Annotated in this window: 50 protein-coding genes and 1 tRNA gene (1 of these 51 running past the window's edge); 17 read left to right on the forward strand and 34 right to left on the reverse strand. The window is 52.4% G+C overall.

Translation table 11 applies throughout. From position 1 onward, the window contains the following. From QET40_RS01215 to rnhC, 7 genes are all read right to left on the reverse strand, one after another. Nucleotides 1-8,130 (reverse strand): autotransporter-associated beta strand repeat-containing protein (locus QET40_RS01215; protein WP_280125345.1); only part of this gene is annotated, 8,130 nt, incomplete at its 3' end. Between the two features lie 318 nt (nucleotides 8,131-8,448). After that, on the reverse strand, nucleotides 8,449-10,023 hold the full coding sequence (locus QET40_RS01220; protein ID WP_280125346.1) for a 3-phosphoglycerate dehydrogenase family protein: 1,575 nt from the start codon (nucleotides 10,021-10,023) through the stop codon (nucleotides 8,449-8,451). 143 nt (nucleotides 10,024-10,166) lie between these two features. Continuing rightward, complete coding sequence (locus tag QET40_RS01225) at nucleotides 10,167-10,913, reverse strand: hypothetical protein (RefSeq protein ID WP_280125347.1); 747 nt, start codon at nucleotides 10,911-10,913, stop codon at nucleotides 10,167-10,169. Further along, complete coding sequence (locus QET40_RS01230) at nucleotides 10,910-11,977, reverse strand: AAA family ATPase (protein ID WP_280125348.1); 1,068 nt, start codon at nucleotides 11,975-11,977, stop codon at nucleotides 10,910-10,912. Before QET40_RS01230 ends, QET40_RS01225 begins: the two co-directional genes overlap by 4 nt. 82 nt (nucleotides 11,978-12,059) lie before the next feature. Continuing rightward, nucleotides 12,060-13,544, reverse strand: a complete 1,485-nt coding sequence (locus QET40_RS01235) for a sulfatase-like hydrolase/transferase (protein WP_280125349.1) — start codon at nucleotides 13,542-13,544, stop codon at nucleotides 12,060-12,062. 138 nt (nucleotides 13,545-13,682) lie between these two features. Continuing rightward, nucleotides 13,683-14,195 carry a pantetheine-phosphate adenylyltransferase gene (gene coaD / locus QET40_RS01240; RefSeq protein ID WP_280125350.1) on the reverse strand — a complete coding sequence of 171 codons (513 nt, stop codon included), beginning with the start codon at nucleotides 14,193-14,195 and terminating at the stop codon, nucleotides 13,683-13,685. A 98-nt stretch (nucleotides 14,196-14,293) separates the two neighbouring features. Continuing rightward, nucleotides 14,294-15,223 (reverse strand): ribonuclease HIII, encoded by a 930-nt coding sequence (gene rnhC, locus QET40_RS01245; RefSeq protein WP_280125351.1) that lies wholly within the window; start codon nucleotides 15,221-15,223, stop codon nucleotides 14,294-14,296. Between the two features lie 211 nt (nucleotides 15,224-15,434). Between rnhC and QET40_RS01250 the strand changes: the two genes are divergently transcribed. Next, nucleotides 15,435-15,728, forward strand: coding sequence for an HU family DNA-binding protein (locus QET40_RS01250; protein ID WP_280125352.1), 294 nt, complete (start codon nucleotides 15,435-15,437; stop codon nucleotides 15,726-15,728). A gap of 702 nt (nucleotides 15,729-16,430) precedes the next feature. Here the strand turns inward: QET40_RS01250 and QET40_RS01255 are convergent. The 9 genes from QET40_RS01255 to QET40_RS01295 all read right to left on the reverse strand — a co-directional run bounded on the left by QET40_RS01255 (nucleotide 16,431) and on the right by QET40_RS01295 (nucleotide 23,458). Further along, nucleotides 16,431-17,522 carry a type IV pilus twitching motility protein PilT gene (locus tag QET40_RS01255; protein ID WP_280125353.1) on the reverse strand — a complete coding sequence of 364 codons (1,092 nt, stop codon included), beginning with the start codon at nucleotides 17,520-17,522 and terminating at the stop codon, nucleotides 16,431-16,433. A 60-nt stretch (nucleotides 17,523-17,582) separates the two neighbouring features. Continuing rightward, complete coding sequence (locus tag QET40_RS01260; RefSeq protein WP_280125354.1) at nucleotides 17,583-18,668, reverse strand: type IV pilus twitching motility protein PilT; 1,086 nt, start codon at nucleotides 18,666-18,668, stop codon at nucleotides 17,583-17,585. A gap of 136 nt (nucleotides 18,669-18,804) precedes the next feature. Further along, on the reverse strand, nucleotides 18,805-19,203 hold the full coding sequence (locus tag QET40_RS01265; RefSeq protein ID WP_280125355.1) for a hypothetical protein: 399 nt from the start codon (nucleotides 19,201-19,203) through the stop codon (nucleotides 18,805-18,807). Further along, nucleotides 19,164-19,631, reverse strand: a complete 468-nt coding sequence (locus QET40_RS01270; protein WP_280125356.1) for a phage holin family protein — start codon at nucleotides 19,629-19,631, stop codon at nucleotides 19,164-19,166. The genes QET40_RS01265 and QET40_RS01270 overlap by 40 nt, the downstream gene beginning before the upstream one ends. A gap of 163 nt (nucleotides 19,632-19,794) precedes the next feature. Then, nucleotides 19,795-20,211 carry a hypothetical protein gene (locus QET40_RS01275; protein WP_280125357.1) on the reverse strand — a complete coding sequence of 139 codons (417 nt, stop codon included), beginning with the start codon at nucleotides 20,209-20,211 and terminating at the stop codon, nucleotides 19,795-19,797. 151 nt (nucleotides 20,212-20,362) lie between these two features. Further along, nucleotides 20,363-21,367, reverse strand: coding sequence for an MlaD family protein (locus QET40_RS01280; protein ID WP_280125358.1), 1,005 nt, complete (start codon nucleotides 21,365-21,367; stop codon nucleotides 20,363-20,365). An 8-nt stretch (nucleotides 21,368-21,375) separates the two neighbouring features. Next, nucleotides 21,376-22,203, reverse strand: coding sequence for an ATP-binding cassette domain-containing protein (locus QET40_RS01285; protein WP_280125359.1), 828 nt, complete (start codon nucleotides 22,201-22,203; stop codon nucleotides 21,376-21,378). 22 nt (nucleotides 22,204-22,225) lie between these two features. Then, complete coding sequence (locus QET40_RS01290; RefSeq protein WP_280125360.1) at nucleotides 22,226-23,026, reverse strand: ABC transporter permease; 801 nt, start codon at nucleotides 23,024-23,026, stop codon at nucleotides 22,226-22,228. 162 nt (nucleotides 23,027-23,188) lie between these two features. After that, on the reverse strand, nucleotides 23,189-23,458 hold the full coding sequence (locus QET40_RS01295; protein WP_280125361.1) for a hypothetical protein: 270 nt from the start codon (nucleotides 23,456-23,458) through the stop codon (nucleotides 23,189-23,191). Nucleotides 23,459-23,617: 159 nt separating this feature from the next. Between QET40_RS01295 and QET40_RS01300 the strand changes: the two genes are divergently transcribed. Together QET40_RS01300 and QET40_RS01305 are read left to right on the forward strand one after the other, a co-directional pair. Continuing rightward, nucleotides 23,618-25,063 (forward strand): family 10 glycosylhydrolase, encoded by a 1,446-nt coding sequence (locus tag QET40_RS01300; RefSeq protein WP_280125362.1) that lies wholly within the window; start codon nucleotides 23,618-23,620, stop codon nucleotides 25,061-25,063. Nucleotides 25,064-25,135: 72 nt separating this feature from the next. Continuing rightward, entirely contained in the window at nucleotides 25,136-25,777 is a 642-nt protein-coding gene (locus tag QET40_RS01305; protein ID WP_280125363.1) for a hypothetical protein, read from the forward strand. Nucleotides 25,778-25,810: 33 nt separating this feature from the next. On the opposite strand, the gene QET40_RS01310 is transcribed toward QET40_RS01305, so the two are convergent. The 3 genes from QET40_RS01310 to gluQRS all read right to left on the reverse strand — a co-directional run bounded on the left by QET40_RS01310 (nucleotide 25,811) and on the right by gluQRS (nucleotide 28,300). After that, nucleotides 25,811-26,716, reverse strand: a complete 906-nt coding sequence (locus QET40_RS01310; RefSeq protein ID WP_280125364.1) for a prephenate dehydrogenase/arogenate dehydrogenase family protein — start codon at nucleotides 26,714-26,716, stop codon at nucleotides 25,811-25,813. Between the two features lie 106 nt (nucleotides 26,717-26,822). Beyond that, a complete protein-coding gene (locus QET40_RS01315) occupies nucleotides 26,823-27,452 on the reverse strand; it encodes a hypothetical protein (protein WP_280125365.1) in 630 nt (209 codons plus the stop codon). A 5-nt stretch (nucleotides 27,453-27,457) separates the two neighbouring features. Then, complete coding sequence (gene gluQRS, locus QET40_RS01320; protein WP_280125366.1) at nucleotides 27,458-28,300, reverse strand: tRNA glutamyl-Q(34) synthetase GluQRS; 843 nt, start codon at nucleotides 28,298-28,300, stop codon at nucleotides 27,458-27,460. A gap of 170 nt (nucleotides 28,301-28,470) precedes the next feature. On the opposite strand from gluQRS, the gene QET40_RS01325 reads away from it, so the two are divergent. Beyond that, nucleotides 28,471-28,728 (forward strand): hypothetical protein, encoded by a 258-nt coding sequence (locus tag QET40_RS01325; protein ID WP_280125367.1) that lies wholly within the window; start codon nucleotides 28,471-28,473, stop codon nucleotides 28,726-28,728. A gap of 106 nt (nucleotides 28,729-28,834) precedes the next feature. Next, nucleotides 28,835-29,350 carry a DUF456 domain-containing protein gene (locus QET40_RS01330; protein ID WP_280125368.1) on the forward strand — a complete coding sequence of 172 codons (516 nt, stop codon included), beginning with the start codon at nucleotides 28,835-28,837 and terminating at the stop codon, nucleotides 29,348-29,350. On the opposite strand, the gene QET40_RS01335 is transcribed toward QET40_RS01330, so the two are convergent. After that, nucleotides 29,338-30,591, reverse strand: a complete 1,254-nt coding sequence (locus QET40_RS01335) for a 4-hydroxy-3-methylbut-2-enyl diphosphate reductase (RefSeq protein WP_280125369.1) — start codon at nucleotides 30,589-30,591, stop codon at nucleotides 29,338-29,340. The two genes, QET40_RS01330 and QET40_RS01335, sit on opposite strands and share 13 nt — an antisense overlap. 105 nt (nucleotides 30,592-30,696) lie before the next feature. On the opposite strand from QET40_RS01335, the gene QET40_RS01340 reads away from it, so the two are divergent. Further along, on the forward strand, nucleotides 30,697-31,758 hold the full coding sequence (locus tag QET40_RS01340) for a tRNA-dihydrouridine synthase (RefSeq protein WP_280125370.1): 1,062 nt from the start codon (nucleotides 30,697-30,699) through the stop codon (nucleotides 31,756-31,758). Here the strand turns inward: QET40_RS01340 and QET40_RS01345 are convergent. Further along, nucleotides 31,703-32,224, reverse strand: coding sequence for a threonine/serine exporter family protein (locus QET40_RS01345; RefSeq protein ID WP_280125371.1), 522 nt, complete (start codon nucleotides 32,222-32,224; stop codon nucleotides 31,703-31,705). The two genes, QET40_RS01340 and QET40_RS01345, sit on opposite strands and share 56 nt — an antisense overlap. Then, nucleotides 32,221-33,096 carry a threonine/serine exporter family protein gene (locus tag QET40_RS01350; protein WP_280125372.1) on the reverse strand — a complete coding sequence of 292 codons (876 nt, stop codon included), beginning with the start codon at nucleotides 33,094-33,096 and terminating at the stop codon, nucleotides 32,221-32,223. Before QET40_RS01350 ends, QET40_RS01345 begins: the two co-directional genes overlap by 4 nt. Nucleotides 33,097-33,286: 190 nt before the next feature. Here QET40_RS01350 and QET40_RS01355 point away from each other — a divergent pair, with 190 nt between their 5' ends. From QET40_RS01355 to QET40_RS01370, 4 genes are all read left to right on the forward strand, one after another. Beyond that, nucleotides 33,287-34,222 carry an ABC transporter ATP-binding protein gene (locus QET40_RS01355; RefSeq protein ID WP_280125373.1) on the forward strand — a complete coding sequence of 312 codons (936 nt, stop codon included), beginning with the start codon at nucleotides 33,287-33,289 and terminating at the stop codon, nucleotides 34,220-34,222. Between the two features lie 62 nt (nucleotides 34,223-34,284). Continuing rightward, entirely contained in the window at nucleotides 34,285-35,073 is a 789-nt protein-coding gene (locus QET40_RS01360; protein WP_280125374.1) for an ABC transporter permease, read from the forward strand. A gap of 41 nt (nucleotides 35,074-35,114) precedes the next feature. Further along, a complete protein-coding gene (locus tag QET40_RS01365; RefSeq protein ID WP_280125375.1) occupies nucleotides 35,115-36,671 on the forward strand; it encodes a Gldg family protein in 1,557 nt (518 codons plus the stop codon). Nucleotides 36,672-36,712: 41 nt separating this feature from the next. Further along, nucleotides 36,713-38,713: a DUF4340 domain-containing protein gene (locus QET40_RS01370; RefSeq protein ID WP_280125376.1), complete on the forward strand. Its 2,001-nt coding sequence runs from the start codon at nucleotides 36,713-36,715 to the stop codon at nucleotides 38,711-38,713. Between the two features lie 133 nt (nucleotides 38,714-38,846). Here QET40_RS01370 and QET40_RS01375 read toward each other — a convergent pair whose 3' ends face one another. Continuing rightward, nucleotides 38,847-39,488 (reverse strand): hypothetical protein, encoded by a 642-nt coding sequence (locus QET40_RS01375; protein ID WP_280125377.1) that lies wholly within the window; start codon nucleotides 39,486-39,488, stop codon nucleotides 38,847-38,849. Between the two features lie 322 nt (nucleotides 39,489-39,810). Here QET40_RS01375 and QET40_RS01380 point away from each other — a divergent pair, with 322 nt between their 5' ends. Next, entirely contained in the window at nucleotides 39,811-40,761 is a 951-nt protein-coding gene (locus tag QET40_RS01380; RefSeq protein ID WP_280125378.1) for a hypothetical protein, read from the forward strand. A gap of 134 nt (nucleotides 40,762-40,895) precedes the next feature. Here the strand turns inward: QET40_RS01380 and QET40_RS01385 are convergent, their stop codons facing one another. Next, on the reverse strand, nucleotides 40,896-42,602 hold the full coding sequence (locus QET40_RS01385) for a hypothetical protein (protein ID WP_280125379.1): 1,707 nt from the start codon (nucleotides 42,600-42,602) through the stop codon (nucleotides 40,896-40,898). A 185-nt stretch (nucleotides 42,603-42,787) separates the two neighbouring features. Between QET40_RS01385 and QET40_RS01390 the strand changes: the two genes are divergently transcribed. From QET40_RS01390 to QET40_RS01405, 4 genes are all read left to right on the forward strand, one after another. Further along, nucleotides 42,788-43,249, forward strand: a complete 462-nt coding sequence (locus tag QET40_RS01390) for a RidA family protein (protein ID WP_280125380.1) — start codon at nucleotides 42,788-42,790, stop codon at nucleotides 43,247-43,249. Between the two features lie 149 nt (nucleotides 43,250-43,398). Then, nucleotides 43,399-43,484, forward strand: a tRNA-Leu gene (locus tag QET40_RS01395). 217 nt (nucleotides 43,485-43,701) lie between these two features. Beyond that, nucleotides 43,702-44,901, forward strand: coding sequence for a glycine C-acetyltransferase (gene kbl / locus QET40_RS01400; protein WP_280125381.1), 1,200 nt, complete (start codon nucleotides 43,702-43,704; stop codon nucleotides 44,899-44,901). A 44-nt stretch (nucleotides 44,902-44,945) separates the two neighbouring features. Then, a complete protein-coding gene (locus QET40_RS01405) occupies nucleotides 44,946-47,660 on the forward strand; it encodes an SUMF1/EgtB/PvdO family nonheme iron enzyme (RefSeq protein ID WP_280125382.1) in 2,715 nt (904 codons plus the stop codon). A gap of 44 nt (nucleotides 47,661-47,704) precedes the next feature. Here QET40_RS01405 and QET40_RS01410 read toward each other — a convergent pair whose 3' ends face one another. From QET40_RS01410 to hisI, 5 genes are all read right to left on the reverse strand, one after another. Then, complete coding sequence (locus QET40_RS01410; protein ID WP_280125383.1) at nucleotides 47,705-47,956, reverse strand: hypothetical protein; 252 nt, start codon at nucleotides 47,954-47,956, stop codon at nucleotides 47,705-47,707. Between the two features lie 151 nt (nucleotides 47,957-48,107). Further along, a complete protein-coding gene (gene rsmI / locus QET40_RS01415) occupies nucleotides 48,108-48,827 on the reverse strand; it encodes a 16S rRNA (cytidine(1402)-2'-O)-methyltransferase (RefSeq protein ID WP_280125384.1) in 720 nt (239 codons plus the stop codon). Nucleotides 48,828-48,872: 45 nt separating this feature from the next. Then, entirely contained in the window at nucleotides 48,873-49,382 is a 510-nt protein-coding gene (lptE, locus tag QET40_RS01420) for an LPS assembly lipoprotein LptE (protein ID WP_280125385.1), read from the reverse strand. Between the two features lie 41 nt (nucleotides 49,383-49,423). Further along, a complete protein-coding gene (locus tag QET40_RS01425; RefSeq protein ID WP_280125386.1) occupies nucleotides 49,424-50,368 on the reverse strand; it encodes a tetratricopeptide repeat protein in 945 nt (314 codons plus the stop codon). An 81-nt stretch (nucleotides 50,369-50,449) separates the two neighbouring features. Continuing rightward, entirely contained in the window at nucleotides 50,450-50,929 is a 480-nt protein-coding gene (hisI, locus tag QET40_RS01430) for a phosphoribosyl-AMP cyclohydrolase (protein WP_280125387.1), read from the reverse strand. An 86-nt stretch (nucleotides 50,930-51,015) separates the two neighbouring features. Between hisI and QET40_RS01435 the strand changes: the two genes are divergently transcribed. Continuing rightward, the gene (locus tag QET40_RS01435) at nucleotides 51,016-51,996 is read left to right on the forward strand and encodes a hypothetical protein (RefSeq protein ID WP_280125388.1); all 981 of its coding nucleotides are present in this window, start codon (nucleotides 51,016-51,018) and stop codon (nucleotides 51,994-51,996) included. A 12-nt stretch (nucleotides 51,997-52,008) separates the two neighbouring features. On the opposite strand, the gene QET40_RS01440 is transcribed toward QET40_RS01435, so the two are convergent. The 3 genes from QET40_RS01440 to QET40_RS01450 form a co-directional block, all read right to left on the reverse strand. Next, nucleotides 52,009-52,467, reverse strand: a complete 459-nt coding sequence (locus tag QET40_RS01440; RefSeq protein ID WP_280125389.1) for a hypothetical protein — start codon at nucleotides 52,465-52,467, stop codon at nucleotides 52,009-52,011. Between the two features lie 25 nt (nucleotides 52,468-52,492). Then, entirely contained in the window at nucleotides 52,493-53,677 is a 1,185-nt protein-coding gene (locus QET40_RS01445) for a class I SAM-dependent rRNA methyltransferase (protein ID WP_280125390.1), read from the reverse strand. Between the two features lie 193 nt (nucleotides 53,678-53,870). Continuing rightward, nucleotides 53,871-54,320 carry a hypothetical protein gene (locus tag QET40_RS01450; protein WP_280125391.1) on the reverse strand — a complete coding sequence of 150 codons (450 nt, stop codon included), beginning with the start codon at nucleotides 54,318-54,320 and terminating at the stop codon, nucleotides 53,871-53,873. A gap of 382 nt (nucleotides 54,321-54,702) precedes the next feature. Here QET40_RS01450 and QET40_RS01455 point away from each other — a divergent pair, with 382 nt between their 5' ends. Further along, nucleotides 54,703-56,439: a M60 family metallopeptidase gene (locus QET40_RS01455; protein WP_280125392.1), complete on the forward strand. Its 1,737-nt coding sequence runs from the start codon at nucleotides 54,703-54,705 to the stop codon at nucleotides 56,437-56,439. 144 nt (nucleotides 56,440-56,583) lie between these two features. Here the strand turns inward: QET40_RS01455 and QET40_RS01460 are convergent, their stop codons facing one another. Continuing rightward, entirely contained in the window at nucleotides 56,584-56,883 is a 300-nt protein-coding gene (locus QET40_RS01460; protein ID WP_280125393.1) for a hypothetical protein, read from the reverse strand. 436 nt (nucleotides 56,884-57,319) lie between these two features. Then, nucleotides 57,320-57,671: the 3' portion of a DedA family protein gene (locus tag QET40_RS01465; protein WP_280125394.1), read on the reverse strand. It continues 323 nt past the right edge of the window; only the last 352 of its 675 coding nucleotides appear in the window; its start codon lies off the right edge, out of view — the gene reads right to left on this strand; it ends in the stop codon at nucleotides 57,320-57,322.

Raw genomic sequence — 57,671 nt, forward strand, 5'->3', positions numbered from 1 at the left:
GGTGTCGGAGGGTTTCCAGCTCCCGTCGCGGCTGCCGTTGACGAGGTTGAGGGTGACGCCGTCGCCCAGGGCGATGTGTCCGTCCGCGTCGATCGAGGCGATCGGGTTGGGCAGGACGAGGTCGAGGGTGGAGCCGGATTGCAGGTCGACGTTGCCGGCGCAGGAGAGGATGCCCGGACGATTTTCTCCACTGTTTAAGGTGAGGCGTCCATGGGTACCAACAGTCAAGCTGTTAATGAGGATGTCTTCCGCCAGACGCAGAGTGGCCTTCCCGTTTCCTGTGCCGACCGTGACCCGATCGTAATTACCGTCGTGTGCAGAGAGAACAAGGGTGCCTTCGCGCACGGCAAGGCTGAGGTCTTTCGAGGCTACGCCGAGGGTCTGGGTGCCCCGGCCTTCCTTGGCGAGGGTGCCCCGGCCTTCGAAGGCGATGCTGAGGTTCGAGTCGCGGTCGCTCTTCACGGTCAGGGTGCTGCCCGTTCCGTTGAAGCGCACGATGCCCGCTCCCGTCAGCAGGCCGACGGTGACGTCGTTGCCGCCGGCCACGTCGAGGACGGAGCCCGATTGGAGTTCGAGCGTCGAGTCACTCGAAAAGTCGCCTCCGTCCACCAGGCGCAGCGTCCCGTAAGCCATCGAGAAGGTGCCGTCTCCGGTGATGTGGGTGGCCAGGTCCATCGTGTCGCTTCCGGTGACTACCAGGCGGGAGTCCACTCCGCGCAGTTCCAGGGTGCCTCCCTGCCCGTATACGCCCTTCACCAGGGTTTCTCCTCCGATGACGGTCAGGCCGTCTCCGGTGCCGGCGGTGAGGCTTTCGAGGCTGTTATGCCCGTTGAGGACGAGGGTGCCTTCCCGCGTTTCGATACCGCCGTCGATGGTCACGTCGCCGTTGATGGTCAGCGATCCCGTGCCCGTCTTGACGAAGTCGACGATGCCTGCCTTGAGGTTGCCTTCGTAGACGGTGTCGAGGTTGCGCCCGTTGTAGCTGCCGTTGACCAGTTCGACACGGGCGACGCTGTCGGTGCCGAGGTTGTTTTCGAACTCAAGGGTGTAGCGTTCCCCGGTGGCGGAGTTGAGGCCACCCGAGAGGTTTTCGACGTGCAGGCCAAGGGTTGACGCGTCGCCGGGGGCTCCGCTCATGACGACGTTGAGGTCGGCGTTGATCATCACCATCTTGTAGGCGTCGAAGTAGACGTAGTGGGTGGTGGATGGATCTTGCGAAGTCGCTTCTTTGGTCAGATCAACCCGATGTTGTGCATTTCCGTCGAGGGCTGCGTCGGTGGCGTAGTAGATTTCCCCGCCGGCGGTGACGGCCAGGCGGCCCGCGTCGAGGTTGGCCTGCAGGGCGTCGGCATCCAGGTTGCGCCGGACGGCATAGCCGAGGTATTCCAGGACGGGGTTGAAGCGGATGGAGCTGAGCCATGCGTGGGCCGCGTCGCTAATGCCGTTGGCGGTGCGCGTCAGAGGATCGGTGACGGCGAGGGCTCCGTCGGTGAGCTGGAGGAGGATGGTGGTGCCTTCCGCCCGGAGGTCGTGGAGTTCTTCCAGCAGGCCGTCGGTGAGGTTGATCTGCATGTCGCCGAGGTAGACCTGGTGGGATGCCCCCGGCGTCTCGAAGGAGATGAGCGATTGAGCGCTGCCGGAGCTGCCGCCGATGAGGGCATTGCCGCTGCCGGCGGTCAGGAGAACGTTGGGCGTAGCTCCGTCTCCGGAAATGGAGATATTGCCCGTGAGCCCGGTGATGGAGCTGCCGTAGTCGAGACCGCCGGAGGAGGCACCTGCGCCAAGATGGATGCTGGTGAGGGCACTGCCGTCGAGGCCGCCCAGGTCGACGGGAGCCGCCTGACCGGTCAGTTCGACCGCGACTCCGCCTGTGGGAGCGTAGTTCGAAGCTCCGGACAGGATACCGCCTGTAACCGTAAGGGTAGCTCCTCCAACATTCTGATCATTCAATTCAAGAGTACCGCCCGAGACGGTGACATGGGATGTTCCGAGGCTGGCTCCGTCGGCAAGTTCGAGACGGCCTTCTTTCAGCGCGATCTCGCCGGAGACGGTATTGCCGCCGTTGCCGAGGACGAGGGTGCCTCCCCCTTGCTTGGTCAAGAGGCCGTCTCCGCTCAGGGCTCCGCCCAGGGTCACAGTCTGTCCGTCGCCGAGACTGACGAGCGTTCTGTTCTCGCCCGTGCCCGAAAGAGTCATGGCATGGGAGGCTGTCCAGCCCGAGCTGCCTGTGGCCGCGGTGAGAGTTCCGTTGCCCAAAATGACCGTGCCATCCGTGCCGCCGAGAACGTCGGTTGCAGAGGAGGTGGCGGCGTTGCCCAGCGTCAGCGTACCGCCGGCGAGGGTGAGACCGGAGTCGGAGTTGACGGAGATGGTCCCATCAACGGTAAGTTTTCCGCCGGAAAGCAGCTTGAGTTCGGCTCCGTCGGAAAGGATCAAACCGGAGGCCGACATCGTGCCGGAAAGTCCCAGGGATTTGTCGGTAGCCGTCGAACCGACGGCGCTGACGGTGAGGGCATCGGCCTTCAACGTACCGCCGAAGGTATCCCCTTCGTTGAGGAGGTTCAGAACGAGAGTACCGGAGGTTTTTTCAAGGGTACCCGCCACGCCGGAGAGCTTCCCGGAGAGGGTGACCGAACCTTGCTGGACTGCATTGACCAGTTCCAGCGAAGATTCGTCTGAAACGGAAACCGTTCCGGAAAGTTTCGCGTCAGCAGCCAGTCCGGACAATTGTACAAGTCCCGTACCGGAAATGGAGACTGCCGCATCGTTTTTACCGGAGTCATCGAAGACGAGGCCGCCGCCCGAGGAATGGTCTACTATCAGCGTTGTCCCGGGAGCGGCAAGAAGCTTGATGGCTTGCTTGTCCGTGATGCCGATAGCCGATTCGGGAATGGCGTCGGTCAACACGTTGGTAATCGTCACATCCGTTCCCGCGACGTTGCCCAACGTACCGCCCAGGAAATCGACAATCCCTGTTCCCAGGGAATTGGAGTTCCCCATTTCAATCGTACCGTCGTAGAGATAAGTCCCTCCCGAATAGGTATTCTTGAGATTGGATGCCAGAGAAAGCTTGCCAGTCCCCTTCTTTGTTAGAGAAACATCGAGCTCTCCATAGTTTCCGATGCCGTCGTTCGGGGAACCTTCTCCTTGGAAGATATAGTCATTACCGGCGCTATTAATAATATCCAACGACCAGGGAGACACTGTTCCGGAAATCGTCACGGTTTTCATCGAGGCAGCATCGTCGAACTGAACTTTCTGTCCGTCCGGTCCCCCCTGGAAACCCTGCTGATCCCATGGCCCATCTACGTTTCCCGCCCACACCGATCCCGTATGACCGGAATTACCGCTGTTCCAGACCCAGGTACCGATACGGGCCAGGCGCAGGTAGAGGTTCTTGTTGCTGGTATCCCCATCTACCGAAGTAACCAGCGTGTAAAGATAAGCATCCGTCGCAACCCCCTTCCTCTCCCAACTAAATTCTCCCGCATCCAAGGCGGAATCCCCTGTGACGGAGATCAGTTTGTATGCTCCGGCGGCCTGATCCTCCGTCGTACGGAGGAAGTTGTCCAGTTTCAACGAAGTCGTTCCTCCAAGAGGATCAACCATCTGAACATACGGAGAATTGTTCCTTGTGAGCATGTCGGAAAGGTCCAGCGTCAGCGTGCCACCTATCGACAGATTCGTTCCTTTAAGTGTCGCTCCAGCCAAGACCCTTACGTCCTTCAGGACGGCGGAGGCGTCCGACAAGGTCAGCGTTCCCGACTTGGCATGCACCGCTCCGGCATAGCCTGCCGAGGTTCCCGACAGCGTCGAATCTCCCGAAAAGACCAGCGAGTTGGACAGGGTCTGGCTGTTGAGGTCGATTTTCGCCCCTTCCGTCAGGATTTCGTTAGACGCAGCCCCGAAGGCCGTGGAGGAAGCCGCCTTGAGCGTTCCCCCCGTCACCTTGATGTTGCCGGAGAGCGAGGCGTTGCCTCCTCCCAGCTCCAGTACGCCCGAACCCGACTTCACCAGGTTCACGGACGCCACGCCCGATTTGTTGGAAAGATTTCCCGACAGGGTGATGTCCCCACCCGTCGTGTCGATCGTCGTCGCATCGGAGCCCGTCGCCGAAAGCACGGCGACATGGGTCGTGCTCCAGGCAGCTGACGACTTGAGCGTACCGCCGCCCAGTTCCAGTGTTCCCGCCGAACCGGTAACGCCCGAAGCCCCAACTGTCAATTGACCACCAGTCAACAAGGCCAGTGTGGATGTCGATGCCGATGTTCCGAACGCAAGATTTTCTGTTTCCATCGTACCACCGGACAAATTCAAGGAACCGCCATCCAGAGTCAGCACATTTTCCACCGTCACCAACCCACTGGATAGATTCAAAGAACCGCCGGTCAGAGCTTTCACGTTTTTCACGGCCACCGTCCCGTTGGACAGATTCAAGGTTCCGCCATCCAGAGTCAGTACGTTATCTACCGATATCGTCCCGGACTGGGTGTCCGTACCGACGGTTACAGCCGCATTTGCCCCCAACTTCATCGAATCTCCTTCAAGAGTACCCGTCAGCAACAGGGAACGGGAAGATCCCGTCCCGACGAGTTCCAATATTCCTTTCTCCGCCTTCAGACGACCGGAAAGACTACCGTCGGACTCCAGTTCGACGCGAAGCGTTCCATCGGTCTTCTCCAGTGTTCCGGCTATCGCATCCAGCGTTCCGTTCTTAGAACTATGCCGTACGGTTACCGTCCCCGAATCATCATCATTGGCCAGACGGAGAGTCACATCTCCAAGCACGGACAGAGTCCCTTCCAGAACGCCGCCATTAGTCAGATTGCCGAGTACCACCGTACCCTTGGCTCCGGCTAAACCGGCCATTACATGATTGGAATTGGTTGTTCCGGAAAATTGCAGGGTGGATAAAGTAATTGTCTTGCCGTCTACCGCAGCCAGATGGACACTCTTACCGGAATTGACCGTGACCGTATGGGAGAAAATATCCAAAGTATCATCTGCCACCAGCGTCCCGCCATTGAATGTCACCATTCCTCCGTTGCCGAGAGCAGCTTCCTTCTCAATTCTCAACTCTCCGGCCGTCAATATCGTACCCCCCGTATAGGTATTTTCGCCAGTCAGTTTCTGGCTCCCGGTCCCGTTCATCTCCAACGCCAGCTTGCCGGAACCAAGGCCCGTCATGTTGCCGTCCTGAATGATCCCCGAGAAGGAGTAATCCTTGTCCGGAGTCAGCGTCAGTTTATAGGTCTTTCCTGCGGTTGAATCCTTGTACGTCGACACCCAGCCATCTCCCGAAAGCCCTTTGATGGAAGCGCTGTCCGCCTGGATGTTCAAGGCGGAATAACCGTTCAGTGTCACTGACGAACGAGCCAGAGCATCGCTATTGCCCAGAACCAGCTGGCTACCGTAAACCTTGTCGGGTGATTCGCTTTTCGTATCCACGATGGAGACATCGCCCGAGTAACCGGCATTGGCCCCCGTCAGGAATACGAAGTAGTCCCAGCCCCCCTTGGCTTCTTCCTTGCCATGGTCTGGATTAGTCCCCCCCAATGTCGTATCGCGCAGGGAATTAATGATCTTGAATTCTCCCAATCCCTTGAGCTCCGCAATACTGATCGTATCCTGCATCAAACTGCCAATCTGAAGGGCAGCGCCTTTGGAAATCGTCACCGGACCGGAGAGAACCATGTCCTCCTTGGTATGATAAATGGTATTGGTGCCGGAGAGAACCTTGATTTCGTTGGTCAATGTTGTACCGATAACGTCAGCCAGAGTCAACTGAGCCGCCCCTGTCTTGGAATCAAATGTAATTTCCTTGGTACTCAGGGAACCTGCCGCCCCCATGACAATCGTACCGCCAAGGATATCCGTACCTCCCGTATACTTATTGATATCTTTGCTCAAAACGAGCGTTCCCTCCCCTTTCTTCACCAATTTGCCTTCTCCGCTCAATTCCCCGGAAAGCGTTATCGTAGTGCCTTCATTCGATTGAGTATAAGCATAAGTTGCGGAATCAATATTGTATTTGGCCGTATCGAAAATCACTTCTTCAATCCCTTCCGAATCGGGATCGCCCAAAACCATATTCAGAGAAGAAGACCAGTTTGCGGATGCTCCGATCGTTCCCTTCTGCAAGTTAATCTCCGTTGGTGCACTAGGATTATGCTTTGTCCAGCCCCCGCTACCTAAAACGACTGTTCCATCATTGAGAACAAAAGTGGATTTTATATTCTCACGAGACATAATAATCCCCTGAGCTCCGAAAAATGTATTGTCCTGCAAGGTTAAGGAAGATGCACCGTCTAAGGTAAGCAGCAGGTTCGACTGCATCAGGAGTTTTCCCCCTTTGACCGTCATTTGATCGGCGTTGTGCCAGTCTCCCAATCCTAGAGAATAGGAAATGCCCTGATTCTCTCCACTTCCCTTGATGATAACATTCGTATTTTCCAAGGACATCACAGTGGCCCCAGATCCATTTTCCCCCGCATGGAAGTAGTTAGATATGACAAGGTTGGAATTTTTAATGGTTACAGTTCCTCCCTGACCATTGACCCCACCAGTCAAATCAATATTCATTCCATCCAGCGTTCCGTTTTTGAGTGCAATACTCCCCGCCGATGTTGACGAGCCAATCATCTGTGACGATCCCTCTGCTCCATTGAGAGTCCCCGATCCATTCAATAGAAGAGAACCGATTGCAGCATTCCCGGCAATTGTCAGAGCCCCGTCACCCAATGTCAGTTTTCCCATTGTCGCCCCTTGATCAAAGAGCAAAGTGCCATTCATCCCTGCAACAGTCTTGAAATCCCCGAATCCGGAGGCATTCAACTGCACAGTCCCTCCTCTCAAACTAATGTTTCCAAACGTAACAGCATTCGCGTGAGATAATTTCAAAGTGCCGTTCTCAATAGTGATCGATCCGGTAATGGCATTGGTTCCGGTGAATTCCACATAAGGCTCCTGGTCTGCATCTCCACTGATGAGGACAGCTCCCGTCGTGATAATTTTGGAAGCCGCGTCCTTATTGTTAAAGGTATAACTGCCTCCCGTAAATTTCATCATGAGAGGATTGACTTCTCCGTCAATGGTAACGGTCCCGGAATTATCTTTCGTAAACAGCGCTATGCTTCCTTGCGTAAAAGGAATAGATTCTCCCGTAGAATTGTGCCAATTCGTATTGGTGGCATTCCATGTCCCCGTTGCCCCCGTCCATGTTGAAAACATATTGGAAACATCCGTAGATGATGTCACGTAATCAACATACAATGCACCATCTCCTCCACGATAGACATAAAACTTGTTCGCCGAATCCGCATCGGCGGACAAAGCGGAACCGGAAAGAGTCAACGAAGTCGAATCATTCAACGTAAAAGAATGTCCGGAAGCCGCTACCGTTCCTCCCGTACTGGTCGCATTGCCTGAAAGATCCCACAATTTGCGGGTATAAAGGATATAATTTGTCTGCCCTTCCGCTAGCTCCTTGACGCCATACTGCCCGACATTTGTCAAAAAATGCTCCTGACCATATTGCAACAGTGTCGTGTCGGTAAACTTGATGCTCACATTGGCATGTAATGAAGCGGCGGATGAAGAGGAAAGAATACTTCCCACCGACCCCAGGGAAACAGTCAATGTCCCAAGCGATTTGGTTGAATAAGTCAGAGATTTTTGGAACTCAATTCCTTGGAATGATTGGACGTCGAGAGAAAAATCGTTTCCCGTTGATCCTTGCCCATTGTTTAGGATATTCCATACAAGTTTGGAATTTTGATCGACTTTCAAATAACCTCCACCTTGAATCTTTTTCGTTTCTCCCGACAACGTCAGATTTGTGAGGTTTTTTAATTCAAGACGAAACGTCCAACCTTCGAACTTGAGACCCGTAAATGAGAGAACACCGGCCGCATCAAACTCAATGGGATCGTAAGTTCCATTCTGCCCGTCTTCATTGATTCCAGGTCCCTTGGGCTGATCTACATAGTCTTTCCAATTAGCGAGCGTGTTCCATGCATCGGCAGTATGGTCTCCGTCAGGACCAATCCAGACAGCTGTTGTCTCTGCATGAACATTCGTATAACACGTTAAAATAGCTGAAAGAAGTAGTAAAGGAAGTCGCAGTTTCATTTTCAGTAGTAGGTTACGTTAGAAAATAGCAGATTCACAATCCGCTTTCAATGAATAATATCAAAAATTAGTAATGCATTTATGGTAAATGCTTATTACGAGTATCTTACAAATACGAAAACCAGTTGGTATATTGATTGATCAGCAACGTTAAAAAACGTTACAATGTTTGCTTTAAGTACTTTGTTTGAAATTTTAACGGATTGTGAATCCGCTTATCCGCTGGTTATCCCAATGTTCTTTGAATATGCCAACAGCCACCGTGGAATATTTTCTTCCACGGTGGCTGTTGGTGATTCTAAGACAATAATCAGTCGATCAGAAATCCACAGAAAATGCCATTCTTGCTTCGATTGCCGAGGCAATCATCTTCAGCAAATCGTCGGCAACAGGCTTGTTTGTCTTCAAGACGGCCAGAGCTTCTCCGGATACGCTGTCGCCGGGAGCGACAATATTGTCAATATTGATCCCGTTGTCCGACAAAACGGAGGCAATGCAGGCAATAACCCCCGGTCTGTCCGCATAGCGGAAAAAGATGGAATGACCGCGCAGGTCAAAGTACAGGCCATTGAAATTACCGAGGCGCGACACCATAGGGACTCCTTCCGCCACAAGCCCGCGGACACTTGTACATACGGATTCGCCGCCGTGACCTTCGGTCATGAAATCCAGAGTGATGGAATCTCCGTAAGGGACATCGTCCTTGGGTTCGCGAGCCTTGAAAACGATACCGTGTTCTTTGAACGACTGATCGGCAGCGGCAGGCATCAATCCTTTTTCCGCATTGGGCAAAGCCCCTTCCAGAATGTGGGGAGTAAACCATTTGCGGAACAGTTTCAAATCACCATAGAATGTGCAGTCGATACGTCGGATGGCCTGTTCACCCCCAGCCTTGCGAGCCAGCGTTCCCAGCATCATGGAGAGCCGGAGATGGGCGGGATTGAGTCCGGACGGGAATTCGGCATTGACGACGCAGGAGGTGTCCCCTTCATCGAAATAGGCAATCAACTGCTCGGCGGAACGACGTGCCGCGGTCAAGTTGGCTTCTTTCGTGTTGGCTCCCAAGTGAGGCAGGATCAAATCCGCCACGGCCGCAGACGGCTTGTCGCCTGGAGCATCCTGGGGGTGGACATCCGTCAAATAAGCAATTTTTTTACCCGTTGCGCGAATGGCGGCCAGGGCTTCTTCATCTACCACACCGTAACGGGAACAGTTCACGATGACGGAACCATCTTTCATCAGGCTCAGGAATTCTTTCCCGACCATGTTTTTGGTAGCGGGACCGCCGGGCACGTGGAGAGTCACGATATCGGACTGGGAAAAAAGTTCCTCCAGGGAAACGGGGGTCACCCCTATGATCAAGGCTCGCTGCTTGGCCAGGAAGTGGTCGTACCCCAGCAGAGTCGGTTCAAAGCCTTGCAACCGCTTCACAAGAGAACGACCGATATTGCCCAGGCCGACAATGCCGACTGTCTTGCGAGTCAATTCGGTTCCCATCATATTCTTCTTTTCCCAAAGTCCCTGGCGAGTCGTCAGGTCTCCCTGCACAATGTGCCGGAAGTGGGCAAGCACCATGGCTATGACCTCTTCGGCAACGGCATTGGAGTTGGCACCCGGCGTATTCATCACATCGATGTCTTTCTTGCGGGCATAGACAATATCAATGTTGTCGTAGCCGGCTCCGGCCCGGATCACAAGCTTCAAGGAAGAGAGGGAGTCCATAATTTCAGGCGTCACCTTTTCACTGCGGACAATCACGGCGACAGCATCGGGATGCTGTTTCACCTGCTCGGCGAGCGGAGTATCGGCGTCCTGCACAACTTCATATCCGGCAGTTTGAAGCATGGATGCGGCTACTCCGGCCAACTTTGTAGGAATAAGTACCTTTTTCATGATGAAGCCTTTCTTAGGGCAGCAATATCATCTCAGGGAATCGGAGGAAGACAAGCTCCAATCCCGGACAATCGGAAAAGAGAGGTAAAACAATGCCTATGCAACGAATCCATAGCATGCCCTCCAGCCCTTATAATCAGGTATCACTCTCCCTTGCGGCGGGAGGCGTGGTTGCCTTTCCGTCCGTTTTCCCGTTCCATCAAGCGGCGTTTCCAAAGCGGAGGCTGGGCTTCAGGAGTTTCCCGGGCTTCTTCGATTTTTTGACTCCGTCTCAACTCGCCGGCAATTTCCTCCTTGAGGCGCCCTTTTTTACGCCGCACTTCAACGCGTTTACTGACGTCGCCATGGGCAGGAGTCACAAACCATGGTCCAATTCTGCCGGGATACGTAATCGGAGCACAGATCAGGTTAGGATCAATAAATTTCATGTGCCCGGCAAGGATAGTACGGATGTTGGCCAGCAAGGTTCCCTGAGGGAACAATTTATCCGTCCCCATTTCCATCAGGAAAGCCAGGCGCACCGTCCGGGCACCTTCGCAAAGGCGGGAAAACTCGCGCAGGGAGATCCCCTCCAGAGGGGTTTCCTCGGGGCAGCAGATCGCAGCTGTCCTTAAAAGAAACAAAGTATCGCGAACCTTGCGACACAGAGCATTGATTAATTCGCGTACTTTCGGACGCGCGTCAAAGCGATAGTCCTTAACCTCAATCAGCCAGAGCTCCCTCTTCCCCGGATGATACAGGAGAAAGTCCATTTCCTTACAACCACCGCAAAAATTTTGGGACTGCCGGGAATAAAACTGCGAACATTCGATGCGGCACACCACATACCCCGGATCAATCAAGAAACGGTGCACGCCTTCGACGAAGGATGTGTCTTTTCCGGCGCTCATACAAGCTTCAGATAACGGTCGGCCTGTTCAATTTCCGCCTCCAGCGACTCGATAGGGCCAATATCCTCCAAGGAATTGCCGCTGTTAACGCGAACGCCAAGCCGATTTTCATGGGGGACATTGAGTCCGAAAAACCTACGGGAGACTTGCTCGTTGCGCCGTTCGGAGAGTTGAATCATCAGCTCCCTTAGCAAAAACAGGCTGTGGGATGAAAGCACTACTTGGACACCGGCTTTCGCCAATCCTGTCAAAACTTTGACAAGCAAAGGCAAATGGAATGAATTGAGATTCATCTCCGGTTCATCCCAGAACAGGATGGAACCCTTGTTTACAGTACCGTTCCTAATCAGACAATCCAGCACGCCAAGACGTTTGAACCCTTCCGCGACCAAGCTCATTTCCATAGCCTGCTGTCCCGGACGCGACAAATAAAATCTTCCGTCCTGAAAAATGACATTGCCGGACAGGATCTTTTGGATTCTTCCCAGCACTCTTCCCAGTGCCACATCGTCAGGAGACAGTTTCATCGGAATTTCCAAAGCCCGGCATAAATCCCAGCATGCTCCGTCCAGCACCTCTGGGAATTTGGCCCCCAACTGGACAAAACTCGGGAAAATGGCGAACACCTCGCGAGCCGTCAGGAAAACGACCGGATTGTTCAGGAACCTTTTCGGCATCTCGTCAATGTGCAGCCCCTCTTCCTCCTCCGTCGAACAAAAACGGAACCGGATGTCTCCCATCCGATCCGGAACTCCATCGCCAATCATCGAGGCAAACACGCCGGCATGGTCATTTCCTCGATTCAGAGCGGTCAAGCCGGATAAATTGCGGGATGAAAACACGCGCATCAAATCGTTTCTCAGCCGCAATTCCTCCGCCCATTTGTCAGGCAGGGATTTGCGGCCACCGCCGGAACTCCACTTTGCCAGGGAATAACACAATTTCAACAAATGGCTCTTCCCTGAATCATTCCCCCCGACCACTACGTTGATTCCCGGAACGAATTCAAATTTTTCCTTGTCCGGAAAAACAGTGAATCCCTCAACGACCAGTTCTCGAATCATAGACGCAATTTACCATACCAAGAATTGGGATGGAAACAATCGGCATTTCTTCCAGCAGACAGAAAAAACGGCCGCGATGAGGTCATCCGGCTTGCACCCCTGCCCCGGTATCGCCCGGAAAACGGATCACGGCCGTTCCCGTAACGGTACGGCGACCGTTTACACGGGGAGATTCGGGATCCGTCAAAAAAGGATGAGGCGCATGAATGCACTCCAAGTAGGCTGCCAACTTGCCCGACATTACGGACAGCAATTTCGTACAGGACGGGTCGTCCGCCAAATTACGGCTTTCGGAAGGATCGGTCTTCAGGTTGAACAACTGCCAGGCGGGATTTCCCGTCTCTGCATAGTCGTCATAATAATTGTAAATAACCTTCCATTCCCTGATCCTTAACGATGTATAAAATCTTCCGTAGGGGTGGGAAAACGGGAAATGCCGGACAATCCATTGGGGGCGTTCCCCTTCGGAAGCACCGGAAAGGTAATCGGCAATATTGTAGCCATCCACACGTTCATGGACTTTCACTCCCGCCACGGTAGCCAGCGTCGGCAGAATGTCCTGAACGGAAACAATAGCCTCCTGAACAGAATCCGGTACAATTGGCAAGGCTTGCTGGCACGGTTCCTGCGGATCGTGTTCCGCCCAGGAGACTATCATGGGAACGCGCCCTCCTCCTTCATAGCGGGAATACTTCCTGCCCCGCAAAGGAGCAACCGCCCCAACCTCCTCCACCCAGGAGACATTGCCTGCCAGACTTTTCTGAATGGGGGAATCGCCTCCGCTCAGAGGAACGAACAAAACGAGCGTGCGTCCGGCGGCTCCAAGATCTTCCAGACACTGGAGCAAGCCTCTCAAAGAGGCATCCATTGTCTCGACAGACGAAGCATAACGGAGCAAGGCATCTCCCTCCACCTTGATATTTTCTCCCAATTCCGGGAGAGATCCTTCATGACGAACGGACGATCCCATCATGGAATGGACATTGCGTCTTACACAGGCAAAGAACGGGATCCCTTCATGAACGGCACGTCCGATTTCCTCATGCAGACCGGATTCGCCCTCTGTCGATCTCCGAACATCGAAACCATGTTGCTTTTCTTCCTCCGTACTGCCGGAAACAATTGTCCTGTATCCTCCTTTTTTCATCAAATGAGCCAGATCCGCCATGCGGACGGCATCTGTTTTTTCACCGGGGGAACACATATTCTGCAAGACGATCTCCGTATCAGGGGAAAGCCCGGTGAAGCGGGCAGGATCCAATCCCGACATCAGGGAAACAACTCCGCTCCGTTCATCGCAGGCTCCGTAGGCATGAGTCATCCTGACCCCATGCTGAGCCAGCAGTTCCATGCCGGGTGTGTTGTAAAAAGAGTTCAACGGCATTGCCTCCGGCAATCCGTCACAACAGGAAAAAGGAACGGACGTATCCTGCCATCCCAGGGAATCGACCGCAAACAGCAGGATATTCGGAAGATCCTTCTTTCCGGGACGGATTTTCCGGGAAAGCATCACACAAGCGGAACCCAGGAAAACAGGCAGGATATAACGAACAAGAGGACGGTTCATACGGCAAATTTATTAGCGGGGCAGACCACCGCTTTCCTGAAACCTACCTTCCCTTCCGTCGAATGTCGAGCCCATCCCGTCTCGCACCGGCAAGAAAGGGAATCCGCGACTCTATAAAAAAATCCGGAAATAAAGACCTTACACGGCCTCGTCATGAGGCGCAGATTGGCGTTTTTTCAACAATTCAAACACGTTGTACGGAACATATCGGCTAACCTGTTCCTCCCAGCCGTCAGGCCCGATCAATCCCTTCACCATGCTGGAAGACAACTCCGCAATGTCGCGAGGGGGCATCAGAAACACCGTCGATACGGTTGGAGCCATATCGGCATTAATATGACGCATCACGCGTTCGTATTCGTAGTCCTGCGTGGACCGTATCCCGCGAATCATGAATGACGCTCCGTGATCCAGGGCAAAATCCACCAGAAACCGGTTATGAAACTCGGCAATCTTGATATGGGGGTAGTCTTTCAGGGCGCCGTTGAGCATGTCGAGACGTTCCTGATGGGAAAAGGTGTATTTTTTATCGGGATTCGTCCCAATTGCAACGATCAACTGGTCGAACATCGCGGCCCCTTGGTGAATCATCCAAAGGTGTCCGTTGGTCAAGGGGTCAAAGCTGCCCGCATAAACTGCCCTGCGTTTCATGTCCAGCCCCTATAGCAGTACTGTACTCGCCGACCAAGCGAAAAAAACAAATCCGTTGCAATTCTTCCCTACCCCACGTCCAGGATCCGTCCACAGGCCTACTTGCCCGGAAGAACGGACTGCGTTGTTTTAAAGTGCATTTTGGCAACTTTGGAGAGCATTTCCTCCCCATGGACCTCCATCAGTTTCCTGGCAGCCTCAATCACCTGTCGGGATGCCCCCAGCGGCAATTTCACTTTGCCTGCCTGCGAAGCCTCGTCCATCCAGTTGACGAAACGCTCACGAGCCAGGATGGAAGCTGCGGCCACGGCGACATCGCTCTCTGCCTTGGTTCTTTGCTCCAACTTAATGTCAAGCTTCCGTTGGGCAAGAGCCCTCTTCAACACGGAAGCATGGGCAAACTGGTCACTCAAAGCACGGGGACACGAAGGCACCTTCTCCAGCAATCCGGCAATCACACGGGTATGTCCCCAAGCCAGAAAAGTATTTAAATTTTTGAAATGCTCATAGAGTTCATTGTAGCGTTCCGGACCAACGCTCACGACGACATACTGGATGCCAGGCACCTTCCGGATGGCAGAGGCCAGGGAACGGATTCTGGAAGATGAAGAAACGAGTTTGCTGTCGCATGCTCCCAGCGTTGTCAACCTGTCCGCGATAACCTCATCGACATACACTCCAGCAATGACAAGCGGACCGAAGTAGTCTCCCTTGCCGCTTTCATCGATTCCGAAATGGGGAGTACACGGCTCAAGTTTCCCGGCGGGAGTTCCTCCTCCGGCTGTAAGAGAAAACATGCTCTGGCCCAAAATCTGCGGTTCCAGCGTAAACTCCACCCATTCCTCGGCATCCTTTCCTTGGACAAGCAACTTGTTTCCTTTTTCATAAACCGTTACCGTCAATCCCGGACGCGTGTAACTGTACCGGGCATAAGGCACTTTCCTGAATTCATACCCATTCTCTTCCAATAGGGAACGCAGACGTTCCGACTGATCATCCGTCAATAATATTGTAGAAATTGTTCCCATACCGAAAGTCGTTTTTTTCCCTGGAAATGCCGAGTCAAATCGCCTCCATTATCGAGACGTCAAAATCCTCAAACGTCAAGTAAAATAAGACTTTTTAGTCCAAAAATGAGGAAAAAACACATTCATGTCACAATGGCTGTTTTTTTGAATGACAAAAACTGAATGTCTGATAAGAGAGAGACATCCACTCCACACAGTATCAATTTATATTATGGCTAACACATTAACCAAACGTGACCTCGTTAACAAGATTAGCGCAGAAACGCAACTGACTCAGACTGAAGTGTTCGATGTTATTCAGCGTGCTGTTGACATCATTTCTTCCACTCTTGCCGACGGAGACCGCGTCGTCATTCGTAATTTCGGTACCTTCCATGTCAAGGAAGTCAAGGCCAAGGTTGGCCGCAACCCGAAAGCTCCGGACAAGGATGTTCCCATCCCTGCCCGTTCCGTTGTCAAGTTCAAGGTTGGCAAGGAATTGAAGGAAAAAGTTTCCGAACTCTAATTAATTCCCGGATCCTTCGAGATCCGGGCTACTTCAGTGAGAGGACTATCTCACCAAGGTTTTTACCTCGGTAGGTAGTCCTTTCTTCATTTTCCGAGAAGGGAAAATATGAATTGGGATGAGAACAAATTTCTTCATGGATGGACTTTTTTGCAATAGATCGATTTCATAGGACATAAAACGAGGTCCCCCTCTTGACCCGCTTGAAAAACACAAGCAAGAGGGGGGCCGGGTGTTCCTATTGTATTGCGTCTACTTCAGAAGTTGTACCGGTAGCCGATGCTGCCGCTCGCCGATGTCATCCCGCTGCGGATGTCCGCCGTAGCATCCACGAATATCGTTCCCTGGTCGCCCGAAGGAAGGCTCAATCCTGCCCCGAACTGGAGCCCCGTCGTCCCCCCGCCTTGTTCCCCTCCACCTTGTTCCCCTCCACCTTGCGGCTGAAATCGGGATTGGACAGGAAACCCACGTTCCCCTCGCTACGAGTGTCACCCAAGTCCTGCGCGCGACCTGCACCCGGAGTTCCCCAAGCGATTCGCGACCGAACACGTTCCCGCCGACGATCCCCATCAGGCGATCCGGCGTATTGACCGTATTGATGACAGGAGTAGCCAGAAGTCGATGCCCATCAGAGTCGAAGGACCGTCCTTCACGAGAAAGACAGCCCTTCGGGTTTAACAAAATTGATGCTTGTTCTTGCAGTTAGACGCCGCCGGCATCACCGAGTTTTTTGGACGCCGCCGGCAGGAAATTGCGGAAACGAGCCTTATCGATACTCTTCATGTAGGCTTCTTCCGGAGAAACAATGCCCTGCTGGAGTTTCTGCCAGATGGCATCATCCATGAACTGCATACCCATGCTCTTGCCGCCGACGATGACGTCGGCCAGTTTCTGGGTGGCGCCTTCACGGATAATGGCGCTGACGGCAGGCGTAGCGAACATGATTTCGTTGACGGCTACTCGACCGGGTTTGTCGCTGCGCTTCATCAGGAGCTGAGCGACAACACCGCGAATGGATGCGGATAACATGGTACGCACCTGCGACTGCTGTTCCGAGGGGAACACGTCGATAATACGGTCAACCGTCTTGCGGGCATTGTTCGTATGCAGGGTACCGAAAACCAGAAGACCGGTTTCCGCAGCCGTCAGGGCCAGAGAGATCGTTTCCAAGTCTCGCATTTCACCCACGAGCACAATATCGGCGTCTTCACGAAGGGAAGCTCGGAGGCCGTCGGCAAACGATGGGGTCTGAATAGGCACTTCACGCTGGGTGATGATCGAGGATTTGTTATTGTGGACGAATTCGATCGGTTCTTCCACCGTAATGATGTGCCGGGACTGGTTGCTGTTGATGTAGTCGATGATAGCGGCCAGTGTCGTGGACTTACCGGAACCCGTAGGTCCCGTTACCAGCACAAGACCGGAGCGAAGATGGGCGAACTGCTTGACGGCTTCCGGTACGCCAAGCTGTTCCAGCGTAGCGATCTTCGTCGGAATCAAACGGAAAACGGCAGCGAGACCGTTTTGCTGTTTGAAGAAGTTGCATCGAAAACGCGAGTTCTCGTCCATTTCATAGGCAAAGTCGAGATCGCCTTCTTCCAGATATGTATGGAAGGATTTGGCATCGCAGATTTCTGCCAACATGTTTTTGAACGATTCGCCTTCCAGAGGCGTATCGTTGATGGGGACGATAGATCCGTTGATACGGACCTTGGGGGGTTGTCCTTCGCTGACGTGCAAGTCGGACCCGCCTTCTTGGACAAGGTAACGGAAATATTGGTCAATAACGGCCATGGCTTGATTGTTCCTTCAAAATTAATGGTTGAAAAATCGATGTGATTTGGTGGATTCTGATCAGTCCTTGATGCCGAGATAGGTTTTCATGATCGTCTTGTCATCGCAACGGAACAGGCACTCTTCGGTCGAGATAATGCCTGCCTTGTGCAGAGCCCTCAGAGAGTCGTCCATGAGGATCATTCCCTGAGCCTTGCCGGTCTGGATGCAACCGGGGATCATGAAGGTTTTGCCTTCACGGATACAGTTGCCGATAGCGGGCGTGTTGACGAGCATTTCAATGGCAAGAGCACGTCCTCTGCCGTCGGCGCGGGGAACGAGTTGCTGGGAAATAATGCCTCGAAGGGATTCACTGACCATAATTCGGATCTGGTCACGCTGTTCGACGGGGAACACGTCCAGAACACGGTCAACCGTACGAGCGGCGGATCCCGTGTGCAGGGTACCGAGCACAAGGTGGCCCGTTTCAGCAGCAGTCAAAGCAAGAGAAATCGTTTCCAAGTCGCGCATTTCACCGACCATGATGACGTCCGGGTCTTCACGGAGAGCGCCGCGAAGCGCCCTGGCGAAAGATTCGGTGTGTTTGTGGACTTCTCGCTGGTTGACTTGGCAGCCCTTGCTATTGATGATGTATTCGATCGGGTCTTCCAGAGTGATGATATGGTCTTGTCGGTCCTGGTTGATGAAATCGACGATTGACGCCAGCGTGGTTGATTTACCGCAACCGACAGAACCGGTCACCAGGATCAGGCCGTTGTTAAAACGAGTCAGGGGAATAATGTCTTCCGTAGGCAACCCGATTTCGTCCATCGTGCGCACCTGGGTATTAATGATACGGAAGCAGAGATCGTAGCCGAGGCGTTGCTTGACGACGGAAGCACGATAACGGCCAAAGTCGTTAGAATAGGCAAAATCAACGTCACCGCGTTCCTGCAAACGGTTCCATTCCCTCTCCAGCAGGAAACTACGGACAAGGGTATCCGTATCAGCCGGAGTCAATTTGGGAGCTTCCGCCCAAATCGGCATCAACTGTCCATACCGACGCCATGTCGGAGGGGTATTCACGGCCAAATGAATATCGGAGCAATCGAAATCCTGCCCGATCTTCAGATAACCGTCCACATGTGGCAAAATATATTCACTCATGTCCTGATTACAACAAAGATGATAATATGGCACACTAACCTATCACCCTTCTTCTTGACCAGAAAAAACAGAGAGAAGCGTAAAAAAAATGCCGGACGGCAAGTCCGGCACAAAAAATAAACATATCACGGAATTATCACCGCTCCTTGATCCAGGCAGACATCTTGTTCCGGACAAACTCCTGAACAAAAGTGCGTAAAGAAGGAAGAGCCGTCATGATCAATAAGTTGACCGTCCCGGACAAAGCCCCCGAAAGCAATCCTCTTCTTCTTGGCTCCTCAGCGGAAGCACCGCAGCATCGACGACGGTGTCCGAACAAGCCGGAAAGAATCTTGATTGCCAAAAGGCCGGAAACCAAGGAACCGCCAATCCAAATGCCCGGATGCCGGGTGATTCCCGACCGGACATTTCCCAACCAGTCCAGAGAAGTTTCCACTCTGGACGTTATTCGTTCAACTCCATCCAGCATTTCAACGCGGGATTCGGCCAACCGGGTCAGGAGTTCCTGCTTTCTTTGATGGCAATTTGCAGACATTCGTAATCGGATTGAAGTTCTTGAAGCGTTTCCGGCGCCACCGGACCGACTTTGATGCGGGAGGCCAGCACAAAGGCAACAACCACGCCGATCAAGTGCAGGGCGAACATAATAGTACAAGCCAACAGAAGGCTATGCAGCCAAATATTCAGCAGAACCGTTGCCGTTATACAGAAAAAAATGTAGGTAAAGAAGAGCAGGAATACGCCCGCCGCCAGGCAGATTGCCTTACCGCGCAACCTCTCGGCCGCTTCTCCCAATTCCAGAAGGAACAGGGAAAAAAGCGAATGAGCATGGTCCAGTCCTGCCGACAGGATCATCGACAGGGAACGGCTCATTCCTTCTCCCTCATTTCGACTGTTCCCCCTTCCGAACAAGCCGGTAACCAAGGGAACGAAATCGTACAATCTGGAAAAGATATTCATCATATTCGCCTTCAGAAGTTCACCCTCCCCGTCCGGGAAGACTGGACATATTCATTTGCGTAACAACCAGAAGGAACAAAGTATAGTCAATCCCCCTCCCTGCCTATTTGAAATATCAGGTGCCGGAGAAAGAATTGAGCAACTCGTGCCCTTCTGGCACGTTCCATCAGCGGCGGCGCAGGAGAGCTCCCAGAAGAACACCCACACCTAACGCAATCAATACGGACTTGGTCGGATGAGCCTTGACGTATTCTTCGCCGGCCGAATGGAGTTCCTTGGCTTTGTCACGGGTATCGTCCCAGCCTTCGCCAGCCTTGCGGCGGACAATGGAGGCCTTGCTGACAGCGTAATCACGGATGACGGAAGCCTGTTCTCCGGCAGCCTGACGGATCTGACTTACCTTGGAAGCGGCAAATTCGCGAGCCTGCTTGAAACGACCGGCAGCCACGTCACGAGCCTGAACGGCTTGAATGGCAACCACATCGGCAGCTTCGGTCATAGCGTCGGCAGCAATCGTTGCGGCAGTCTTCAATTCATCCTTAGCGTGTTCAAAAGACGGAGTATTGGTTTCTGTATTGTCCATAATCGTTAGATGCTGAAAAAATGGTTCTCGTTGAAAAGAAAGCGTTGTTTTTACGTCTCGCCCGTTTCTCTTCTACGTAGGATTCTGGCGGAGGCGAGGATGATTTGCAAGCTGAATTCATTGCCTATGTTACCATCATCTGTCATTCCGCTCAACGGCGACTTCCGGAATAACCTGTTCGCGGATCGGTCGAAGGCGGAGGTTCATCGGGATTCCTGTACCGCAGAATGCCATAATCGCGAAGATTGCGGATAAACTGTTCGATCTGTTCCTTGAAGGACTTGTCATACATGAGCGTTCCGACGGTTCCCCTACCCTTGCGGATATCCTGTGTTATTGTCGAAACGTTGTTGGCTGTCTGGCGGACAGCAGCCATGGTCGGAGCCGCATCCCGGAAAGCCGGATCCAGAAGATTGAGTTTCTCTCCAATCGATTTAGTTACGTCTCGCACATCGGTCATGGTATCGTTCAGCGCCACCAGAGAGTTGCGGGCTTCGTCGATCATCTCCGGCATCTTCCGGGTCGTTTCGTCGGTATTTCTAAGGATTCCGTTTACATAGGAAACGTTTTCCGTAGATAAGATCCCTTCGTTGATTTTCCGGGTTGTTTCCGCCAGGCTTTTGGCCGCATAGGAAATATCGTTGATCGCCCGTTCGATATTGTCGAAGTTTTCGTCCAGCTTGCGCAACAGGTTTACCACATCCTGACTGGCCTGGACGGCATTGTTCTTGATCTTGTTCAGATCGCTTTCCGTCTGTCCCATAATGAGGGAACCTGGAGGCAGGTACTGATTAGTCGGTTCTTCGGGAGGAACAATGTCGATGTATTTGTCTCCAAGGAGGTTCTGCATGTCGATGCGAAAATCCGAACCGACCTGGATCCTGACGGCTTTGTTGATTCTGACGTGAACGATGACCCTGTTGCCGGTTTCCGTCAATTCCGGGGGAGACACAACCTCTCCGACAAAAGCCCCCCCCAGTCGAAGCTGGGAGCCCTTGATCAATCCGGCGGCATCCTTGTACATGATACTGATAGGATATGTGGTATCCGAAGATGTTTTGAAATTGCCGACGGAGAGGACGGCAACCGTCACCAGGATAATCCCGATCAGCAGGAACAGCCCCACCCATGTTTCCGTTCTGGTTTTTTTACTCATAAAAATAATCAAATGTGATAACGTTCTCGAATTGCTTCGTTAATCAGTTTTTCCTGAAAATTCGGTCTGGGTTCCCCCTGCAGGGTTTTCCAGTCCTCGCCCGACGAGCCGCGGACGAAATTCATCAAAAGAGGGTCTTCCGTCTTCACCAATTCCAGCGGCGTACCTGTCCAGCGGACTTTACCCCGGTCCAGAAAGATCACCCGGTCGGCGATATGAATAACGCTGCTCATGTCATGCGTAACGATCAGCGTCGTAATGTTTTCCCGAATGCAGATGCGGCGGATCATGAAACTGACATTGTCGGATACGACCGGATCCAATCCGGCCGTCGGTTCATCATACAGCAGGCACTCGGGGGACGACACCATGGCCCGGGCGACAGCTACACGCTTGATCATGCCCCCGGAAAGGTTGGCCGGCATTTTGTCACCATGCCCGTCCAGTTCCACGGAAGCCAGGGCGGCCTCCACTCTGGAGCGTATCTCGTTTTCGTCTTTAATACCTTGCTCGATCAACGGGAAAGCAACGTTCTCGAAAACACTCATGGAATCGAACAAAGCCCCCTGCTGGAACATAAAGCCGATCCTGGAACGCAGAGGTGCCTTGTCCGCCTCGGGAACATTGCTCATGCGCTTGCCATCAATCATGACGGTTCCCGACTTGGGATCCAGCAATCCGACAAGATGTTTGAGGATGACGCTTTTGCCCGCCCCGGAACCGCCTATGAGCGCCAAAAGTTCTCCGCGTTTCACCTCAAAACTGACTCCGTCCAGCACACGCTGGGATCCAAAAGACTGGGTAATGCCGTCAACTTCAATGTAGGGTGTTTGCATAATTCGTCTTCCGGTCATTTCGTTAACGCATGAACCCCATCGGGAAAATCTGGTTCAGCACCATTGTCAGCAGGAAATTGGCAACCAGCAGGGAAACGGCGGAATATACCATGGCGCGCATTGTCGAACGCCCGACACCTACGGCACCGTCTACAGTAGCCATTCCTTCCCGGCAGGAAATAATCCCGATCAACATAGCAAAAACAAGAGCCTTGACAACCGAACAAACCAAGTCTCCGATTGCGACAAACTTCTGCATAAAGTGGAGCCAGTAGGCCTCGTTGACGTTGAAAGACACAACGCCGATCACATACGCAGCAAGAACCCCCATCAGAACAGCCTCCAGCATCAAAATCGGCGTGGAAATCAACATCGCCTGGATGCGTGGTTTGACGAGGTAGTCCACAGGATCGACATTCATCGTCCTCAGAGCATCCACTTGTTCCGTCACCTGCATGGTGCCAATTTCAGCAGCCATGGCAGATCCGACACGTCCCGCCAGCATCAACCCCGTAATGACGGGACCCAGCTCACGGAACATACCCACGGCTACGACCGCCCCCCCCATCGTCTCCATTTTCACCGTCTGAAGCTGGAAAAGAGTCTGGGCCTCCAGCACAGCCCCGGTAAAAACTCCCGTCAGCAGGACAACAGGCTGAGAACCGACACCGATCCTCATGATTTGATCGACAAGCACCCGGTAGCGGAACTTCCCATACAAACAACTCCGCAGGAAACCGAAAAACAGGACGCCCATGGATCCAAAAAGATCCAATACATTGAAGGCCATTCGTCCCAGAGTCGCCGGCAAGCGAAAATGCATGAATGTTACTAAACACGTTCAAGAGACCGAATCAAGCCATCATTCTACCATTCCTCTTTAGAAGAATCCATACAACAAAGAAAAGGAACCCCTGCCGCATGTTGTCCGGGGGAAAACGTTTTCGAAACAACTGATCATTACTCCCGACGTACATTCCCATCCTCAGCGATGGTAATGGCGGTAATCATGCCTGTAATGACCATTGTGGTGATGGTGATCATGGTAACGGTCGTCGTAGTGGTGCTTGCGATCGTGATTGTTCTGGATGGCTGCACCGGCAATGGCTCCGGCAGCCAAAGCTCCCACACCGATGGCAACGGCTCCTCCCGGAGATACCGAAGTATTGCCGTAGGCATCCGTCGTACAGGAACTCAGAGGAAAAGCCAGGGCAGCCAACGGAATAAGCCAAACGTATTTTAGTTTCTTTTTCATCGGTTCGTTCATATATCTGTATAGTGACGCCCAAGCGCATTTTTGTTTAAAAAACGTCTTTCCCAGTCATTTCTGACAGGAAAAACCATAGGGGAAGTCCCGATGACTGATGGACATTCTCCCGCCTATCGGGTACATCTGTCGCAGTTGCATTCATCCATGAAAATCCGCTCGATATCCGGCAAAATATACGGAACGGCCTTGAGCCTGCTGCTGGCCGCCACCCCTCTTCTTGCATGGCAGCCTTCCCGGGAAAACGTACCTCCCCCCAGGCAGGAGTTCCGGGCTGCATGGGTAGCCACCGTCCACAATCTTGACTGGCCTTCCCGGTCTGGCCTTTCCGCCGCAGCCCAACAGGCGGAACTCATCCGCATTCTGAACACCTGCGCCCAGTTGAGACTCAACGCCGTTTTCCTGCAAATACGCCCAAACTCCGATGCCCTCTACCGCTCCTCGCTGGAGCCCTGGAGCCAATGGCTCTCCGGCCCGGGAGTTAATCCGGGGTACGATCCCCTCGCCTTTGCAACAGCCCAGGCCCATATTCGCGGGCTGGAACTCCACGCATGGATCAACCCATTCCGGGCCAAAGCCAACAAAAACCACAGCGTAGGCAGAGGCCACATCTCCCTTTCCCACCCGGAAATCATCAAGCCCGCCGGCAGCGTCCTGATGCTGGATCCGGGTATCTCCCGCTCGCGAAGCCATGTCTTGAGTGTCGTTGAGGACATCGTGAAACGGTATGACATCGACGGAATCCATCTGGACGACTACTTCTACCCCTATCCTCCCGCCGTCCTCCGCGACGGCAAGAGCAACTCCCAGCGCCGTGACTACATTAATTCCTTCGTTTCCGACATGTATGACATGGTCAAATCGGCCAAACCTTGGGTACGCGTCGGTATCAGTCCGTTCGGCATTTGGAGGCCCGGCAATCCGAGCGGGATCGAAGCCGGAGTCGATGCCTATGAAAACCTTGCCTGCGACGCCAGAAAATGGCTTCGCAAGGGATGGGTGGACTACCTGGCACCACAGCTTTACTGGAGGTGTGAACCGGCCAAGCAGAGTTTTCCTGCCCTGATGCAATGGTGGGCTGCCCAGAACCCGTCCCGCCCCGTTTGGCCCGGCATCGCCACAGCCCGTATTAAGAGCTCTGAAGATCCAGGAAGACCGGCTTCCGAAATTGCCAGACAGATTCAATACTCCCGCTCCCTGGCGCGTACGGCCCCCGGTCAATGCTTCTGGAGCATACGTTCCATCCTTCAGAACAAAGACGGTATCCAGAAACATATTCGTGCTCTTTATCCTGATGCAGCAATCCCTCCTGCCATGCCTTGGTCGGGATCCGCAGAACCGGGACAGCCCAATCTCAGTGCCACGGGCAACTCCTCCGTTACATCGCTCACATGGACGCCCAGCGGTCGTCCCGCGCGAAAATGGGCCATTCAGGCCCGCTACGGTTCCCAGTGGCGCACGTTATGCCTCCTGCCGGGCAATCAAACAAAGCTGACACTACCCAATTCCTTCATCGGCAATGCCGCTTCACTAGCCGTCAGGGGGATATCTCCCTACGGAGTTCCCGGCCCGGCGGCATCCGTCATGAGGTAAAAAAATCCAGGTTCCCTCACTTTTTTCATCTCTCTACTTGATTTAACGCGTCATATTGGTTAATCCGCATCTATGAGCAAAGCTTTCCTACGATTTGCCCTGTTGGCATCCGCCGTTCTACTGACCGTCTCCTGTTCCGTAGAAACAGATCGGAAGACCTCTCTGGTCAGCGGAAAAAAACAGGATGGTGTGCGTCAGGATTTTGGACAGGAAAAGGACCTCCGCGAACATTATGCCGGCGGGTTTTCCTATAAAAAAATGCCGGATGGCACGATGCAGGTTGCCTCGGACCGCAGAAGCTCATTCGAAGGTAATCGTTACGATACGGGCAATGACGATGCCTTCGAAAAGAAAAAGTTCGACACGAAGGGATTCGAAACATCCCTCGCCGACGTTTCCAGAAAAGCCTTCGATACCAAGGCATGGAAAGACAGCCGCAAACTCAACGAAATGACCGTGGAAACGCCGGAATTCATCAAGAACGCCGAGAATTTCAACAACCGCAAATGGCAGGGAGGAGACGCCAGCTTCGCAACCAGCTCATACGGGGATTCCAGTAAATCCTGGGAGGGCAAGAAAACCTTCGAGACGGATTTGAACGAAAACATCATCCAAAAACGCGCCGATCTAGCCGCTCCTCCAGTCTATTCCTTGAAAGAATACCAAGTCAAAACGGTTGATGAAACCCGCTCCATGATGGGCAGAACCGACTAATCAAGGTAAGTTTGCTTCTCCCCTCTCCATTTATCATTCCAGCCCGCTTTCATCTGGCGACGGATGCATAATTGTCCGGCGCATATCACCGGCCCCCTGAAGCCAGAGTTTGAGGGCATCCCTGTTCCCCTGCCGCAACAAATTCCTCAAGCAATCCAATTCCGCGGCGCATGTATCCAAAGCGGCCAGGACTTCCTCCCCGTTTTCCATAAGAATTTCCGCCCACATGGAAGGTTTGCCCATCGAAACGCGCGTCGTATCACGAAACCCCCCTGCCGCCAGAGCTTTCAGAGAATCAAGCATATCCGTACAATCCTTCCCGGAGCCCCTGGCACAAACAGACGCTAGAGCATGAGGCATATGGGAAATCCTAGCCACGGCCCGGTCATGGGAAACGGAGTCCATCTCAATCACACGACCTCCCACGGTTTCCCAGAATAGACGGAGAGATGAAACTAACGAAGAGGACAGATTTTCCTCATTCGTCAAGGCAACCATGGCATTGCAAAACAACTCCGGATCCGCATATTCCATGCCCTGTTTCTCCGATCCTGCCATCGGATGGGAGCCAATGAATGCCACGTTGCGTTCGGAAAGCCACGAACCCACATCACGGTGGACACACCCCTTCACTGAGCCGACATCCGTCACCAGTGCCTGTTCCAAATTCCCGGCAGCCACTTGCTCCATCATAGAACGCATAGTTCCCACAGGAGTTGCCAAAACAACCAGGTCAGAACCTTGGACGGCCTCATTCAAATCCACCGTATACAAATCCGCAGCATCCAGTTTTCTGGCTGTCTCCAGCGGTTCCTCCCGGCGTCCACATAGATGCACCTTGATACCGGGGCTGTATTTTTTCAGAGCAAGAGCCAGCGAACCGCCCAGAAGCCCCGGGCCCAGTATCGATACGGTACGGATAATGATGGAATCTATCACGAGTAGGAAAAGTATAGAAAAACAGCACTGACCCGAAAGGAAAGTGCTGTATGAAAAAACATCTTATCGGGAATCTGCCTCCATGAGGAAAACTCCGGAAGAGCACTTACGGCACGATAAACTTGCGATCCGGAAAGTGAGGATCACGCATGATTGTACCGGGAGCCTGACGGGTACCGTCAGGTTTCTGAATACGGATCTTTTTCGTCCGGTCATACGGGCTGAAAACGACCATCGGATCTTCCGTCGGCCATGCAGTCTGGATCGACTCGTTATTGGCCGGTTTGGGAGGATTTACAGGAGGCGTCACGGGATTTACCTTAGGCGTCTGGACGGGCGTTTTGACTGTCGGAGACGGGGTAATAGTCGGCGAAGGCGTCGTACCGGGATTGGCAAGAATCTGCCCAATCGTACCCGTACCGGGATTGACTCCCGTATTGCCAGAAGCTAATCCCTGCTGATTATTGGGATCAATGCCAATTGAGGATGGATCCTGAAGCTGGTTAAGAAGCTCCGTTTGATCGGGAGCAGGAATCACAGACGGAGTTTCCGTATTCGTATAGGGCGTTCCATTGAATCCGGGTAGCGGCCTGTCCACAACACGGGGAGGCTGCTCACATGAAACCAGGGCTATTATGCTTACTGCCACAAGGACAGCCATCGGTTGATAACTCTTCATCACTAATTCTGGATTGATGTGGACTTTATACCCCACCATGCAAGGTGTCAATGCCATTTTCCCTAACAAATCATCTGCATGATTTCTCTGGGAGAGAGGCCCTGTTCCCGTAGTGTACGTATAGCCAGGCTCCCATTTCTTTTGGCCAGTCTGACTCCCCGGTCATCGCAAACCAATCTATGGTGTTCCCAAACGGGAACAGGCAGGCCGAGGAGTTCCTGAAGAACGCGGTGTATGCCTGTACAAGGCAGAAGATCCTCACCCCTGGTCACATGGGAAACGCCCTGTTCCGCATCGTCCGTCACAACGGCCAGATGATAACTGGTCAGACAATCCTTGCGGGCGAGAACTACATCTCCCAACATGCAGGGATGGCACACTTGGCGGCCAAAACGCAGATCCTCCCAGGCGAGGTCGCCCGTCAACGCGGCTGCCCGCGCACAATCCAGCCTCCATGCATGAGCGGCTCCGGAAGCGATCAGCTCATCCCGGAGATCAGATGGTAGATCACGGCAGGTACCGGGATAGGAATCCACCGCTTCTCCCTGGGGAGCACCTCCGGAACGGGCGAGTTCCTCTGCAATTTCGCGCCGCGTGCAAAAACATGGGTAAACGACCCCAAGGTATTTCAATCGTTCCAAAGCAGCCGCATACAAAGACATGCGACTGGATTGGAAAACAACCTCTCCGTCAAAGCGAATTCCGAGCCAGCCCAAGTCTTCCATGATGCCGTCCGCCCAGTCCGTCCGGCACCGGACCGTGTCGATATCCTCCATCCGCAGCAGACATTCCCCGCCCAGTTCGTCGGCAAGGGTTCGGGCTTTCCAGGCTGCCAGTACATGTCCCAAATGGAGCAATCCGCTCGGACTGGGAGCAAAACGCGTTCTGGGCAATTTGAAATCCATATCCAAGTGATGGAATATTCCCGCTTTCGCGTCAAATACAAACACATGAACGGCAACTTCCGTGTTCTCTTGTAAATTTATCCTTGCCCACCCCCCCCTGTTAAAGCTAAATAAGCCCATCTCACTCAGAAAGAGAAAATCCAGATTAAAGAACCAACAAACTACCAATCATGGGTCAGCAACACCGCAAAGTCACCAAGCGCCGCCGCCGTATCAACTACATCAAGCGCAAGAAAGAGCTTGAACAGGCTAGCAAAACCCTTCCTGTAAGACTTGCCGTCTCCATTGCCAAGGACGACGACTCGGAAAAGAAGCCCGCAGCGCCCAAGAAGAAGGCAGCCGCTCCTAAAACCGAAGCAGCTCCCGCCAAGAAGGCCCCTGCCAAAAAAGCTCCCGCCAAGAAGGCCCCTGCAGCTGATTCCGAATAATTCTCGGAAATCGGCAAGGCGCAGCTACCATGACGAACAAGGGGCTGCTACCTCGCATTTCTTCAGACTAATCCTTATACGGGTTAGTCTGTTTTTATCTCCGCCCATGGATATCATTTTACAGTATTCCCTTCAAACGGCATTGACGTTGCTTGCCCTGCTCCTTGTCGGAATGGGACTCGCCGGTTGTGTCATCCCCGTCGTGCCGGGCCACCCGATGATATTCCTGGGCTGCATGACCGCCTCCTTCATCTCTTCCTCTCCGGAATACTCCCCCGGATGGGTAACGTGGGGGGCTCTTGCCCTACTCTGCATCATCGGCATGCTGGGAGATAACATTTGTACCTATTGGGGAGCCAAACGCTTCGGCAGCACTAAGGCCGGTCTCTGGGGAAGCCTGATCGGACTTCTCATCGGAGGTTTCTTTTTCCCAATGGGCATACTCATCGGTCCTTTCCTGGGGGCCGTCATTTTTGAGGTCGGGTTTCAAAAACGGGAAATACGGAAAAGTCTTTCCTCCGGGATAGGGGCTGTTCTGGGGATCTTCGCAGGATTCCTGTTCAAATTAGGGATAGCCGCCCTGATGATCGTCTGGTTCCTGACTGCCAGTTACTGGTGCTGACCGGGAAGCATGCCGGCAGCGGTCAGGATGGAATCAAACGAATCCCCCCGCAGCATGCCGACGCGGAAAATTGTCTCTTCGACAAGATTGCCCGGACAAGAAGCTCCGGCCGTAATCCCCACCTTGACGGGAACATCCGGATTCCCCATCACTTCGGGAAAGGAACTTTCCACAATCCGGTGAAGCCTGGTATCGAAACATTCCACTTCAGTCAGGGAACGAATGCAAGCTGCGGCTTCAATGAAAAACGTCGGCACGGATTCCTTTGCAATATCCACCAGATGAGTCGTATTGGAGCTATTGTAGCCACCCACGACGAACATGATGTCCGGTTTCTCATCCAACAACTGGAACAGGGAATTCTGGCGATCTTGCGTCGCCCCGCAAATCGTATCGAAAACGGAATATCGTTCATCATTGCCATCGCGTTTAACCACCGCGTTGCGGATCATCGTCTGGATGGACTGGGTTTCGCTCTTCAACATGGTCGTCTGATTGGCCAGCCCCACCTTGACGAGGTCGCGGTCAGGATCAAATCCCGGAGACATGGCTCCTTCAAAACGTTTCATGAATTCATCCCTGCACCCATGCCCCATCATATAATCCGCAAGGGCGCGTGTGTCCTCTTCGGTGAAAATAATGATGTATTTCCCGCGTCCGTCTTCGCCGAGAGCGCGCGAAGCCGTAGCAAGGGTTTCTTCATGAGTCGCCTTGCCATGAATGATAGAAGTAACCCCCATGGCCGCAAAATCCTTCACTCGACGCCACACTTTCACAACGTCGCCGCAGGTCGTATCGACGATGGAAACCCCCTTGTTCGTCAAAAAATCCATAAACGGAACCGGAACCCCGAAAGCAGGAACGATAACTACGTCTTTTTCACAGAGCTCATCGTATTCGTCGGTCATCGTCTTCCAAGGCAGGCGAATCACTCCCATTGCTGCCAGCTGGCGGTTCACTTCGGGATTATGAATAATATCCCCAATCAGGAAAATACGGTTCTCGGGAAAAACATTCCGGGCGGCATACGCAATATCAATCGCACGTTGGACTCCGGTGCAGAACCCGAACTCCGGAGCCAGCACAAAAGTCGTATGTCCCAATTCCAAACGGTTCCCGGAAGAACGAACAGATTCCACCAGGGCGCTCTGGTAATGACGGCGTACCTTCTCCTGGACAATCCCCATCACTTCGGCACGGCGGACATTCACTCGCGAATTGCGTTTCGGCTGACGATCCATGCCGACAAAAGGCCACAGGAAATCCTCCGCGTCAAGAAGTCATTGTCTCTTGCTTCAAGAAGCTGTTCCCTGTATGCATCGCACATGCTTCTCGCCCTGGCTCCCATGAAAGACATCACGGACCTGGCTTTCCTCCGTGTCCTGACCTCCCTCGGAACCCTGCCTGACTATTTCATTACGGAATATTTCAGATCCAGCCCTCATCACAGTAAGCCCGATCCTAAAATTTTGAGATCTATCGACGAGAACCCGACCGGATGTCCTATCTACGCCCAATTCGTCGGCAGTGACCGCGACTCCCTGGTGCGGGACGCACGACTACTCATGGAGCATCCCGTTGCCGGAGTCGATCTCAACATGGGATGCCCGGCCCATCTCGTCTGCCACAAAAACGCCGGCGGAGGCCTCTTGCGAAAGTTACGCACGATGGATACCATCCTCGGAGGCCTGAGAGATGCTCTGCCTGAAGGTGCCTTCACCGTCAAATGCAGGCTTGGATGGGAAGATCCACAGGAATTTTCCGCTATTTTGGGCATCATCGCGAAACACTGTCCAGACCGGCTCGCCATCCATGGGAGAACCGTCCGGGAAGGATACAGAAGTCCCGTTCATCCGGAATGGATCGCCCATGCCGTAGAAGTCATGCCCTGCCCCGTCATTGCCAACGGCAACATCGTGGATCCGGCAACAGCTTCCGTCTGGATGGAACAATGCCGCCCCGCCGGATTCATGATCGGACGGGCAGCCATCCGCAATCCCTGGATCTTCGATCAATTACGCGCAAGTTTCTGCGGCAAGCCCGTCCCTGCTCTCATCCGGCGAGACCTTTACCGCTACGCCCTTCTCCTATCGGAGGAAACTGCTGCCACGCAGGATCGCTTCGATGAAAAAAAACACGTCAACTCGTTGAAGAAATTCATGGTCTACATGACCTGCGGCTTGCCGGATGCCTTTGGATATGCCATCCGCAGAGTGGCAACACAGCAGGAATTCCAAGCTACATGCGCCGAATTTCTTGACAATAAACTGCCTGTCGACATTCGTCCTCCGGAACATTCACCTCTTTTTGCCCACCATGAAGACCTTCTTTCCGCCGGGCGAGAAAGGGACCCTAATGTTTCTTGCCCTCGGGAGAAGGGTTCCCCATGGGGCGGCGTGTCATCATAAGCGTCTGCTCCTTATACAGAGACAGGGCAATACCCACAACCAGGGCAAAGAGAATAAATACCGTTTTCAACCCGTTGGCAAAAACTCCGATCAAGGTATCGAGAAGCACTTTTTCATTCTCCGTCTGGAAAAACTGCATTAAAAACAACACCGTCTTATACGCATACATCCCCGGAATCATCGGAAGCAAAGAGGGGAAGGCAAATACCTCTGCCGGGCAATATACCCGCTTGGCGAAGAAAATACTCAGTAGTCCGATGATAAACGATGCGATACAGGTGGATACAACAATCCCCATCGACGTATTCTCAATCAGGAAAAAACGCAGACCGTGTCCTACGGCAGCCAGCAGGGCACAGATCGGGATCGCCTTCCGGGGAGGATTCGAAATCACCGAAAAACCTATAGCCGCCACAGCAGCAAAAAATCCGTCAGCCAAAATCGACAGTGCAAAATCCGGTATCATAACATGTTCACTCCATAGATGTACAACGAAATGGCCAATCCCAGTGCAATGCAAATAATCAGGTTGCACGCACCCACCAACCGGGAAATCCCCATCAGGACAAATCCCTGAAGCAAATCCATAATCCCGTTAATCAAGGGAACTCCCGGTACCAGAAAAAGAACGCTCGTCGCCATGGCAACACTCGGCGTCGTCCCCCATTGAAAGAAAACGGCCAATCCGCCAATCAGAGAAGCCACACAGGAACAGACAGTAAACACAATGTAATGGTTCACATGTCGTTTCATCATTTCCTGCCGGACAAAAAAACCGGACAGGGTTGCAGCAAACACAACCACCATCGCGATAAGGTCTCCCTGAAACAACCGGCAAAACGATGCATTGGCCAAGGCAACCAGCATCAGTACCATCCAGCGCGACATAGAGGGAATGGCGACGATTTTCCTGTATTTCCTCCGGAATTCATTCACGGACAAATGGCAGTCATGCACTTCCCAACTCAGTGTACTCAGAAGTGAAATCGTCCTGAAATTGATGGGAGCCGGTTCGATCTTCTTGATCAGTGTCTGCCGGATGGAATGGTCCTCCTTGCGCTTGACTGACATCATCACGGACTTCTGAAGAATCGTAATAGCCACACTGTACCCGAACGATTCCGCAATACGCGACGTATTGCGGACAACACGGGACGTATGCGCCCCGGCCGCCATCATCATCACAGCATAGTGCAGCAACGCATCCGCCGAAATCTGGAACGAGGTTCGTTTTTTCCCGCCGGAATGCCCAACACAGTCGAGATCTCTCCCCTCCCCGGTATCGGAACGGGGGACTTGGGACTGAATCTGTGAATCGGATGGCAATTCCTGTGTCATTTATTGAGGAAAACGAAACCGGCGGATGCATACGCGCCAACCGAGAAATAGTCAAGCATTCAGCATGTTCACGAAATTTGGAGAAAACATATCCCCACGTATTTCATGCTATCCGATGCGGTTACATGGAAAAATCGACTTGTGGCTCCCCACGATTTGCCTAGTATAAGTGTCGTCACTTTCAGCATCCATGATTAAAGCCGACCACCTCTCCAAAACCTTTGGCCGTTTCCAGGCAGTCAAGAATGCCACATTTACCATTAACAAAGGAGAAATCGTCGGGTTTCTTGGCCCCAACGGCGCCGGTAAAACCACAACGCTCAGGATGCTGACGGGATATCTTCCTCCTTCCGGAGGCTCCGCCACCATCGCCGGATACGATATCGTGGAACAAACCCTGGAAGCAAGAAAACACCTGGGGTATCTCCCGGAACACGTCCCGCTTTACGATGACCAGCGCATCACCGAATATCTGAAATACCGGGCTCGGCTGAAGGGCATCCCTTCCAAGAAAATCTGGGACTCCGTCTCCCAGTCCCTGGAACGTTGCGGATTGGAAAACGTGCACCGGAAAATGATCCGAACCCTCTCCAAGGGATATCGCCAACGCGTCGGCCTTGCGGATGCGTTGCTCGGCAGTCCCGATCTTCTGATTCTCGACGAACCAACTAACGGATTGGACCCCAACCAGATCCGCCAGATCCGGGAACTCATCAAAGAACTTTCCAAGGAACATACGATCATCCTTTCCACCCACATCCTCAGTGAAGTGGAAATGATTTGCAACAAGGTCATCATCATTGACCAAGGCATTATCAAGGCAGAAGATACCCCGTCCAACCTTACCTCCAACCTTCGCGCGGCCGGACGCATCAATCTTGAATTTAAAGGCGATTTGGAAAAAATCACCGCTATGTTTGAAGAAATCCCCGCCGTCAAGAAAGTCATCTTCGAAGAAACCTCGGAAGACGGGTGGCACACTGTCACCGTCCGGGCCGAAGCCGGCACCGATACGCGGGAAAAACTGGCCCAAATCATCGTCGGGCAAAACTGTCCTCTCCGCCACATGTACCGCCATGTGCCCAATCTGGAAGAAGTCTTCGTGGAAATGACCCGCCGCAACTAATTCGCCGCTTCGTTTCACATTACCCCGCTTTCTCCCGACATCCCATTCCATCCAACGCTGCCATGTCATCCATTATCACCATTTTCCGCAAAGAACTCCGGAGTTACCTGGGGACGCCATACGGCTGGATCATTCTAGCCTTCGTCATGGCGCTGCAAGGCGTGTCTCTGTCCGCCACTTTGAAGATGTTCCAGATCGCCCCTCAAAAAGAAGGCATCCTGTTCTTCATTCTCCACTCCCCTACCTTCTGGTTCTACTTTCTGTTCATCTTCCCGCTCATCACCATGCGCCTCATGGCCGAAGAAGAAAAAACAGGCACTCTGGAATCGCTCCTCACTGCCCCTATCAAAACGCCGCAGGTAATCATCGGTAAATTCCTGGCAGCCTATGCTTTCTATATAATCCTCTGGCTGCCCATGCTCCTCTACCCCCTTATTGGCGAGCTATCCGATGTTTACATCAATCTTGTCCACGGCTATTCGACCGACACCGGCATCCAACTGAGTTACCGCCTGTGCGATTGGGTCGGGGCGTATTCAATCATCCTGCTCATCGGAGCCTGGTTCACCTCCATCGGATTGCTCTGCTCATCTCTAACCAGTAGCCAGATCATTTCGGGGATCACCACCATCGGTACCCTCGTCTTTATCTTCTTCCTTGGTCTTGTTCCCGTCATATGGGGAGAATTCCCCGCAGCAGGTATCTTCCACTACATCTCGTGTTCCGAACATCTGGACCGTTTTTCCGCCGGCTTGATTGATACGCGTCCAGCCATCTTCTATATCAGCATGACTATCCTGACTTTGGCCCTGACTATCCGCGTTGTGGATCACAGGCGCTGGAAACATTAATCCGTCATTCCCGAACCTATTTCCCCTCTCTATTCACCACCATGAGTGAACCCGAATCTACAGAAACCGCCCCCGCCGCCAAGCCCCACAGGAAAAGGAAAAGTTTTCTAATCTGGCTTAACCTGGCACTGCTTGTTTTCATCGTCCTTGCCGTCAATTATATCAGTTTCCGGGAATACTACCGCCGGGATCTGACCGAAGATCAGCGTTACGTTATTTCGTCCCAGTCCATCAATCTCCTGAATTCCCACCTCCTTCAGGAACGGAAGACTCCCGTCAAAATCATCTTCGCCTTCCAGAGAACCACTCAGAACTACACCCGCATGCGGTCTCTTCTGGAAGATTACGTCCACAATTCCAACGGCAAAATCGAAGTCGAATTCATCGACCCCCTGCGGCAACCCAACCGGGCTCGCGAAATAGCCCTCATCTACGACGGCCTCGAATTCAAGAAAAATCAAGTTGTGATTGATGCCAGGCAGGATACTTCCCGTTCCCTCAAAAGCTTTGAAGGCAAACGGGAAGGAGTTTCCCATGTCCAACACATCCCCGGTGACGCCTTCGTCGTGTACGAAAAGAGTCAGGACGGGAAAGGCATGAAAGCCGTTGCTCTTCAAATGGAAGACATGATGACCGCCGGGCTCATCAGTGCTCTGGAAGGCGTTCGTCGTCCCCTATACGTCATTTCCGACAAAAGCAATTTCAACGCCGATAAAACAGATAACGAAGACTCAGTCTACCGTACGCTGGAACATATCTGCCTCTCCCAGAATCTTGAACCCAAACCACTCGCTATCAATGGGCTTAAAAAAATACCAGATGATGCTATGGGTCTCATGATCGTCGCCCCACAGTACGATTTCACCAAAGAAGAAGTAGACGTCATCTCGGATTACTGGAATCGCCCAAAATCCGCCGTCCTTGCCTTCATTGATCCCAATGCCAAAGACAACAAATACTTCTACCGCTTCCTCCGCGAACAAGGGATACGCCCTCAGGATGACCGTATCCTCCTGCGCAACCGCAAACAAGCCTACTATCAGATCAACGCCATCTTCGCTCCGGGGCTGGAATGCACGGAAGACTTCTGGAACTCCAGTACCGGCCTCGAAGGAGAAAGCATCTCCCTCCAAATCGCCGATGAAGATCCTCAACTCGGCAATCGCAAAATAAAAACCTTCCCTCTCCTCATTACCACATCCGAATTTTACGGAGAAACAAAATATAACAAACTCAACCCTCAGTTTGACGCCCAGGAAGACAACCCCGGCCCTCTCCTGATCGCTGCAGCCATTCTCCGCGGCAACACGAGCGATATCAATCTCAGCAAGGAAACCGGTCGTATGGCCGTCTTCGGGAATGTGGACATCCTTCGTCCGAAGCAAATCAAGCCGGAACAGAGAGACTTCATCCGTTCCATCGTTTCCTGGATGACAGACCGCGAAGAACTCGCCGGCATGGGTTCCAATCATGACCTGACTATCAAGCTCAACCTGGATCGCAACGCCCTATCATTCCTGCAGATGTTGATCAACCTCGGCCTTCCGCTGCTGGCTCTGCTGATCGCCCTGGTCATTTGGAACACACGCCGTAGTTAAAAACAGGACCGCCCTTTTTCCCCCATCTTTTTTACGATCCCATGCTCCTCTTTCGTACTATCCTTCTAAGCATCATCGCACTGGTCTGCCTGGCAGCCACGGTCGTATTGACGATAGACGGGAATCTGTCCCGCCTGACGGGGCACAATGTTTTCGAAAAAGGAGAACGCATCTTCCCTTACAGTAAAAAGGAAATAGACAGCGTCTCATGGATGCGCGTCCGGACCGTCAATGACATGGCAGAGGCCGAAATCAACGACAAGGGCATCTGGTGGCTGTCTACCCCTTGGAATGACCGTATGGATCCCCGCGCGGCTGCCGCAATCCTTCAGTTCACCTATTCCACGGCGCTTGTCGACGAGCTTCCCCTCAACAACACCGTCAGAGGATCCATGCGGGAATTCGGGATCGAAACTACGCCCATCCAACTGACTCTCAAAAACAACTCCGGCAAGCACAAACAGAGCACCATCGCCCGTTACATCCTCGGTTCCACCGCTCCGTGGATCGTCGAAGATCAGGAAGGCAACACCAATGCCACCACCTACATGCGGACGGATTTTTACGGGAACAACCGTAACATCCTGGTAACCACAGGTAATATCCTTCCTCTGTTTAAAGAAGGTATCAGACAATTGAGAGACCACCGTCCCCTTCTGCTCCCCCCGGCTGTCATTAAACTTCCATCGCAACCCAGAAAAATCGTTATCCATCACGGCGGCAAAGAGATTGTCCTTACCCGGACCATCTTCGAAGCTCCTTGGGAAATTGAAACACCACTTCCCGTCAAAGCTGACCAAAAAACCGTTACCAAACTCCTTAACGGTCTCCACAAATTGACGGCCTCCAGAGTATATAATCCTTCGGACGTCACACTCCCTGATGCCAAGAATTCGGACATCACGTCTATTACTCTCGAAAATTTCGACGGAGACCCTCCTCTGACTTTAAAACTCTATCCGTCCGATACTCCCACCTCCAAAACGGTCAAAGCTACCGTTTCCGACCGCAAAGCCGTCTTCGAACTTCCCATTGCCACTAACCCTGATTTCCCCGGTACAGAAGATCTCCCGCTCAGCCTCAACAGTTTGCGATCCCAAACTCTTTGCTCGATTGACAATAAAACGATCAAAGGCCTCTTCATCCGCTCAGTAGGTGGCTTCCCAATCGACATACGCCTTCTCCCTCGCGGCCGCGAAGGTAACAAAGCTGCTCCGGAATGGGTATATTCTGCGGAAGACGTCAATCAAGCTCCCATCAATGAGGCCCAACTTTTCAAGTCGCTAAAAACTCTTCTGGAAGAACCGGTCATTGGATTCGCTACCGACAACCCGTCAGACTTGTCCGACTATGGGTTAAACCAGCCTTACATGTCTATTGCCATCCAGCAGACCAATAACGACTTGACCATTTTCTCCTTTGGGACGGGCAAAGACGGTTCCTGGTATGCCAAGGAGAAAGGAAAACCCAGCATCTACCAAATCTCTTCCGCCTATGTCGATTCCTTCCCGACTGAATCCCTGTATTGGAAACAGAACAAATTGTTTAATTTCAGCCGATTCGAGCTCAGTAAAATGTATTTGGAAAGGATTGGACAGCCTCCGCTCATCCTCAAATACGACTACCTTGACGACACTTGGCAAGGCACGCAGGACGGCAAGGACGTCACCGTCATTATTGACAACAACAGAGCTAACCGCTATCTCAGCGAATTGGAACGAATGAAAGTCGTCCGCTGGCTTCCCTTCACCGATATGGATGCTGCAGAAGCTTTGAAAAATCCGGTCTTCCGCCTCAAAATAGTTCTGGATCCCAGCCAGGCGGAAATTAACATCAAAGACGACAGTTTTGATAACACCACAGGCGATCAGACTTTGTCCCCTCCTCAGGAACTTCAGGAAAAAATCCTCGAAATAGCTCCTGCCGGCGAACCCGGGCATACCTCTTTCTACTTCGGTAAAATGAGTGATTTCCCCTATTATTTCATTCTGAAAATGGATGAAGTACGAATTCTGGGAGCCTCAGTATTCGAGCAGGATTAAATACTCCTGCCTTACCTCATACGGAAAGACAAATCCTTCGCTGGAAATCCGGTACGTATCCTGCGAATAAGCAGCTAAATGTCTCTACTCCGGTTTCATCAAACGAACCGGATGCCGGAGACGAGATACACAGTCAAAGGAAAATACCCGGGGCTACACCAATTCTATGGTGCGCGTTCCGCCATTTCCTAGAATTGACAAGACGTTCCAAATCGCTCCCCGTCACACATTGTGAAAAAAGGGAATGCTCCGTTGCCCCCATAATTTGCTTCTTTAAAAATCCCATCGAAACAAGACTCGGTTGATTGCTCCAATGGAATACGGCGCTATCCACAATAAACAAATTGCCATCCTTGTGAATGTATGAAGGAAATTTCAAATGCGGATTTTCTTCCACATAAACGGATCTCCCAATCCATCTCTTGGCACGGAGAGGATTCATCAATCTCCTGAAAAATTTCATCCATGAAGGAGCATCCGACAAATTCTCAGCATGTTTCCATCGGCTGGACAATTGATCCACCGGATAAAAGTAGGAATAAACCGCTGCCGCACTAACCGGAGATTTACCCATCCATGAATGACGCAACCGGACAACATCCGCAGCATCCCGGACAAGCACCCCCATCGCCTCGGTCAATTGCTCACGCAACTTTTCCACAGTACTCCCCCCCCACACAGCCCGATCATGATCCACCATCAACACGTAATCCGCATCCATTACGTCTACGGCCTTCTTCAAAGCACCGCCAAATCCCAGTCCATCATCAATCATGAAACTTCTCAATCCGTACTTGGACGCCACGGCAGAATCCCCATTGTGCCCTCCGATAAAAAATACACAGACATCGTCAAAAAACCGAAGCAACCCGCTCCTTTCATAAGAAGCCAGCGTCCGTGCCAACGTCCGAGGCGCCTTATCGCAAAAAACAGTCAACCCAACCGTTTTGCCTTCAACTAAACATTCCCTATCCCGTGTCATCGCTTGCAATTTTAGAAAAAGAGTGGCTCTATAACAAGAAACAAAGCCAAGCCTCGAATTTTTATTCCACAAAAAATGGGATCCGTGTCGCTTTACAGGTAAAGGAGTAAGTTCCATGCAACAGTTCATCCACATTCCCAAGCCTTTCAGGGCTCTCGCCAGTATACTAGCCGGATGCCTACTTCTTTCCGGCTGCGTTGCAGATCCCTATTGGGACAACATGTCCGTATCCACCACTTATGCCTCATCGGGATACGGAGGAGACTACGTCAGCTACAACAGCTATACCGGCTATGGAAATTATATGTACGACAGCGCCGGTTTCCCCATCTATGGCTATTATGCGGGCAGACCCGTTTACGGATACAGCCCGGCCGGAAGTCCCATCTTTTCCATCAACCTCCTGTACAGCAACTGCTACGTTCCCTCATGGAGACCCGCATACTATTACCGAGGGCACTACCACTGGCCGCACGGAGTCCGTTATCTGGAACGTCCGAAACCCTCGTGGAATCATGGTCGGCCCTTAGTATACCATCGCCCCAACAACAGGCCCCAGCCCATGCCTCCTTCACGACCGGGCAGTAACTCCCACCGCCCCTCCTCCCCTTCCTACAACAATAGGCCCAACTCTTCCCATCCCTCGTATAACAGGCCATCAGCGGGTCATAGACCCTCCCCAAATACACCTTCCTGGAACAGACCGGAAAATAACAACAGGCCATCGGGCAATCGTCCGGGACGTCCTTCTTCCGCGATTCGCCCGGGGACCGGCGATCCCCAATGGACTGTCAGTAATCGACCGGAAGCCTCTTCACGCCCCCATGCTCCCAGCTCCTCTTCGGGAAACAGCGGTCGCCATAGTCGTCCTTCCTTCAGCGGAGGTTCATATACCCCCGTAAGTTCCTACTCCGGATCCGGTGGCAGCAGGCCATTCAGCGACAGCTACTATTCAAGCCATTCATCATCATCCAGCAGTACATCCTCGTCTGACAGATCCTCAAGTTCGCGGGACGGAGCCGGATCATTCGGTCCTTCCTCCCACCATCGCCCTTCCAGAAGATAACCTCGACAAGTCAGACTTCCTTCAGCATTCCCCGGTAACCAAGATGTAAAATTGGTACAATAAAAAAACAGGCAGCCTCACTTCCGGAATCATACCGCGGGTGAGGCTGCTTGATTTTATTATTTGCTGTTCAATTAAGCTTCAACAGAAGATTTGGGCAGGAAAACCGTCCTATCTGCAAAGACAAGGATATATCCCTGCTCGCACAGCCAAAGAATATCGCGCACCAATTCCTGACGGCGGTTTCTGATAAGATCTTCTTCAGAAACAACAGGAACTGCCGCTTTCACTTCAGCAGGTTCTCCTTCCGATGGAACGGCAGCAGGAACCGGTTCTACGGCAACTTCTGTAACCGGAGACTCCGTTTCAACCGCAGTAATTTCTTCGGCCTTCTCCTCGGAGGGAACGACAACCTCGTCAGCCATCGGTTCGGCAGACGCCGATTCCAGATCACCCGCATCCGAAGCAGTCGGAGCCGGATCAACTGGCACTGGAGCCTCCCTGGCACCCTCTTCCGAAACCTTGGGTAAAACACCTCCGAGTTCATTGAGCATGACATCCACCCCCTGGCCCGCATGTTCCCGGACCCAGTTGAGAATAGCCGTCATATTATCGGCAAGTACCGTCCCCGACGGAACCGTTCGCGGCCTGCTCGGACCGGTATGATGCCCGTTATTCCATTTAAAAATGGGCATATGATGACGGGCAAGACCGTGGCAAAGGTTAGGGATCAACATACTGGGATGCTTTCTCGTCACATCGGCCAGTTTCACCAAGTGTGCCCAGAGTCCGGGAGAAAGATGCTTCCGGTCGGCCGCTCCATTGACAAACACCTTGTCTCCCACGAGATAGACTTCATCGAAATGATGGTCGCTAAAATCCTTCTCCACAGCGGCACGATCCGCGAGAATAACGTCTCCGGCGTCCTCGCGAACAGGCTTCCAGACGATACGGCGACTAGCTTCCGCCAACCACTTTTGAACGACTTCCTCATCCTTGACGATTTCAATCGTACGGCGGAAATCGTCAACCGACATATTGGAGAACTTGTCACGGTGCAAGGCCGCCACAGCGGCTTGGTAACCGTGCCAATTCACCGGACCGATCAAATCTCCGGAAAGACGGCATTTTGCTATTCCCTGAAAATCACCCTTGGGAGGATCCACTGGTTCTTCTTCAGTCCTGTAAAATTCATTAAACCACGGAGCTCCCCACAGGAAACGCAAAGCCTCCTCACGGGAAATCCAGCAGGAACGATCCTCCTTCTTGGACTGAATCAACTGAGGGCCTCCCTCCCGCTTCATATAGACGAGATCGTACCGATCACGACCGCCCATCACAACTTTAGCGAAATCAAACAGAGAAACAGCGCGTTTGTGTTTATTCACCTCAGCCGCCCATACCGCAAGCAGAACATCGACAGGACGCAACTCCACGCGAAGTCCCGGCGTCGGTTCGGCAAGTTCCTCCCTAGGCTGGCGCGGACGATCAAAACGTCCCCCCTTGCCCTGCGGGCGTCCTCCCTGGCGGAAGCGGTTTCCTCCCTGGCCGCCTTCTCGACGGTCATCTCTGCCGGTCGTGCGATCGCGACGTTCGCCACGGAACCCTTGTCCCTGACGTCTTTCGCCACCCCGACCGCCGGCACGTTCAGCGGATCCTTCTTTCCTGAATCGCCCACTTCCTCGTTCCTCCCGATTACGGAAAGAAGAAAAGTCGGCACGTCGCGGCTTGTCGCCGGTTTCCCGTTGACGAGCCCAGGCCGGGCCGAACTGGAAATCGGTCAACCCCGACAGATCAAGGTTGTCATCAAACGAATCCTGCTTGGATGTTTCTTCGGTCATGATTGTGTCCGTGTTTCATTAGCAAGTAAACATGAGGCATGGCAATCATTTTGCGTGCTAGACGCCATGAATTTGTGCAATTTGTGTGTTGAGAGGCATATTTGCCCGCCAAAACCGGTCTATTCGTCCCGTTCTTCCGGCGCATATTTCAACCTCTCGATACACCATTCACCCCCATTACCGACATGGACACTATCCGTCAACGACTCGAAGAAAAAGGCTACAAACTTCACCCGGCCCCTGCCCCCGTAGGTTCCTACGTTCAGTGCGTCCGCACCGGCAACCTCCTCCACCTCTCCGGAGGCATCTCCGTCAATGGAGAAGACTCCTTCTACGGTAAAGTAGGCCAGGAATTGACCTTGGAACAGGGCCAGGCTGCGGCACGAGCCGCTATTCTCAACCGCCTCGCCGTTGTTGAACAAGCAGTCGGTTCCCTAGAAAAAATCACCCGCATTGTCGCCCTTAACGGATTCGTCAATGCCGGTCCCGAATTCTACGACCACCCCAAAGTCCTCAATGGAGCCTCCGACCTTCTGCTCGAAATATTCGGAGAAATAGGCCGGCACAGCCGCACGGCGGTCGGTGTCTCGGCCCTGCCCCTCAACGTTGCTGTAGAAATCAGCCTCGTTGTCGAAGTAGCCGACTAACATTGAACGCTGTGTAAGCATATTCATCCTTTCGTGGCAGGCATGGATTCCCCCATGTCTGCCTTTTTCTTGTATCCTTCGACCATTCCCACTTGAAAATTTTTACTAAAGCCACTATAGTAAGCCCCGGTCTTGACCGAACAATCAATGCTCCTGTGGCGGAATGGTAGACGCTGCAGACTTAAAATCTGCTGCCGGCAACGGCGTACGGGTTCGAGTCCCGTCGGGAGTACCAAAGCTATTGCTCCTAATAGTCCTAACACATTGTTTTTAGGACTTTTTTGTTTGTTTTACAAATTGCCTCATCCATCAATTTCGAGGTGGAGCCCATAACTTTTACCCAGGAGAGTGTTTCTACTTTTCCATTGGATTCTCTTGTGGTAAAGTCGGGGAGTGCCCGATGGAGTCTTTTTTCTCTCCAGCGGTATTTCAATTCAAACAATCTCGTCATTATGATCCCCGCAGAATTCAAAAGCGCGCTGAATGAAGCCCTCGCCGATTTGCGAACCCAAGGCCTCTACAAGAGCGAACGATTCATTGATTCCCAGCAATATTCCCAAGTAACGCTCAAGGATGGCCGTTCCGTCATCAATATGTGCGCCAATAATTACCTCGGCTTGGCCAACCACCCGGAAGTCATGGAAGCCGCCCGCGATGCAATCAAACGCTGGGGTTTCGGCGTGGCATCCGTCCGCTTTATCTGCGGTACGCAGACGCTTCACAAAGCTCTGGAAGAACGCCTCAGCCATTTTCTGGGTACGGAAGACACCATCTTGTACGGTTCCTGTTTCGATGCCAACGGCGGTCTTTTTGAAGCCCTGCTCGGACCTGAAGACGCTATTATTTCCGATGCTCTCAACCACGCCTCCATTATTGACGGAGTCCGCCTCTGCAAAGCCAAGCGTTACCGTTACAACAACAATGACATGGCCGATCTGGAAGCCAAACTTCAGCAGGCTGATGCCGAAGGTGCCAAAATCAAGCTGATCTCTACGGACGGTGTCTTCTCCATGGACGGCATTATTGCCCAGCTGGACAAGGTGCGCGACTTAGCCGCCAAATACAATGCTATTTTCCACTTCGACGATAGCCACTCCACCGGTTTCATGGGAGCAACGGGACGCGGAACGCATGAATATTGCGGCCTCCTTGGAAAGATCGATATCACTACAGGTACGTTAGGCAAGGCTCTCGGCGGCGCCAACGGCGGCTATACGTCCGGACCGAAGGAAGTCATTGAGATCCTCCGCCAGCGTTCCAGGCCCTATCTGTTCTCCAACAGTATCATGCCTGCCATCGCCGCTGCTACGATGAAGGTGATCGACATTCTGGAACGTTCCACGGAAGCCCGCGATAGGGTCGAGGAAAACACCCGTTACTTCCGGACTGCCATGACTGGCGCGGGCTTCACCATTTCCGGCAAAGACCACCCGATTTCCCCGGTCATGCTCGGCGATGCCGCCTTGTCCCAGAAGTTCTCCGAGGCTCTTCTCAACGAAGGAGTGTACGCTGTCGGCTTCTTCTATCCGGTTGTTCCCAAAGGCCAGGCTCGCATTCGTACGCAAATCTCGGGCGCTCACACGAAAGAACAGCTCGACAAGGCTATCGAAGCCTTCTGCAAGGTTGGTAAAAACCTTGGCGTCATCTCCTGATCAGGGGGATGCCATCCCACCGATCATTTAGTTGATTAACGATCATGGACGCGGTACCTCCCACGCCAAAAGCCCTTCCGGTTGTTTCGCCGGGCCGGGTACTGCGTCCAGCCCCTCAAATTCCGGACCACGAAGTTGTCCGCCAAATCGGCAGCGGAGCCTATGGAGAGGTTTGGCTTGCCAAATCCATGACCGGTGCATGGAGAGCAATCAAAATCGTATGCAGGGACGACTTTGAGGACGAGCGAACGTTCAATCGTGAATTCCAGGGAGTCCAGTATTACGAGCCGATCGCTCGCAACCATCCCGGCCTGGTTCACATTCTGCATGTCGGTTTCAAGTCCAGTCCATCTCCGTTCTATTATTATGTGATGGAGCTCGGGGACGATGCCCAGGCCGGCATTCATATCGACCCTGCCGAGTATATTCCCCGGACGCTCCATACGGATATGAAGCTTGCGGGGCAACGCCCCCTTCCTTTGGATTATTGTCTGGAAGTAGGCAGCCAACTGGCTCATGCGTTGATTTACCTTCACAGCAAAGGCCTGACCCATCGCGACATCAAGCCGGCCAATGTCGTTTTCGTCAATGGACGTCCGAAATTTGCCGATATCGGACTTGTTTCCAAAAACGACCACCACAGTTTTGTCGGTACGGAAGGTTACATTCCTCCAGATGGTCCGGGAACCAAACGGGCAGACGTTTATGCGCTGGCCAAGGTGCTGTATGAAATCAGCAGCGGCAGGGACAGACTGGATTTCCCGGAACTACCGGACAAAATTCCGGACGGAGCTCAGCGTAAAAAATGGCTGGCCTTCAACGACATTATCTGCGAAGCAGGAGAACCTGATGCTTCCCGTTGTACAATCTCTACTGCGGAGGAATTGGCCGATGCTATCGATTCCCTTCGAGGCAAGTCCCTTCATCCACAATACGGTTCCAAAAAACGGAAGAAGAAAAAGCATAAAAAACCTCTGGGCAATACTGCCCGCATGCTTCTCTCCGCTATTGCGGGAGCCCTCGTTTCCATTAGCATTGTCGTTGCAGTCGCTTGGTATCTTCTTCCCAAAAGCAGTCTGGAAATCCTGAATATTTCCGGACAACAGGAGGATGCCCCACCTGTCCAGCAAAGGCAACCTGTCAATGCTCCGAGCATATCCTCCCAGCAGGATGCTTCTCCCTTCTGGCAATCCAAGCCCCAGCCCTCGCAAGGTTATGTCCTGGTCACCAGTTCTCCGGCAGGCGCGTCCGTTTACGATGACAAGGGCAATTATCTGGATGAAACCCCGTATGGCCCCATTGCCGTGCCGGCGGGTATTTCTCCCGTCTACTCCATACGCAAGACGGGATATGAAGAAATCAAGGGCACGGGGGTTGTAGAAAAAAACAAGACTCTTGTTCTCGGCGGTACTCTCAAACCTTTCCATCCCCCGGTTCAGGGTGAATACTGGACTGATGCAGAAAACAACCGTTTCATGCCCGATGGCGAAGGCCATACGGCGGAAGCTCCCCTCAATATCGATGATTTCAATAAGTTCCTCTCCAAAAGCAGGAACAAAAAAAACATCCCTGTCATCTCAATGCCGGAAACGCCTGCAACCGGCAAGCCTCCACTTGCCCTGACTGATCAGGAAGGCATTATTTCCTATCTGAAATGGATTACTTCCGCATGCATGAAGAAGGGGATTCTCAGTTCCAACTACGTCATGACCGCCCTGCCCATTCCTGGGTACTCGACACGCAACGGTACCATGCAGGCTTACAGGATTCGCGTAGAGCCAGAAAAGAAACTTCCTGTCACAATCCTGTCCCAACCGGAAAACGCCAGTGTTTTCTGGAACGGTAAATACATCGGGCGAACGCCTCTGGAACAGGTCTCCGTTCCACAGTCGCCCTACTCGGTCAAGGTGAAAAAAGACGGCTTCGCTACAATTGAGCGCAATGGTCTTTCCCCGGAAAACCTCTATCTTTCCCTCCAATTGGACAAAGACGAGTCCGTAGAATACGATTCCCCATGGAAAAACAGTCTGGATATGGAATTTGTCCCGCTTGCCTCCGATGCCATGGCGCTTGCCCATGAAGTGCGTATCAAGGATTACCGGGCATTCCACAAATCCACCTCCAAGGATACTCCGGAGCCTCCGGAATGGAAAGACCGCAACGACTATCCGGTCACCAATGTTTCTAAAAAGGACGCAGAGCATTTTGCCAAATGGCTGACTGGACGTGAACGGCGTTCCGGCCGCATCTCCGGAACCGATACCTACCGCCTTCCTACGGATGAGGAATGGAGCCTTCTTGCCAATATCCGTGCTGAAAACGGAACCACTCCCTACGAGCGTTCGCTCTCCGCCATGAACGAGACTCCTGCGTTTTACTGGGGTACCGCCTGGCCTCCCAAGAATAATACGGGGAACTTTGCCGATGATTCCGCATTGTCCTATCTACCCTCCTTCCGGGTTATTACCTCATACGAAGACGGCTATCCGGAACTTGCTCCCGTCAAGTCGTATGATCCCAATCGCCTCGGCTTGTATGATCTGGACGGTAATGTACAAGAATGGGTGGGTGATTCATATGGAGGAGATAATGCCCTCATCCCGATCAAGGATTACGATACGGCGCGCGGCGGCAATTACCTTTCCTTCCGGCCTGCCCAGCTTTCTATCCGTGCAAGAACCCCTCTGCCCCCGGGGACGAAGGACCCAGCCATTGGCTTCCGCTTGATTCTTGTCCGGCAATATGAAGCGGAGGAATAAACGAACACTCCTCAACCGCTGTACTCCATGATTCGGGGAGAATCTCAAAGGAACCCTCGGGGAGTAATGGAGCCCTTTTCTTCCTCCTCATCGCGAATGGAGGAAAGCTTTCCCAAAACCTTGTATTCCTTGCCTTTTTTCTGAAGAGCTCCCTGGGAAACAAGCGTTTGAAGCTTCTCGTAGATGCGCAACCTCAGGATCTCTTCCCCTCCGGTGGAAATACCCTTGCTCTTCATCGCTGCAAGGACTCCCTCAAAAATGTCGTTGAAAAGAATCGTATCGGCACAAGACAACACGACAAGCATCTCACTCCGAATCGCATCGGGAGAGCGCCGCGGAATATGCCCATTCTTTCCAATCTCCATTACCTTACGGTATAACACATTTAAAGTGGAGAGTCAAGGAGACATTCCACTTTCGGAATCATGCTTCGGCACGAACCCCGAGTCAGAATTCTGTGTTGTCCCTCGCTTTACCTCCTCGGGCATTGATTCCCCCAATCAGGAGAACAATTTCCCCTTTGGGAGGACGTTCCGCGAATTGCCCGGCAAGTTCGACAGCAGTCCCGCGATGATAAGTTTCAAACGTTTTGGTCAATTCTCTTGCTACGCAGATCGGAGTTTCCGGATCAATTGTCGCCAGGGTCTGGATGCTTTTGACGATACGGAACGGGGATTCGTAGAAAATCGATGTAAAATCCGCTTCGACCGCTTTTTGCAGCAACGCCGCCTTCCTGCCCGACTTGACGGGAAGAAATCCGCCGAAGAAAAAGGCGTCACTCGGCATTCCGGAACCGACAAGGGCAGTCACAACTGCAGACGGCCCGGGCAAGACAGTGAAACAGACGTCGGATTTTTTCAACGCCTGAATCAACCTGTAGCCCGGATCGCTCACGCCGGGCATTCCGGCATCCGTCACAACGGCAAAACGTTCTCCCGCTGCAGCCCTTCGGACAATTTCCCCGGCCCTGGCCGCTTCATTGTGTTCATGCATGCTGAGGAGAGGTTTGCGAATTCCATAATGGGTCAGAAGCAATCCCGTATGCCGGGTATCTTCACAGGCAATCGTATCAACGCTTGCAAGTACATCCAAAGCACGCCGGGTAATATCCTCCCGGTTTCCGATCGGCAAGGGCACGAAATAGACGGAATAAGCGACTTCGGACATGATGTTCTCCGTATGATACTTTCAGGTGTTGTCGTAGATCTTCCGTCAGCCGTTACTGACGGCTCCGCAAATGTCGTGGGCTACCAGCCGGGTCGCATACGACAGTGCATTCATCTTGGCGGACTGCTGATTGCCGACATTAAACAAGCTGGATACCGCCGTTGCCGAGCTGGTCCATAGCACTTTGTTGGATTTGTTGTCGATAATCTTGTAATTGACATTCAACTTCAATCCGACTTCCATACTCTTATAGGTATCCTGGTAGCTGGAACGCAGCTGCATGTAATCAATGGAAGCCACGCTGCCTTCCAACCGTGCGTCAGCCTTTTTGGAGGAAAGCAGAGAATAGGTACCTTCCGTCTGGATTTCTTCCGCAATAGCACTGGAAACCATAGCACCCGCCCGAGGTTCAAGAGAGTTGTTGGTGAACACCCCGACGGAAATAGAATGGACATCCTTCAGGGCGACGGGTTTCAGCCCACCGATATGGTATCCGCATGAGCTGAATAACAAAGCAGTCACCACCGGCAGGAGGCACAGGAGAAAATATCGCATGGGTTGACGGAAGGATGGCATCATGAAGGCAAACAGGAAGATTACTTGGCGGGAGCCCCCATGGATTTCAGATGATCTTTGGCCTTGGCGGCAGCTTCGGGGTTCGTCGCCTCCAGGGAAACGACTTCCTGGAAGCAAAACACGGCAGCGTTGTAATCTTTCATCCGATTCAGATAGTACTCTCCAATTTTCAGTTTTTGGTCAACAAGCTGGCGTCGAATGTCGTCAAGCCCGGACTTGGCATGGGACGAATGAGCCGTATCGGGATAACGCTGGAGATAATCTTCGTAGGCTTCCTGGGCCCGCATGATGTTGGCATGGTTGCGGTCGCCTTCAATCTGGGCACCACGGTACAAGTCCGCCACCTGGAGCTGGGCACCGGGGGCATAGGGACTATGGGGGTAGTTATCTACAATCTTCTGGAAGGTGTCGATGGCTTCCAGATTACGACCTTTTTTCATCAGATATTCCCCGAGGAGATTCATGGCCTCGGGAGCCGTATCCGCATAAGGGGCATTGGTACAAACACTGTTGAGCCACTTGACCACAATCGTAGGATCCATGCCGACGTCAAACAACCACAAAACCTTGTTGGTCAACTCGCCGCGAGCAGCAGCATAAGCAAGGTTCTTCTGCGCGTTCAATGCGGCACTGTAGAGAGGCGTATTCGGATAGCGATCAATTACGAATTGGTACGTGTCAAATGCATCCATGGGCTCACCCAATGATTCGTATAGTTGGGCCTGGCGGAATTTGGCCTGAGGCGCTTCCGGGGCAAGAGGACAGTACCGAGCCAGCCTCCTATATCGTTTGATCGCGCCGTTCCAATCATTTTTGGATTCGCAGGCCTGAGCCTCGGACCAATATTTTTGAGCCAGAGGATCAATGAGACGAAGTGACCCGGCAGGAGGCGGGGCATCCGAACTACACTGGGTAAGAAGAAAGGAACCGGCCAAACAACCGATTAACAGAAAAGCCTTGTTCATGGACGTTTTTTATTAGCTGAATCTAGAAACGGCATCAAGCCCGATTCTTCAGAGAAGCAGAATTGACAAAAGTGCCGGATATCAATGCTTCCCATAGACGGCTTCGGCATCAAAAGCCAAACCTTCCTCGGCCAGAGCAAGAGTAACCGGCTTACCCGGTTCGACCTGGCTACCGAACGGAACGGAACGGTAGAAGCAGGAGTGGTGGCCGGTGTGACAGGCTCCGGCGCCAACTTGATCCACCAGAAGAATCAGGGCATCCTGATCACAGTCCACAAGGATCTGCTTGATTTTCTGGACATGGCCGCTGGTCGCTCCCTTGTGCCATATTTCCTGACGGCTGCGGGAATAATAGACGGCTTCTCCGAAAGCAAGAGTCATTTTAAGAGATTCTTCATTCATGTAGGCCAGCATCAGAGGTTCGCGGGTCACGTGATCCACGGCCATTGCGGCAATCAATCCGTTCGCATCAAATTTAGGAGCGAAATCAAGGCCTTTTTCCACGTCTGTTGCAGTTCGGGCCGTAAAAACGATCTGGTCAGTTTGCTTGTTGTTATCCATAGCCGAAAGACTCATTACACGAAATATCTGCCAGCATCCAATCTTTTCTGTTGCCCTGACGCAATGAAACCGTTTCCATAGTGCCCATGTCGTTCACGGAACCACAGGCCAGCCAGCTCCTCTCCACCGCCTATGCCAGCGGACGTTTCCCCCACGCCCTTCTCGTCATCGGGGACGAGGCCTCCGGAACTCACAAGCTCGTCCTGGGAATGATCCGTCTGATTAACGAGGGAACCAAGGGAGATTCTCTGGAAGCCATCCGCGATGAATACATGCGCCTCGTCCGTCCCAGGTCCAAGTCCAGAAAGATCCTGATCGACGATATCCGATCCGTGGAACCCTTCCTCCAGCAGAAAGCCGATGCAAACCACCATAAAATCGTTGTTATCCTGGAAGCGGAACGCATGAATGACGAAGCGGCCAATGCTTTCCTGAAAACTCTGGAAGAACCTCCCAACCAGACGCTGATCATCCTTGTAACGTCACAACCGGAGCAATTGCTTCCCACGATCATATCGCGCTGCATCAACGTTCCCCTGTTTTCTCCCGGCGGTAGTATCCGGCTTACTCCCGTCCAGCAGGAACTCCTCCCCGCCTGGGCAGAAGCCACCGAACACATGGGAGACGATCTGGCCGCCCTTTCATTCCGCTCAGTCCTTCTGGAGCTACTCGGACGCCGAAAGGCGGACATCACCAAAAGAATGACGCAGTCTCTCAAGGAAGAATCCAAGGCCATCGCCCAAGCGACGGATACGTCCAACTGGGAGTCACAAAACAAGGATCTGAATGCTGCGTTGATTGAAACCGAATACCTGGCGGAACGCGACCAGGCAATCGACCTGATGATTCTATGGTTCGGTCAGGCTGCCGCCATCGCCTCGGGGGCTCCGTCGACGGAACCCATGCATCCGGGCGTTACCCAGCTAGCCCGGACAATGCCCGTACCGGAAATCCTCCAACGCATGAAAGGAGTCGAACAACTCCGTGCCGACCTTAAATTCAATGTTCATGAAGGACTCTGCATGGATGTCCACCTTCTGGAGGCCTTAGGTAATCTGAATGTTTGATATTCTCCGGGGTTAGTCCAGTTCCTTCCTCAAATAGAACATATCAATACATCGGACACCGTTTTCCATGATCGGTTCCGCATAATTGTCGATGAAAAAATTCTTCACGACATGCGATGGGACAAAACCGAATCCGGAATAAAATGCACGGCCACTGTCGGAGGTACCCACATACATGGTTTTCCAATAGGCGGAACAGGCCTTAAACACGTACCCCAGCAGGGCACGGGCATACCCCCTGCCCCAATCCCGCTCGCGCGTGGCCAGATTTTTCAGTTCGCAGGTATCACCTTCTCCCGGGATGACCAGAGCTTCGCACACCGGGACACCTTTGACGAAAAGAGCCCACATAGAGCCCTCCTCCCAATACTTCCGTACAACGGTTTCATCAGGATCGGCCAAAATCAGCAAAGGCAAGAATGGCTCGCGCTCACCGGGGAGAATTTCACGGATTGTCCAGCCGGGCTCCATGAAAGAGAAAATGAGGAGGTTGCGATCAGCGCCCCGGAAGAAGTTCGAAAGTAAATCCCTTAAGGTATTCCGTTTCCGGCAAGTTGAGCAACACCGGATGATCGGGTCTCTGACCGTGCCGCGCCATCAAACGCAATGTAGCCGGAGCATCGATTGCCGCCTCGCGGATGCTGTCCTGGAACAACTCGGCACTGGCATGATGAGAACAGCAGAATGTGGATAAAATCCCGCCCGGGGCCAGCATCTTCATGGCGCGGAGGTGGATTTCCTTGTACCCGCGCATCGCATCGTGGAGGGACTTCTTGTTGCGCGTAAACGAGGGGGGATCGAGAATAATCAAGTCCCACTTCGGTTCGGCGCCTTCGCGCACCCTGTTCGACTCGCTCTTGAGGAAGTCGAAGGCATTGTCAGCCACGGCCTCCACCTTCACCCCGTTCAGGGTGGCATTCCGGCGCACGGCGACAACCGCCTCCTCTGAAACATCGACTGCCGTCACCTGCTCCGCTCCGGCAAGGGCGCAGGCCAGGGCAAAGCCTCCCTGGTTGCAGAAACAATCCAGCACTCGCTTGCCTCGGGCAAATTCGGCCACGGCGGCGTAATTATCCAATTGGTCGAGATACAGCCCCGTCTTTTGACCAAACTCAAGATCCACGAGGAAGCGCACCCCGCGTCCACTGGCTTCAAAAGGCGTCGGAGCCGTACCTGTCAGCATTCCCGTAAAAGGCTCCAGCCCTTCAGCGGCCAGCATCGGGGAATCGTTGCGGACGATGATGCCTTCCGGCTCCAACAATTCCTGCAACACATCGCCAATCAAATCCAGCCTCATTTCCATGGCAACCGTCAGAGCCTGAACCACGAGGTAGCGGGCATACTGATCGACAATCAAGCCCGGCAAGCCATCGGATTCACTCCAGACGAGGCGTCGCAATTCCTCTCCCGGCATCAGGCGGTTGCGCACATCGATCGACTGGCTGATGCGACGGAAGAAGAAATCCCTGTCCAGCTTTTGCTTCCTTCGGGAAAATCTGCGGGCGACAATCTGAGAATGAGAATTGAAAATCGCGGATCCCAAAAAGTGGTCCTTAAAATCCCTTAATGCAACCACATCGCCCGGCTGGGGATCCCCAAACACCTTGCGCACTTCCGTACCATACACCCAATCGTGACCCTGAAATATTCTTGCCCGTGGAGCTACAACCAAACCTGCCATAAGTAAGTTCACTCTACCCCATCCCCGCCCAACGGGCAATTGAAAACTGGCCCCCATGCCTGATAGAATCCAAGAACCCCGGATGGATTCCCGGACCTCCTACCCGCATCGAAGCCATCTCCCGAAGGACGGCAAAAGTACGCTCGCCAGGCGACGGCCTCGGGTAAGCATTTACCCGAGGCCATCAATAGGATTAATGTATAAGTCCGCCCTTACACAAACCGGAAAAAGAGCTTATGTATGGTAATGAGACTTTTTGTATCTTGATTTGAGAATCGGGAGCCCAGAGATCTCGTTCCCCATCATATTTTTCAGCAATTGTTACTTGAATCTTAATTTCAGGACATTTGATGTATCTAAAAGTACGCGTATTTGTAAAAAGTCCTGGTTCCCGATCAAACAACTTCCGCATTTCAGCAACAGTAGAGCCAGGTTGAATCGATTCAATTTCCTTAATATGTTGTTGTAACCATGCAGAAGTAATAGCCGCAGCAATCTCGGGAGGTGGCATTTTCACATGTTCTACTTTTTTTGGGGCAACTGCCGGAGCAGGCATGGAATCGGGGTCTTCTCTTGCGCATGAAGTCAAGAGAAACGGAACACAAATAGATAATAAGCAATATTTGACGGCGATTATTTCCATAATAAATTATTTATTTTTATATACAACACATTCAATCAAATTGCAACAAAAATAAAAATAACACCTCAAAAACGTGCTGAATTATGAGTCAGGACAATTGGATCACTGGCACTCGCCACAAGCCCCCCCCATGAAAATACTTGATAATATAAAGGATTTCATTGTTTTGATTTTTTGTATTCACCCAATCCTTTTGGGAGGACTTTCCTAAAATCACATCAAGTCAAAAAAGTCAAGATGTTCTTTTTCTACAAGGCGAATATTTTGTTTTACATATCAATTATCTCCAGCAAGCCTAAATACTGAGATCACAGAGATAGAAATCTTGATAGATTTTGCAGATACTATCCGTATTTGATATAGTTCTTTCCATTTCTTTTTCATGAAACCCTCTCTTCCCCTCCTTCTCCTTTCCGCCTTCCTCCCGGGTATCCTTGCTTCCAGTATCGTCCTAGCGGCAGATACTCCCCTTCAAACTTCGGCAATGCAGGAACCGTCACCGTTCCAGAAGCAATTCAGAACGCAGAGTTATATCGCCTACCCGCCCGTCAAATCCACTGCGGCACAGCTCAAAACAAATTCCTACAGTCAATTTGAAAACCCGACGGGCATTGCTTTCGCGGCAGGAGAAACAATCACTCTGGATGTCGCCCCCCTTCAGGGACAAACGCTGGAATTGCGCATCACGGACTTCAGCACGGAGCGCATGCAGGACAGCTCCTACCCCCTCAAAAGCGGAAAAAATACGATCGTTGCCAAAAACTCCGGCCACGGCTACATCAGCTACTTCTCGGACAAATACAAGACCGCACGCCCCGTCACCATCTCTATTGCCGGCGGCACCGTCAACGGATACTTCGATTCCTCCCGGCACACCAACCGGGACTGGAAAAACCTTCTCGCCTCGGCCACATCGCCCATTCTCGACATCCGCGGCAAATACGTCCAGCTTGCCTACCCGGTCGCAGCCCTCCGGGAACAATGCCCCGGCGACGGTCTCGGCCTCATCGGCATCTATGACCGCATCATCTCCATTCAACAGGAAATCATGGGACTGGACAAATATAAATGCCGTCCGAAAAACCACATGTTCGGACGCGTCATTTGGAAGGGATTCATGCATGCCGACGGCTATGGAGCCGCCTTCCACAACAATACCATGAAAAACCTCGCCAACATCGCTGCGATCAAAAAGGATCCCTGGGGCATCGCTCACGAATTCGGTCATGTCAACCAGGTGCGTCCCGGCATGAAATGGGCCGGCACGGGAGAGACCACCAACAATATCTATTCCATCTGGACCAAGTATCTCTTCAGTCCGGAATACATCAACCTTGAACATCACAAAAAGGATGATACCTTCGGCAACCGCGTCGAAGGAGGGCGCTTCAATGCCTACCTTAACAGTGCCGTCATCGCCGGAGAGCCCTGGATCGCTCTCAAGGGGCCGGACAAAATGAAGGACTACGAACGCGGCAACGGCGACCACTTTGTGAAGCTCTGTCCGCTCTGGCAGCTCATGCTCTATTTCCAGGTAGCCGGCAAGGGCAATCCTGATTTTCTACCGGACATCTTCCAGAAAGTGCGCCAGACGGATGAATCCGGCATAAGCCACGGACAACTCCATACCAATTTCCTGAAAAACCTCTGCGACGCTACCCGGCAAAACCTTACCGGATTCTTCAAAGCCAGCGGCATGCTCACTCCTATCGACCGCAACATACGTGACTACGGCGACTACCAACTCACTATCACGCAGAAGGATTGCGACGATGTCGTTGCCTACGCGTCCAAGTACCCCCAACCCGAAAGCCCGGTCATCCACTACATGACCTCGGGAAGCGTCAAAGCCTATAAGGAAAAATTGCCCGTCTCAGGGCAATACGAACAAGGAATTACCGCAGGAGAAGGCAACTTGAATATTTCAGCTGATGCCTGGAAAAACGTCACCGTTTTTGAAACCTACAAAGGAGACAAGCTGGAACGCATTTCCATCCTCTACACCGGTTCCCCGGACAAAACATACACCATTGTTCCCTACCCGGAAGGCTCCACCCGCATCGAAGCCGTCTCCTGGGACGGCAAACGTACGCTTGTTTACGGAACACGGTCAGTTTAAAAGGCCACGTTGCAGAAAACCGACAAAATCACTTAAATAAGGCAACGAAACTTTTTGTATCTTGACTTGAGAATCACTCGACCACATATCTCTTCCGTTACCATTTTTTTCATCAATCGTTACTTGAATCTTGATCTCAGGACACTAACGGTACTTAAAAATACGCGTATTTGAAAAAAGTCCGTCTTCACTCACAAATAACTTCTGTAGTTCAGCAACGGAAGAGCCTGGTTTAATTGATTCTATTTCTCTAATATGCTGCTCCATCCATGCTGAAGCAATAGCTGTAGAAATCTCGGGAGGCGGCATTTTCACCTGTTCGACTTTTGTTCGGTCAACTACCGGAGCTGAAATGGAAACGGGGGATTCGTTTGCGCATGAACTCAGAAGAAACGGAATACAAACAGAGAATAAAAAATATTTGTTGGTGAGTATTTCCATCATTGTTCAGATTTCTATTTTTGTGTTCTCCCAAAAATTCCTTTAGGCCAATTTTCATACAATTACAACAAATCAAAAAAAGCCAAGGTGCATTTTTTTCGAAGCAGTATATTCCGATTCTGTTAACAAACGTTCCTAATCTCGATAACTCATGTCAATGATGCGTGGGGCAGATGTTCGATAACGTTTTTGGATGACAAGGCATCCAATTCGCCATCTTGCAAGAGACGAGTAACATAACAATCATCCATGTTCCCCATCCTTGCGCACTTACTAACCCGGAGTTATCGCCACAACAGTCGTCATTCGTTTTTTTCCGGACCCTGTGTGGTTATCTCATCTGTTTTTGCTTCAGGAAGAATCTGAAGTATCTGGCCGTGTTTCCCCTGCTCGGCATCATCTATTTAGGCATCTCCATCTACAAGTGGGATGCAGTTTTTCACAGTGAAGAATCCGTATTGGAGGCAACCTCTTCCTTTTTCTTTTTACGGGAAGGATCCGTCACACGCAGCATCACGAAGTACAGAACCGCGATCACAAAGGACAAAATGGTGATTTCGAGGCTTTCAGCCTTGGCTGTGCGGATGAATTCTTCCGGGTTATCCAGCATGTGAGGATTGTTGAGGCCCATCCTCTGACCGTACCAGGCAAGTACCCAGCACCAAAGAAACGATCCGACAAAGGTATACAGGGAAAATGCCCAGAAATTCATCCGTATCAGCCCTGCCGGAATAGAAATCAAATGCCGTACGACAGGCAGCAGGCGGGAAAAGAAAATAGCGCCCTTTTCA

It is taken from the genome of Akkermansia sp. N21169, from assembly GCF_029854675.1.
In the GTDB taxonomy this organism is placed as follows: domain Bacteria; phylum Verrucomicrobiota; class Verrucomicrobiia; order Verrucomicrobiales; family Akkermansiaceae; genus Akkermansia.

Excerpts from the sequence above, each read along its gene's own strand:
- QET40_RS01220 (WP_280125346.1), bottom strand. The coding sequence starts at position 10,023 with ATGAAAAAGGTACTTATTCCTACAAAGTTGGCCGGAGTAGCCGCATCC.
- QET40_RS01225 (WP_280125347.1), bottom strand. The coding sequence starts at position 10,913 with ATGAGCGCCGGAAAAGACACATCCTTCGTCGAAGGCGTGCACCGTTTC.
- QET40_RS01230 (WP_280125348.1), bottom strand. The coding sequence starts at position 11,977 with ATGATTCGAGAACTGGTCGTTGAGGGATTCACTGTTTTTCCGGACAAG.
- QET40_RS01235 (WP_280125349.1), bottom strand. The coding sequence starts at position 13,544 with ATGAACCGTCCTCTTGTTCGTTATATCCTGCCTGTTTTCCTGGGTTCC.
- coaD (WP_280125350.1), bottom strand. The coding sequence starts at position 14,195 with ATGAAACGCAGGGCAGTTTATGCGGGCAGCTTTGACCCCTTGACCAAC.
- rnhC (WP_280125351.1), bottom strand. The coding sequence starts at position 15,223 with ATGGGAACAATTTCTACAATATTATTGACGGATGATCAGTCGGAACGT.
- QET40_RS01250 (WP_280125352.1), top strand. The coding sequence starts at position 15,435 with ATGGCTAACACATTAACCAAACGTGACCTCGTTAACAAGATTAGCGCA.
- QET40_RS01255 (WP_280125353.1), bottom strand. The coding sequence starts at position 17,522 with ATGGCCGTTATTGACCAATATTTCCGTTACCTTGTCCAAGAAGGCGGG.
- QET40_RS01260 (WP_280125354.1), bottom strand. The coding sequence starts at position 18,668 with ATGAGTGAATATATTTTGCCACATGTGGACGGTTATCTGAAGATCGGG.
- QET40_RS01265 (WP_280125355.1), bottom strand. The coding sequence starts at position 19,203 with ATGTCTGCAAATTGCCATCAAAGAAAGCAGGAACTCCTGACCCGGTTG.
- QET40_RS01270 (WP_280125356.1), bottom strand. The coding sequence starts at position 19,631 with ATGATGAATATCTTTTCCAGATTGTACGATTTCGTTCCCTTGGTTACC.
- QET40_RS01275 (WP_280125357.1), bottom strand. The coding sequence starts at position 20,211 with ATGGACAATACAGAAACCAATACTCCGTCTTTTGAACACGCTAAGGAT.
- QET40_RS01280 (WP_280125358.1), bottom strand. The coding sequence starts at position 21,367 with ATGAGTAAAAAAACCAGAACGGAAACATGGGTGGGGCTGTTCCTGCTG.
- QET40_RS01285 (WP_280125359.1), bottom strand. The coding sequence starts at position 22,203 with ATGCAAACACCCTACATTGAAGTTGACGGCATTACCCAGTCTTTTGGA.
- QET40_RS01290 (WP_280125360.1), bottom strand. The coding sequence starts at position 23,026 with ATGCATTTTCGCTTGCCGGCGACTCTGGGACGAATGGCCTTCAATGTA.
- QET40_RS01295 (WP_280125361.1), bottom strand. The coding sequence starts at position 23,458 with ATGAAAAAGAAACTAAAATACGTTTGGCTTATTCCGTTGGCTGCCCTG.
- QET40_RS01300 (WP_280125362.1), top strand. The coding sequence starts at position 23,618 with ATGAAAATCCGCTCGATATCCGGCAAAATATACGGAACGGCCTTGAGC.
- QET40_RS01305 (WP_280125363.1), top strand. The coding sequence starts at position 25,136 with ATGAGCAAAGCTTTCCTACGATTTGCCCTGTTGGCATCCGCCGTTCTA.
- QET40_RS01315 (WP_280125365.1), bottom strand. The coding sequence starts at position 27,452 with ATGGCATTGACACCTTGCATGGTGGGGTATAAAGTCCACATCAATCCA.
- gluQRS (WP_280125366.1), bottom strand. The coding sequence starts at position 28,300 with ATGGATTTCAAATTGCCCAGAACGCGTTTTGCTCCCAGTCCGAGCGGA.
- QET40_RS01325 (WP_280125367.1), top strand. The coding sequence starts at position 28,471 with ATGGGTCAGCAACACCGCAAAGTCACCAAGCGCCGCCGCCGTATCAAC.
- QET40_RS01330 (WP_280125368.1), top strand. The coding sequence starts at position 28,835 with ATGGATATCATTTTACAGTATTCCCTTCAAACGGCATTGACGTTGCTT.
- QET40_RS01335 (WP_280125369.1), bottom strand. The coding sequence starts at position 30,591 with ATGGATCGTCAGCCGAAACGCAATTCGCGAGTGAATGTCCGCCGTGCC.
- QET40_RS01340 (WP_280125370.1), top strand. The coding sequence starts at position 30,697 with ATGAAAGACATCACGGACCTGGCTTTCCTCCGTGTCCTGACCTCCCTC.
- QET40_RS01345 (WP_280125371.1), bottom strand. The coding sequence starts at position 32,224 with ATGATACCGGATTTTGCACTGTCGATTTTGGCTGACGGATTTTTTGCT.
- QET40_RS01350 (WP_280125372.1), bottom strand. The coding sequence starts at position 33,096 with ATGACACAGGAATTGCCATCCGATTCACAGATTCAGTCCCAAGTCCCC.
- QET40_RS01355 (WP_280125373.1), top strand. The coding sequence starts at position 33,287 with ATGATTAAAGCCGACCACCTCTCCAAAACCTTTGGCCGTTTCCAGGCA.
- QET40_RS01360 (WP_280125374.1), top strand. The coding sequence starts at position 34,285 with ATGTCATCCATTATCACCATTTTCCGCAAAGAACTCCGGAGTTACCTG.
- QET40_RS01365 (WP_280125375.1), top strand. The coding sequence starts at position 35,115 with ATGAGTGAACCCGAATCTACAGAAACCGCCCCCGCCGCCAAGCCCCAC.
- QET40_RS01370 (WP_280125376.1), top strand. The coding sequence starts at position 36,713 with ATGCTCCTCTTTCGTACTATCCTTCTAAGCATCATCGCACTGGTCTGC.
- QET40_RS01375 (WP_280125377.1), bottom strand. The coding sequence starts at position 39,488 with ATGATTGATGATGGACTGGGATTTGGCGGTGCTTTGAAGAAGGCCGTA.
- QET40_RS01380 (WP_280125378.1), top strand. The coding sequence starts at position 39,811 with ATGCAACAGTTCATCCACATTCCCAAGCCTTTCAGGGCTCTCGCCAGT.
- QET40_RS01385 (WP_280125379.1), bottom strand. The coding sequence starts at position 42,602 with ATGACCGAAGAAACATCCAAGCAGGATTCGTTTGATGACAACCTTGAT.
- QET40_RS01390 (WP_280125380.1), top strand. The coding sequence starts at position 42,788 with ATGGACACTATCCGTCAACGACTCGAAGAAAAAGGCTACAAACTTCAC.
- kbl (WP_280125381.1), top strand. The coding sequence starts at position 43,702 with ATGATCCCCGCAGAATTCAAAAGCGCGCTGAATGAAGCCCTCGCCGAT.
- QET40_RS01405 (WP_280125382.1), top strand. The coding sequence starts at position 44,946 with ATGGACGCGGTACCTCCCACGCCAAAAGCCCTTCCGGTTGTTTCGCCG.
- rsmI (WP_280125384.1), bottom strand. The coding sequence starts at position 48,827 with ATGTCCGAAGTCGCTTATTCCGTCTATTTCGTGCCCTTGCCGATCGGA.
- lptE (WP_280125385.1), bottom strand. The coding sequence starts at position 49,382 with ATGCGATATTTTCTCCTGTGCCTCCTGCCGGTGGTGACTGCTTTGTTA.
- QET40_RS01425 (WP_280125386.1), bottom strand. The coding sequence starts at position 50,368 with ATGAACAAGGCTTTTCTGTTAATCGGTTGTTTGGCCGGTTCCTTTCTT.
- hisI (WP_280125387.1), bottom strand. The coding sequence starts at position 50,929 with ATGGATAACAACAAGCAAACTGACCAGATCGTTTTTACGGCCCGAACT.
- QET40_RS01435 (WP_280125388.1), top strand. The coding sequence starts at position 51,016 with ATGTCGTTCACGGAACCACAGGCCAGCCAGCTCCTCTCCACCGCCTAT.
- QET40_RS01440 (WP_280125389.1), bottom strand. The coding sequence starts at position 52,467 with ATGGAGCCCGGCTGGACAATCCGTGAAATTCTCCCCGGTGAGCGCGAG.
- QET40_RS01445 (WP_280125390.1), bottom strand. The coding sequence starts at position 53,677 with ATGGCAGGTTTGGTTGTAGCTCCACGGGCAAGAATATTTCAGGGTCAC.
- QET40_RS01450 (WP_280125391.1), bottom strand. The coding sequence starts at position 54,320 with ATGGAAATAATCGCCGTCAAATATTGCTTATTATCTATTTGTGTTCCG.
- QET40_RS01455 (WP_280125392.1), top strand. The coding sequence starts at position 54,703 with ATGAAACCCTCTCTTCCCCTCCTTCTCCTTTCCGCCTTCCTCCCGGGT.
- QET40_RS01460 (WP_280125393.1), bottom strand. The coding sequence starts at position 56,883 with ATGATGGAAATACTCACCAACAAATATTTTTTATTCTCTGTTTGTATT.